The organism is Mycolicibacter nonchromogenicus, assembly GCF_002101775.1.
Lineage (GTDB): Bacteria > Actinomycetota > Actinomycetes > Mycobacteriales > Mycobacteriaceae > Mycobacterium > Mycobacterium nonchromogenicum.
In genome coordinates this window covers 1-55,989 of sequence record NZ_LQPI01000020.1, presented here as the reverse complement: position 1 = coordinate 55,989, position 55,989 = coordinate 1, and the positions used below count along the sequence as shown (strand labels likewise).

At 68.4% G+C, this 55,989-nt stretch carries 56 protein-coding genes (1 of these 56 only partly in view); 31 read left to right on the top strand and 25 right to left on the bottom strand.

Annotation, left to right across the window (positions count from 1 at the left end; all coding sequences use genetic code 11):
• The 8 genes from culp6 to glf form a co-directional block, all read right to left on the bottom strand.
• Positions 1–320, bottom strand: the beginning of a protein-coding gene (gene culp6 / locus AWC18_RS01500; RefSeq protein WP_064996733.1) for a carboxylesterase Culp6. It extends 745 nt beyond the left edge of the window; the window shows 320 of its 1,065 coding nt (coding positions 1–320); its start codon is at positions 318–320; its stop codon lies beyond the left edge, outside the window.
• Between the two features lie 139 nt (positions 321–459).
• The gene (locus AWC18_RS01495; RefSeq protein WP_064996734.1) at positions 460–1,353 is read right to left on the bottom strand and encodes an alpha/beta hydrolase-fold protein; all 894 of its coding nucleotides are present in this window, start codon (positions 1,351–1,353) and stop codon (positions 460–462) included.
• A 165-nt stretch (positions 1,354–1,518) separates the two neighbouring features.
• A complete protein-coding gene (locus AWC18_RS01490) occupies positions 1,519–2,505 on the bottom strand; it encodes an esterase family protein (RefSeq protein ID WP_109470287.1) in 987 nt (328 codons plus the stop codon).
• A 291-nt stretch (positions 2,506–2,796) separates the two neighbouring features.
• On the bottom strand, positions 2,797–4,821 hold the full coding sequence (aftB, locus tag AWC18_RS01485) for a terminal beta-(1->2)-arabinofuranosyltransferase (RefSeq protein WP_085137207.1): 2,025 nt from the start codon (positions 4,819–4,821) through the stop codon (positions 2,797–2,799).
• A complete protein-coding gene (locus AWC18_RS01480; protein WP_064996737.1) occupies positions 4,799–5,722 on the bottom strand; it encodes a decaprenyl-phosphate phosphoribosyltransferase in 924 nt (307 codons plus the stop codon). The genes aftB and AWC18_RS01480 overlap by 23 nt, the downstream gene beginning before the upstream one ends.
• Positions 5,719–6,300, bottom strand: a complete 582-nt coding sequence (locus AWC18_RS01475) for a phosphatase PAP2 family protein (protein WP_064996738.1) — start codon at positions 6,298–6,300, stop codon at positions 5,719–5,721. Before AWC18_RS01475 ends, AWC18_RS01480 begins: the two co-directional genes overlap by 4 nt.
• Complete coding sequence (locus AWC18_RS01470) at positions 6,297–8,192, bottom strand: glycosyltransferase (RefSeq protein WP_064996739.1); 1,896 nt, start codon at positions 8,190–8,192, stop codon at positions 6,297–6,299. The genes AWC18_RS01475 and AWC18_RS01470 overlap by 4 nt, the downstream gene beginning before the upstream one ends.
• On the bottom strand, positions 8,189–9,382 hold the full coding sequence (gene glf / locus AWC18_RS01465; protein WP_085137205.1) for a UDP-galactopyranose mutase: 1,194 nt from the start codon (positions 9,380–9,382) through the stop codon (positions 8,189–8,191). Before glf ends, AWC18_RS01470 begins: the two co-directional genes overlap by 4 nt.
• 292 nt (positions 9,383–9,674) lie before the next feature.
• Here glf and AWC18_RS01460 point away from each other — a divergent pair, with 292 nt between their 5' ends.
• Both AWC18_RS01460 and AWC18_RS01455 read left to right on the top strand, forming a co-directional pair.
• A complete protein-coding gene (locus tag AWC18_RS01460; RefSeq protein WP_064996741.1) occupies positions 9,675–10,517 on the top strand; it encodes a hypothetical protein in 843 nt (280 codons plus the stop codon).
• Between the two features lie 166 nt (positions 10,518–10,683).
• Positions 10,684–12,372, top strand: a complete 1,689-nt coding sequence (locus AWC18_RS01455) for an N-acetylmuramoyl-L-alanine amidase (RefSeq protein WP_064996742.1) — start codon at positions 10,684–10,686, stop codon at positions 12,370–12,372.
• An 8-nt stretch (positions 12,373–12,380) separates the two neighbouring features.
• Here the strand turns inward: AWC18_RS01455 and AWC18_RS01450 are convergent, their stop codons facing one another.
• Genes AWC18_RS01450 through AWC18_RS01435 form a run of 4 tightly spaced genes read right to left on the bottom strand, consistent with a single transcriptional unit; the run spans position 12,381 to position 15,590 of the window.
• Complete coding sequence (locus AWC18_RS01450; RefSeq protein WP_064996743.1) at positions 12,381–13,214, bottom strand: Cof-type HAD-IIB family hydrolase; 834 nt, start codon at positions 13,212–13,214, stop codon at positions 12,381–12,383.
• Positions 13,214–14,014: a lysophospholipid acyltransferase family protein gene (locus AWC18_RS01445; RefSeq protein WP_085137203.1), complete on the bottom strand. Its 801-nt coding sequence runs from the start codon at positions 14,012–14,014 to the stop codon at positions 13,214–13,216. Before AWC18_RS01445 ends, AWC18_RS01450 begins: the two co-directional genes overlap by 1 nt.
• 3 nt (positions 14,015–14,017) lie before the next feature.
• A complete protein-coding gene (locus AWC18_RS01440) occupies positions 14,018–14,791 on the bottom strand; it encodes a lysophospholipid acyltransferase family protein (RefSeq protein WP_064996745.1) in 774 nt (257 codons plus the stop codon).
• A gap of 7 nt (positions 14,792–14,798) precedes the next feature.
• A complete protein-coding gene (locus AWC18_RS01435) occupies positions 14,799–15,590 on the bottom strand; it encodes a lysophospholipid acyltransferase family protein (RefSeq protein WP_064996746.1) in 792 nt (263 codons plus the stop codon).
• Positions 15,591–15,673: 83 nt separating this feature from the next.
• Between AWC18_RS01435 and AWC18_RS01430 the strand changes: the two genes are divergently transcribed.
• Both AWC18_RS01430 and AWC18_RS01425 read left to right on the top strand, forming a co-directional pair.
• Positions 15,674–17,233 (top strand): MBL fold metallo-hydrolase, encoded by a 1,560-nt coding sequence (locus AWC18_RS01430; protein WP_085137201.1) that lies wholly within the window; start codon positions 15,674–15,676, stop codon positions 17,231–17,233.
• Complete coding sequence (locus AWC18_RS01425) at positions 17,230–17,565, top strand: hypothetical protein (RefSeq protein WP_064996748.1); 336 nt, start codon at positions 17,230–17,232, stop codon at positions 17,563–17,565. Before AWC18_RS01430 ends, AWC18_RS01425 begins: the two co-directional genes overlap by 4 nt.
• 24 nt (positions 17,566–17,589) lie before the next feature.
• On the opposite strand, the gene AWC18_RS01420 is transcribed toward AWC18_RS01425, so the two are convergent.
• Complete coding sequence (locus tag AWC18_RS01420; protein WP_064996749.1) at positions 17,590–19,146, bottom strand: phytoene desaturase family protein; 1,557 nt, start codon at positions 19,144–19,146, stop codon at positions 17,590–17,592.
• 67 nt (positions 19,147–19,213) lie between these two features.
• Positions 19,214–19,798: a TetR/AcrR family transcriptional regulator gene (locus AWC18_RS01415; protein WP_064996750.1), complete on the bottom strand. Its 585-nt coding sequence runs from the start codon at positions 19,796–19,798 to the stop codon at positions 19,214–19,216.
• Positions 19,799–19,878: 80 nt separating this feature from the next.
• Here AWC18_RS01415 and AWC18_RS01410 point away from each other — a divergent pair, with 80 nt between their 5' ends.
• A complete protein-coding gene (locus AWC18_RS01410) occupies positions 19,879–20,352 on the top strand; it encodes a DUF2834 domain-containing protein (protein ID WP_064996751.1) in 474 nt (157 codons plus the stop codon).
• Between the two features lie 16 nt (positions 20,353–20,368).
• On the opposite strand, the gene serS is transcribed toward AWC18_RS01410, so the two are convergent.
• Entirely contained in the window at positions 20,369–21,631 is a 1,263-nt protein-coding gene (serS, locus tag AWC18_RS01405; protein WP_085137199.1) for a serine--tRNA ligase, read from the bottom strand.
• 82 nt (positions 21,632–21,713) lie between these two features.
• Between serS and AWC18_RS01400 the strand changes: the two genes are divergently transcribed.
• From AWC18_RS01400 to AWC18_RS01390, 3 genes are read left to right on the top strand one after another with little or no spacing between them, the layout of a single operon-like run.
• On the top strand, positions 21,714–22,823 hold the full coding sequence (locus AWC18_RS01400; RefSeq protein ID WP_234784364.1) for a septum formation family protein: 1,110 nt from the start codon (positions 21,714–21,716) through the stop codon (positions 22,821–22,823).
• On the top strand, positions 22,820–23,170 hold the full coding sequence (locus AWC18_RS01395; RefSeq protein ID WP_085137197.1) for a metallopeptidase family protein: 351 nt from the start codon (positions 22,820–22,822) through the stop codon (positions 23,168–23,170). Before AWC18_RS01400 ends, AWC18_RS01395 begins: the two co-directional genes overlap by 4 nt.
• A 59-nt stretch (positions 23,171–23,229) precedes the next feature.
• Complete coding sequence (locus tag AWC18_RS01390; protein WP_085137195.1) at positions 23,230–23,418, top strand: hypothetical protein; 189 nt, start codon at positions 23,230–23,232, stop codon at positions 23,416–23,418.
• Here the strand turns inward: AWC18_RS01390 and AWC18_RS01385 are convergent, their stop codons facing one another.
• Both AWC18_RS01385 and pheA read right to left on the bottom strand, forming a co-directional pair.
• Positions 23,419–24,111 carry a histidine phosphatase family protein gene (locus tag AWC18_RS01385; protein WP_085137193.1) on the bottom strand — a complete coding sequence of 231 codons (693 nt, stop codon included), beginning with the start codon at positions 24,109–24,111 and terminating at the stop codon, positions 23,419–23,421.
• Positions 24,108–24,974 (bottom strand): prephenate dehydratase, encoded by an 867-nt coding sequence (gene pheA / locus AWC18_RS01380; protein ID WP_085137191.1) that lies wholly within the window; start codon positions 24,972–24,974, stop codon positions 24,108–24,110. The genes AWC18_RS01385 and pheA overlap by 4 nt, the downstream gene beginning before the upstream one ends.
• Before the next feature lie 135 nt (positions 24,975–25,109).
• On the opposite strand from pheA, the gene AWC18_RS01375 reads away from it, so the two are divergent.
• Positions 25,110–25,934, top strand: a complete 825-nt coding sequence (locus AWC18_RS01375) for a DUF2470 domain-containing protein (RefSeq protein ID WP_064996758.1) — start codon at positions 25,110–25,112, stop codon at positions 25,932–25,934.
• Between the two features lie 38 nt (positions 25,935–25,972).
• Positions 25,973–26,725 (top strand): CPBP family intramembrane glutamic endopeptidase, encoded by a 753-nt coding sequence (locus tag AWC18_RS01370; protein WP_064996759.1) that lies wholly within the window; start codon positions 25,973–25,975, stop codon positions 26,723–26,725.
• A gap of 10 nt (positions 26,726–26,735) precedes the next feature.
• On the opposite strand, the gene AWC18_RS22160 is transcribed toward AWC18_RS01370, so the two are convergent.
• Positions 26,736–28,970: a cellulase family glycosylhydrolase gene (locus tag AWC18_RS22160; RefSeq protein WP_165757962.1), complete on the bottom strand. Its 2,235-nt coding sequence runs from the start codon at positions 28,968–28,970 to the stop codon at positions 26,736–26,738.
• A gap of 292 nt (positions 28,971–29,262) precedes the next feature.
• On the opposite strand from AWC18_RS22160, the gene AWC18_RS01360 reads away from it, so the two are divergent.
• Positions 29,263–30,441 (top strand): LCP family protein, encoded by a 1,179-nt coding sequence (locus AWC18_RS01360; protein ID WP_085137186.1) that lies wholly within the window; start codon positions 29,263–29,265, stop codon positions 30,439–30,441.
• Between the two features lie 124 nt (positions 30,442–30,565).
• Complete coding sequence (locus AWC18_RS01355) at positions 30,566–31,102, top strand: ferritin (RefSeq protein WP_064999532.1); 537 nt, start codon at positions 30,566–30,568, stop codon at positions 31,100–31,102.
• Between the two features lie 19 nt (positions 31,103–31,121).
• On the opposite strand, the gene AWC18_RS01350 is transcribed toward AWC18_RS01355, so the two are convergent.
• Entirely contained in the window at positions 31,122–31,925 is an 804-nt protein-coding gene (locus AWC18_RS01350; RefSeq protein ID WP_064999533.1) for a glycerophosphodiester phosphodiesterase, read from the bottom strand.
• Positions 31,926–31,929: 4 nt separating this feature from the next.
• The gene (locus AWC18_RS01345; protein WP_234806394.1) at positions 31,930–32,700 is read right to left on the bottom strand and encodes a DUF4328 domain-containing protein; all 771 of its coding nucleotides are present in this window, start codon (positions 32,698–32,700) and stop codon (positions 31,930–31,932) included.
• An 889-nt stretch (positions 32,701–33,589) separates the two neighbouring features.
• Between AWC18_RS01345 and AWC18_RS21575 the strand changes: the two genes are divergently transcribed.
• The 11 genes from AWC18_RS21575 (at position 33,590) to AWC18_RS01295 (ending at position 40,659) form a co-directional block, all read left to right on the top strand.
• Positions 33,590–33,742, top strand: coding sequence for a hypothetical protein (locus AWC18_RS21575; protein ID WP_165690710.1), 153 nt, complete (start codon positions 33,590–33,592; stop codon positions 33,740–33,742).
• 209 nt (positions 33,743–33,951) lie between these two features.
• The gene (locus AWC18_RS01340; RefSeq protein WP_064999535.1) at positions 33,952–34,572 is read left to right on the top strand and encodes a superoxide dismutase; all 621 of its coding nucleotides are present in this window, start codon (positions 33,952–33,954) and stop codon (positions 34,570–34,572) included.
• Positions 34,573–34,835: 263 nt separating this feature from the next.
• The gene (locus tag AWC18_RS01335; protein ID WP_085137181.1) at positions 34,836–35,372 is read left to right on the top strand and encodes a peptidase; all 537 of its coding nucleotides are present in this window, start codon (positions 34,836–34,838) and stop codon (positions 35,370–35,372) included.
• 122 nt (positions 35,373–35,494) lie between these two features.
• Positions 35,495–36,184 (top strand): TMEM165/GDT1 family protein, encoded by a 690-nt coding sequence (locus AWC18_RS01330; protein ID WP_085137179.1) that lies wholly within the window; start codon positions 35,495–35,497, stop codon positions 36,182–36,184.
• A 342-nt stretch (positions 36,185–36,526) separates the two neighbouring features.
• Complete coding sequence (locus AWC18_RS01325) at positions 36,527–36,925, top strand: helix-turn-helix transcriptional regulator (protein ID WP_064999541.1); 399 nt, start codon at positions 36,527–36,529, stop codon at positions 36,923–36,925.
• 64 nt (positions 36,926–36,989) lie between these two features.
• The gene (locus AWC18_RS01320) at positions 36,990–37,649 is read left to right on the top strand and encodes a DUF6474 family protein (protein WP_085137177.1); all 660 of its coding nucleotides are present in this window, start codon (positions 36,990–36,992) and stop codon (positions 37,647–37,649) included.
• Positions 37,646–38,323, top strand: a complete 678-nt coding sequence (locus AWC18_RS01315; RefSeq protein WP_085137176.1) for a YcnI family protein — start codon at positions 37,646–37,648, stop codon at positions 38,321–38,323. Before AWC18_RS01320 ends, AWC18_RS01315 begins: the two co-directional genes overlap by 4 nt.
• Positions 38,320–38,856, top strand: a complete 537-nt coding sequence (locus AWC18_RS01310; protein ID WP_420093293.1) for a copper resistance CopC family protein — start codon at positions 38,320–38,322, stop codon at positions 38,854–38,856. Before AWC18_RS01315 ends, AWC18_RS01310 begins: the two co-directional genes overlap by 4 nt.
• Positions 38,857–38,960: 104 nt before the next feature.
• Complete coding sequence (locus tag AWC18_RS01305) at positions 38,961–39,434, top strand: hypothetical protein (protein WP_109559966.1); 474 nt, start codon at positions 38,961–38,963, stop codon at positions 39,432–39,434.
• A gap of 6 nt (positions 39,435–39,440) precedes the next feature.
• Entirely contained in the window at positions 39,441–39,914 is a 474-nt protein-coding gene (rraA, locus tag AWC18_RS01300; protein ID WP_085137174.1) for a ribonuclease E activity regulator RraA, read from the top strand.
• A gap of 13 nt (positions 39,915–39,927) precedes the next feature.
• On the top strand, positions 39,928–40,659 hold the full coding sequence (locus AWC18_RS01295) for a YggS family pyridoxal phosphate-dependent enzyme (protein ID WP_085137172.1): 732 nt from the start codon (positions 39,928–39,930) through the stop codon (positions 40,657–40,659).
• Positions 40,660–40,669: 10 nt separating this feature from the next.
• On the opposite strand, the gene AWC18_RS01290 is transcribed toward AWC18_RS01295, so the two are convergent.
• On the bottom strand, positions 40,670–42,139 hold the full coding sequence (locus AWC18_RS01290; RefSeq protein WP_085137170.1) for a flavin-containing monooxygenase: 1,470 nt from the start codon (positions 42,137–42,139) through the stop codon (positions 40,670–40,672).
• A gap of 76 nt (positions 42,140–42,215) precedes the next feature.
• Between AWC18_RS01290 and AWC18_RS01285 the strand changes: the two genes are divergently transcribed.
• A complete protein-coding gene (locus AWC18_RS01285) occupies positions 42,216–42,851 on the top strand; it encodes a TetR/AcrR family transcriptional regulator (RefSeq protein WP_085137168.1) in 636 nt (211 codons plus the stop codon).
• Positions 42,852–42,870: 19 nt separating this feature from the next.
• On the opposite strand, the gene AWC18_RS01280 is transcribed toward AWC18_RS01285, so the two are convergent.
• Positions 42,871–43,293, bottom strand: a complete 423-nt coding sequence (locus AWC18_RS01280) for a hypothetical protein (RefSeq protein ID WP_085137238.1) — start codon at positions 43,291–43,293, stop codon at positions 42,871–42,873.
• A 76-nt stretch (positions 43,294–43,369) separates the two neighbouring features.
• Here AWC18_RS01280 and AWC18_RS01275 point away from each other — a divergent pair, with 76 nt between their 5' ends.
• Positions 43,370–44,227: an LLM class F420-dependent oxidoreductase gene (locus tag AWC18_RS01275; protein WP_085137166.1), complete on the top strand. Its 858-nt coding sequence runs from the start codon at positions 43,370–43,372 to the stop codon at positions 44,225–44,227.
• Positions 44,228–44,568: 341 nt separating this feature from the next.
• On the opposite strand, the gene AWC18_RS01270 is transcribed toward AWC18_RS01275, so the two are convergent.
• Positions 44,569–45,177, bottom strand: coding sequence for a TetR/AcrR family transcriptional regulator (locus AWC18_RS01270; protein ID WP_085137164.1), 609 nt, complete (start codon positions 45,175–45,177; stop codon positions 44,569–44,571).
• An 85-nt stretch (positions 45,178–45,262) separates the two neighbouring features.
• Here AWC18_RS01270 and AWC18_RS01265 point away from each other — a divergent pair, with 85 nt between their 5' ends.
• From AWC18_RS01265 to AWC18_RS01245, 5 genes are read left to right on the top strand one after another with little or no spacing between them, the layout of a single operon-like run.
• A complete protein-coding gene (locus AWC18_RS01265) occupies positions 45,263–45,796 on the top strand; it encodes a DUF4242 domain-containing protein (RefSeq protein WP_064996413.1) in 534 nt (177 codons plus the stop codon).
• Positions 45,793–46,839 (top strand): acyl-CoA dehydrogenase family protein, encoded by a 1,047-nt coding sequence (locus AWC18_RS01260; protein ID WP_208858303.1) that lies wholly within the window; start codon positions 45,793–45,795, stop codon positions 46,837–46,839. The genes AWC18_RS01265 and AWC18_RS01260 overlap by 4 nt, the downstream gene beginning before the upstream one ends.
• On the top strand, positions 46,815–47,552 hold the full coding sequence (locus AWC18_RS01255; RefSeq protein ID WP_085137162.1) for an ABC transporter ATP-binding protein: 738 nt from the start codon (positions 46,815–46,817) through the stop codon (positions 47,550–47,552). Before AWC18_RS01260 ends, AWC18_RS01255 begins: the two co-directional genes overlap by 25 nt.
• Positions 47,549–48,715, top strand: a complete 1,167-nt coding sequence (locus AWC18_RS01250) for an ABC transporter substrate-binding protein (protein WP_085137161.1) — start codon at positions 47,549–47,551, stop codon at positions 48,713–48,715. The genes AWC18_RS01255 and AWC18_RS01250 overlap by 4 nt, the downstream gene beginning before the upstream one ends.
• The gene (locus AWC18_RS01245) at positions 48,712–49,521 is read left to right on the top strand and encodes an ABC transporter permease (protein ID WP_085137159.1); all 810 of its coding nucleotides are present in this window, start codon (positions 48,712–48,714) and stop codon (positions 49,519–49,521) included. Before AWC18_RS01250 ends, AWC18_RS01245 begins: the two co-directional genes overlap by 4 nt.
• A 16-nt stretch (positions 49,522–49,537) precedes the next feature.
• On the opposite strand, the gene gltD is transcribed toward AWC18_RS01245, so the two are convergent.
• Both gltD and gltB read right to left on the bottom strand, forming a co-directional pair.
• Complete coding sequence (gltD, locus tag AWC18_RS01240; protein ID WP_085137157.1) at positions 49,538–50,989, bottom strand: glutamate synthase subunit beta; 1,452 nt, start codon at positions 50,987–50,989, stop codon at positions 49,538–49,540.
• A complete protein-coding gene (gene gltB / locus AWC18_RS01235) occupies positions 50,982–55,595 on the bottom strand; it encodes a glutamate synthase large subunit (protein ID WP_085137234.1) in 4,614 nt (1,537 codons plus the stop codon). The genes gltD and gltB overlap by 8 nt, the downstream gene beginning before the upstream one ends.
• A 263-nt stretch (positions 55,596–55,858) precedes the next feature.
• Here gltB and AWC18_RS21895 point away from each other — a divergent pair.
• The coding region (locus tag AWC18_RS21895; protein ID WP_234806396.1) for a hypothetical protein at positions 55,859–55,989 on the top strand (131 nt) is incomplete at its 3' end.

Sequence of the window (55,989 nt, the reverse complement as noted above, 5' to 3'; positions counted from 1 at the left end):
TCATCGGTGAGTGAGGACTCCCAGGTCCCCGGCACCGACACCAGTTGCACATCCGGGCAGCTGGCGTCCTGGTAGGCCGGACGCGGCTTGCGGGGCCGCGTCGGCACCGAGCTGGTCGGCGGAACGGCCGCGCCGGGCTCGGCGATCGGCGGTGAGGCCGGGCGCCGGATCCAGATCACCACCGCGATCAGCACCAGCGCCACCACCAGAGCCATCGCGCCGGCGGCGATCCAGGCGAGGAGGCGGCGGCGGTTGGTCGGTGACTTGCGGGGAGATTTCGCGGATTTGCGCGGGGTTCTCGATGTCTTCTTCTTGGCCATATCGCCTTTCACGGTACAGATCCGCGGCGATGACCATCGATTGCCACTGCGTCCACCAGGCAGAAGCGTCGGTTGGACGCAGAGTCAACCAAAGTACTAGCGGCTCCGCCGCGCTAGCGGATCCCTCTACCCAAGCGCGCTAGCGGATCGCGCCGACGATGTCGCCGACCATGGCGCCCAGCTGCGACGCCCACGATCCCCAGCCGTTGTCGCCGGCCGAGAAGTCGAAGTGGCCGTTCTTGCCGCGCACCTGGCGATACTGCGAGTTGAAGTACCGACCACTGCCGGCCGCCTGCGCCGGGTCGCCGATCATCGCGGCCGGGTTCGAGGCGCCGCCCAGCGGGGCGTAGACCCAGACCCGGGTGTTGTTCTGCGCGAGCAGCGTGGCGTGCACGGTCGGGTCGTGCCACTTCCAGCGGCCGAGCTGCGGCGCGCCCCACATGCCGTACGGGTCCACCCCGCCGAAGTTCTGCAGGCCCGCGGCGATCACGCCGCCTTCGGTGGTGTTGGCCGGCCCCAGGAAGCCCGACATCGAGCCGGCGAAGCCGAACCGGTCGGGGTGGAAGGTGGCCAGCGCCATCGCCCCGTAGCCGCCCTGCGACGCACCGACCACGGCGTGACCGCCCGGCGCCAGTCCCCGGTTGGCCGCCAGCCAGTCCGGCAGCTCAGTGGACAGGAACGTGTCCCACTGCTTGCTGCCGTCCTGCTCCCAGTTGGTGTACATGCTGTAGGCGCCGCCGGCCGGCGCGACCACGGAGACGCCCTTGCCGGCCAGGGTGTTCATCGCGTTGCCCGCGGTCACCCAGTTGCTCAGCTCGGGGTGGGCGTCGAACGCGTCGAGCAGGTACACCGCGTGCGGTCCCTGGTTGAGGAATGCCACCGGGATGTCGCGGCCCATCGACGGCGACGGGACCATCAGGTTCTCGAACTGCGCGGCCTGCGCGGTGGGACTGACAAGCGTGCCGCCACCCCACAGCCCCAGCATCAGCACGGCCACGCACAGCGCCCGCAGGAACTTCGACAGTCCGCTCATATCCACCTCGCTCGTCGGCACAGAATCAGGATGATTCCACCCGCTGTTCGCGCGCCCTGACCCCGGGAGGTAGTCAATCACACGGCAAAGGCGGGAAGGGCCGGAAACGACCGACGGCGGCGACCCGTCAGGTCGCCGCCGTCAGCGGTACATCTAGTGTTCTGGCTACTCGCCCGAGTCAGTGCTCTCGGCCGCGCCGCCCGGGGTGGCGCCCAAGTGGGCCTGCAGGTCGGGCTTCATGGCCTGCAGCTGCTGACCCCAGTACTCCCAGCTGTGCGTGCCGTACTCCGGGAAGTTGAAGATCGCGTTGTTGCCACCGGCCGCGACGTAGAGCTCCTGGAACTTCTTGTTCGCACCGATCATGAAGTTCTGCTCGAGGAACACGGCGGGGATGTTGTCGCCACCGAGCTCGTTGGCCTTGCCGTTACCGCAGAAGACCCACAGGCGGGTGTTGTTGGCCACCAGCTTGGCGACGTTGACCGTCGGGTCGTTGCGCAGCCATGCCGGGTCGTTGTCGTCGCCCCACATGTCGTTCTTCTTGTAGCCGCCGGCGTCACCCATCGACAGGCCGATCCAGCCCTTACCGGTGGACGGGTTCAGGTAACCCGACAGCGAACCGGCGTAGGTGAACTGGTTGGGGTGGTAGATCGCCAGCGTCAGCGCCGACGAACCGGCCATCGACAGGCCGACCGCGGCGTTGCGGCTCTGGCTCACGCCGTACTCCGACGCCAGGTAGGCCGGCAGCTCGCTGGTGAGGAAGGTCTCCCACTTGTAGGTGGAGCAGCCCGCCTTGCCGCAGGCCGGCTTGTACCAGTCGCTGTAGAAGCTGGACTGGCCGCCGACCGGCATGATCACCGAGATGCCCGAGTCCAGGTACCACTCGAACGCCGGGGTGTTGATGTCCCAGCCGTTGAAGTCGTCCTGGGCGCGCATGCCGTCGAGCAGGTACAGGCCCGGGCTGCCGGAGCCGCCCGACTGGAACTGAACCTTGATGTCGCGGCCCATACCCGCCGAAGGCACCTGCAGGTACTCAACCGGCAGACCGGGCCGGGAGAACGCGCTGGCCTCCGGGGTACCACCGACCACACCGACCAGTCCCGCCAGCAGCGCCGCGCCACCGGCAGCGACCATCAACCTGTCAAGCAACTTCATACTTGGCATCCTCATTCATTGCAGTCTTTGCTCATTACGTGGTCCGACTTGGACCCGATCTGTGCGAACAAACGCGACAGTGCCGATGTAGTCAACCACAAAACCCGCGCCGCTGAGCTTCCCGGGTTGCACCCACGGGTCCGCCACCACGCCCGAAACAGGTTTTTGTGCCAGTCGGTGCGCTGCGCTCCTACACCCATACCAGCCGGTGAGGCCCAACAAGGCGGGTAGCTACCGAGCCCGGAGCATGACGTCGGTCACAGTTTTCGGGTTGGCCGGGCGACAGACGGGTCAGGGGAGCTCCGGCGGCATCCCGGTGTAGGTCGGTCGCGTCGGCTCGGGCACGGCAAGCCCGCAGCGGATCAGTTCGTCGCGCGGGACTCTCTCGATCCGGTAGCGCGTGAAGCTCGGCGAGTGCAGCACATTGGACAGGAACCGGCGCGGGCCCATCGGAGCACGCACCGAGCCCAGCACCGCCGCGGTGTCGGGGCAGCGCAGGGCCGCCTCGGCCTGGGCGATCCAGTCCTGGTCCAGGTATCCCGGGATCAGTGGGTACCACTTGACCCACGGCCCGTCGGCCACCACCCAGTCCCGGAACAGATCCTTGTCGTGGCCGATCCGGCCGTGGTCTATGCGTTCGGTGTGCGCCGCGATCGGATTGATCAGCCCGATCTGGTCGAGCACTCGCACGTCCAGTCCGGTGTTCATGCCCAACATGCCCATGTTGGTGAAGAAGACGGTGTGGGGACCGGGTGCCCCCGGATCGGGATCGGTCGGTACGCCGACCCCCGGGGGCACCGGCAGGATGACCGGCACCACGTCCCACTGGTCGTAGTTGCCCGACGGCAGCAGCAGCGCCCCTTCGGGGGTGGCGGCGATCGTGCTCAGCACCGCGCGCATTCGCGGGTAACCGAGGTAATCCGCGGCGGTCAGCGGGTGGGCTTTGCCGGTGGCCTGGGAGTAGAACCGGCGCTCGTCGACGATCCCGGAGTAGGTGACGCGGGTGGCGTCATCGCCCATGCCCGGCGAGTTGGCCGCCCACAGGGCCCAGCCCGCCACCGCCACCCACAGCAGGCCGACCGCGCCACTGAGCAGGTAGCCGGCCTCGCGGCGGTAGCGCGCACCGTCGGGCAGCAGCACCGGAATGACCGCCACCGGCGCCAGCATGCAGAACAGCGGCGCCAACAGCACCCGCCCATGCATGAAGTCGCCGCCCTGGCGCACCCAGTAGGCCGCCTGCAGCAGACCGCTGAACACGAAGAAACAGACCACCCCGCCAGGGCTCTGCACCAGGCGCGCCCACGGGCCCACACCGGGAGGGACCGGCCGGCGTGGCCGGTAGCGCACCGCGGCGCCCGCCCACAGTGCCGCACCGAGCGCCACCAGCAGCACCGCCGGCACCCACAGCGCATACGGGGCGTTGAAGTTGGCCAGGTAGATCAGGCCCTGCGACCACTTGTCGCCGGCCGCATCCTTGGCCAGTGCGGTGCCCGGCACCAGCAGCGCGTAGTAGCCCATCCGGAAGATCTGGTACGCCACCGGCAGGGCACCGCCGGCGACCAGGATCAACAGGCGCGGCCGCCACTCCCGCGCCGCGATCAGCAGCATGATCAGCGCGCCGCCGCCGATCAGCGCCAGTTCGGGGCGGACCAGCACGCTGCAGCCGGCCACGAAGGCCAGGGCCGCGGTGAAGATCGGTCCGCGGGCCCGGGATCGGGGCATCCGCAGTGCCTGCGACCAGCAGACCAGCATCCACCACAGCAGGCCCAGGTAGGCCAGCACCAGCCCGGACTCTAGGCCGGAGGTGGCGAAGTCGCGCGCCGGGGGCAGTGCGATGTAGACCAGCGCCCCGGCCGGCAGCAGCAGCGCGCGCCGGCCCTGCAGGCCCGGGGCGTAGAGCCGGGCGGTGCCCAGCATCAGCAGCGCCATCCCGGCCAGGCTCAGCACCAGCGCTAGGACCAGTGCTACGTACTCCATGCGCACCGGCCCGCCGATCCAGCTGCCCAGATACATCAGGTACGTCCAGGCCGTGGAGGTGTTGGCCTCCACGCGCTCCCCGACGTTGAAGACCGGGCCGTTGCCGGCCAGCAGATTGCGCACGGTGCGCAGCACGATCAGTCCGTCATCGGAGATCCAGCGCCGCCGCCACGCCCCGATGCCGAACATCAGCACCACCACCGCCACCCCGGCCCATGAGCTCAGCCGCACCGAGGGGCTGTAGGAGACCGCGGGCCAGCCCAGCGGCCGGACCCGGGGGTCCGGTGCTCTGCCGCTCGTGGCCCCCCGGGCCGAGCTAGCCGAAGGCGACGGCTGCACCGATGGTTCCGATCCAGGCCAGCGCCGCCAGCTGCAGCACCCGGTCACGCCGCAGGATGTCCTCGGCTTCGCCGGCCATGCCGCCGTCGACGTCGACCGCGTACCGCAGCACTCCGATGACGATCGGGATGATCGACACCGCGAACCACGAACCCGAACCGCTGTCGCGTTCGAACGCGTACAGGCTGTAGCAGACCAGCATCGCGGTGGCCGACGCCGTCCAGACGAAACGCAGGTAGGTGCTGGTGTAGTTCTCCAGCGACTTACGGATCTTGGCTCCGGTCTGCTCGGCCAACTGCTTCTCGGCGTAGCGCTTGCCGGCCGCCATGAACAGCGACCCGAACGCCATCACCAGCAGGAACCACTGCGACAGCGGAATGCTGGCCGCCACGCCACCGGCGATAGCCCGAATCAGAAATCCCGAGGAGACGATGCAGATGTCCAGCACCGCTTGGTGTTTGAGCCCGAAGCAGTAGCCCAGCTGGATGGCCAGGTAGATGGCCATCACCAGGGCCAGGTTCGGGGTCAGCCAATAGGAGATGCCCAGCGAGGCCGCGCCCAGCAACGCCGCCAGGGCGTAGGCCAGCCCGACCGGCACCACACCGGCGGCGATCGGCCGGAATCGCTTGGTGGGATGCGCCCGGTCGGCTTCCACGTCCTGGGCGTCGTTGATCAGATACACCGCGGACGCCGCGAGAGAGAACACCACAAAGGCGATCAGCGACTTGCGTGCCAGATCGGCGTAGTCGTAGTGGACTCCGCCGCCGAGCGCCGCCAACGGAGCCGCGACCACCAGGACGTTCTTCACCCACTGGCGGGGCCGCATGGCCTTGATCACCCCGGAGAGCAGGTTGGCCGGCGGGCCGAGCTCCGACGTGCGGTCGTGGGTTTCTGCGCTCATCGCGAGTCTCCAGAGTTGTCCAGACGGATCACTCGATCGGTCACGGCCGCGACAGTTGCGCCGACGGCGACACCGGTGAGCACGTCACTGGGGTAGTGCACCCCGAGCACCAAGCGCGACAACGCCATCGGCGGCACCAGCAGCGCCGGCAGGGCTCCGCGCCGCAGGCCGGCCGCGCGGCCCAGCAGGATGGCCGCCGCCGCGGTGGAGGTGGCGTGTGCCGAGGGGAAGCTCAGTGCACTGGGCGTGCCGACGTTGACCGCGATCGCCGGGTGGTCCGGCCGGGTGCGGCGCACGATGCGCTTGATGATGACCGCGGCGGCGTGCGCGGCGAACGTGCCGGCGCCGGCCACCAGCCAGCTGCGCCGCCGCTGCGGCTGAAGCAGGGCGCCCAGCGCCGCGACCGCCAGCCAGCCCAGGCTGTGCTCGCCGAAGTGCGACATGGCCCGGGCGGCGGGCAGCACGCCGGGCCGGCCGGTCAGTGCCGACTGCACCGCGACCAGCACGGCGTCCTCGCCGTGCGGGGGTACCGCGTCATCGAAATCCGTGCGGCCGGGGGCGCTGCCGAGTTCGGTCATGACGACGTGGCACCGTCGGGAAGCAGCACGGTCTCCCACTGCTGCTTGCTCGCCAGCGTGGGCAGCGCCCGGCGGTAGGTCTGGCGCAGCGAGTCGAACCGGCGCGCCAATTCGTATTGGCGGCGCAAGGATTCACGCAGCAGCTCGAACATCTTCTCCCGGTCGCGTTGTCGGTAGACCACACCACGCCCGTCTGCGGTGGTGACGGTCACGCCGTCCTGGGTGCACAGCAGGAACCAGCGGGCGTCCTGGGTGGGCACATTGAGCTGCGGGCGCTGGTGGTGCTCCGGCGCGGTGGCCTTGAGATTGTGCAGGATGCCCCGGGCCAGCCGGTAGCCGATGGACAGCGGCTGCACCGGGGGCCGCATCGGCCTGCGGCGCTGCGAGGGCGCGGGGAGCTCGCTGGCCGCCGGCAGCACCACCGCATCCGGGTAGTTCTTGCGCAGTGCGTGGATGTCCGGCAGCGCCGACTCCAGGATCGAGAAGATGTGTTCGGGGCCGGCCATGAAGTCGTCCAGCGCCTTGTTCTGCACGGCGACGGTCGAATACTCCAGGCAGGCAAGGTGTTTCAGGGTGGCCTTGAGGTGGCTGCGGATCAGCCCGGAGATGTTGCCGTCCCAGTGCAGGGCCGCGACCATCAGCCGGTTGCGCAGGTGGAAGTAGGCCTGCCAGTCGATCGCGTCGTCCTTGTCGCTCCACGCCATGTGCCAGATCGCGGCGCCGGGCAGGGTGACGGTCGGATAGCCGTGTTCTCTGGCCCGGATCCCGTACTCGGCGTCGTCCCATTTGATGAACGACGGGATCGGCTGGCCGATCTCCTCGGCGACGGCGCGCGGGATCATGCACATCCACCAGCCGTTGAAGTCGACGTCGATGCGCCGGTGCAGGTCCGGGGACTCCGCCAGCGGGTCGGTGGCGAAGTTGTGGTCGTACTCGGTGTGCGGGGCGTTGGTCCACATGAAGACGCCCGCATCGACGACCTCACCCATGACGTGCAGGTGCGAGGGCTCCTGCAGGTTGAGCATGTGCCCGCCGACCAGCGTCGGCGTCTTGGCGAACCGGTTCAGCGCCAGCGCCCGCAGGATCGAGTCCGGCTCGATGCGGATGTCGTCGTCCATGAACAGGATCTGTTCGCAGCCGGTGTTCTTCAGGGCCTCGTACATGACCCGGCTGTAGCCACCGGACCCGCCGAGGTTGGGCTGGTCGTGTATCGACAGCCGGTCGCCCAGAGCGGCGGCGGCCGCGGCAAAGCCGGGATGGTCGCGAACCTTGCGGGTGCCCTGGTCGGGCACGATGACCGCGCTGATCACCTCGTCGACGTCGGGGTCGGAGGTGAGCGCCAGCAGGGCGTTGACGCAGTCGTCGGGCCGGTTGAAGGTCGGGATGCCGATGGCGATGTCGGCCCGGCCGGGGGCCTCGATCGGGGCGTACCAGCCGCCACGGTCCAGGGTGACCGCGGTGTCGGTGGTGATGTCGAACCAGATCCAGCCGCCGTCCTCGAAGGGCTGCAGGCCAACCTCGAATTCCACCACCGTCGGGGTGTCACTGTTTTCGACGGATCCGAAAGGCTTGCCGTCCACCGCGATACGCGCACCGGTCGCCTTGGAGCGGTAGACATCGACGCGGCCCGCACCGGTCAGCTCCAGCTGCAGCACCACCGATTCGACGATCGACCAGCGCCGCCAGTAGGACGCCGGGAAGGCGTTGAAGTAGGTGGCGAACGAGACTTCGGACTCCTCGCCGATCTCCAGGCTGGTGCGGGTGAGCGGGTGCGCCCGACGGCTGTTGGTCTCGGATTCCTCGATGTAGAGCTTGCGCACATCCAGCGGTTCGCCCTGGCGCGGCAGGATGATCCGCGAAAGCCGGCTCACCGCCTTCGAAGTGTCGGTCATGCCTTACTGTCCTCCCCCAATGGCACCCCGTCGGCCAGGTGTGGCGCCAGGGTGTTGTCGTACATGCTCAATGCACTGGCGATGGCCATGTGCATGTCCAGGTATTGGTAGGTGCCCAGCCGCCCCCCGAAGAGCACCTTCGCCGTCTGTGTCTCGGCCTTCGCCCGTGCCCGGTAGGAGGTCAGCACGGCCCGGTCGGCCTCGGTGTTGATCGGGTAGTAGGGCTCGTCGTCATCGCCGGCGAAACGTGAGTACTCCCGCATGATCACCGTCTTGTCGGTCGGGTATTCGCGCTCCGGGTGGAAGTGCCGGAACTCGTGGATGCGGGTGAACGGCACGTCGCCGTCGTTGTAGTTCATCACCGGCGTGCCCTGGAAGTCGCCGGTGTCGAGCACTTCGAGCTCGAAGTCCAGGGTGCGCCAGCCGAGCTTGCCCTCGGCGTAGTCGAAGTAGCGGTCCAGCGGCCCGGTGTAGACGACCGGGGCATCGGGGCTGGCAGCGCGCAGTTCGTCGCGGACATCGAACCAGTCGGTGTCGAGCCGGACCTCGATGCGCTCGTCGGCCGCCATGTTCTCCAGCCACGCGGTGTAGCCGTCGACCGGCAGGCCCTCGTAGGTGTCGTTGAAGTAGCGGTTGTCGAAGGTGTAGCGCACCGGCAGTCGGGTGATGTTGGACGCCGGCAGTTCCTTGGGGTCGGTCTGCCACTGCTTGGCGGTGTAGTCCTTGACGAACGCCTCGTACAGCGGGCGGCCGATCAGGCTGATCGCCTTCTCCTCCAGGTTCTGCGCATCGGCGGTGTCGATCTCGGCCGCCTGTTCGGCGATCAGCGCCCGGGCTTCGTCGGGAGAGAAGTAGCGGCCGAAGAACTGTGACACCAGGCCCAAGCCCATCGGGAACTGGTAGGCCTGACCGTTGTGCATGGCGTAGACGCGGTGCTGGTAGCCGGTGAATTCGGTGAACTGCTGTACGTAGTCCCAGACCCTCTTATTAGAGGTGTGGAACAGGTGCGCGCCGTACTTGTGGACCTCGATGCCGGTCTGCGGTTCCGCTTCGGAGTAGGCGTTGCCACCGATGTGCGGACGCTTCTCTACGACGAGAACGCGCTTGCCGAGCTGCGTGGCTACGCGCTCGGCGATGGTCAGGCCGAAGAATCCGGAACCCACGACAAAGAGGTCAAAACGAGCGGTCATCGGCGCCAAGGGTAGCCGACCAGCGCCCGCCCGCCTCGTCGGCGCCCCGCCGCCCCCGCCGGCACGTTGACTATTGCCCCGCCGATGCCGGCCGCGCGGCAATTCGGGGCCGCAAACCCGTCTCCGCCCGCCGAGGAAGGGTTGGTAGCGGTTTCCTCACGATTCGATCTCGTCACTCTTTTCACACGAGTCACACGCGTACCGTCAATCACGTAGGGCAGATGTAAGTGCAGTAAGCGCCGCGACGATCCGTGAAACGGGCCCGACGGCAAAACACATTGAGGAGACTTCCGTGCCGAACCGACGTCGACGCAGGCTCTCGACAACCATGAGCGCAGTCGCCGCCCTGGCCGTCGCGAGTCCGTTCGCAGTTGTCGCAGTGTCCGAGCTGGCCGCCCACAGCAGCGCGCCGCAGCATCATGACTTCGTCGCGGCTTCGTCCGTGGCCGACCTGCCCGGTGAGCTGATCACCGCCCTCAGCCAGGGCCTGTCCCAGTTCGGTGTGAACATCCCGCCGGTGCCCGGATTCAACAACGGGTCCGCTTCGACCGGGCTGTACCCGGGGGCGTCGACCGGGGTGTACCCCGGCGGTCTGGGCACACCGGGCCTCACCTCGCCGGGTCTGACCTCGCCGGGTCTGACCTCGCCGGGGCTCACCGACCCGTCGCTGACCACGCCGTCGCTGTCGACGCCGCCGCTGGGCACTCCCGGGGTGTCCACCACCTCCGGACTGACCACCCCCGGCCTGACCACGCCGCCGCTGACCGATCCGCTGACCAGCCCGGGATTGACCAGCCCCGGCCTGACCAGCCCGTTGACCAGCCCCGGCTTGACCAGCCCCGGCCTGGACAACACCGGCCTGCTCGGGGCCGACGGTCTGCCGCTCACCTCGCCGCTGGGCCTGGACCCCGGTCTCGACGGCACCTACCCGATCCTCGGCGACCCGGCCCTGGGATACCCGGAGACCAGCAGCGGCAGCGGCGGTCTGGTCAGCGACCTGATGAGCGCCGCCAACCAGCTGGGCGCCGGGCAGGCCATCGACCTGATCAAGGGTGTGGTGATCCCGTCCATCGCACAGGCCGCACAGGGTGCCGGACCGGCCATTGCCGCCCCGCCCCCGCCGCCGGTGCCGTAAGACACAACAGCGGAGCTGTTCCGCCCAACGGCACCGCAGAGTCAGCCCGCACCTGGCGGGCGCCGAGGACTCTGCGGTGCCGTTAACAATTCCGGGGGAATCGCCCGGAGCCGGCGGGCGCGTGTCGCATCACCAACAACACACGACACATACGTAACATCAGCACGTGCAAACCCGTCGTCGTCCCCCGCCGACGATCAAGCTCACCGCGTCTCTGGCGACCGTGCTGATCCTGCCGTGGGCCCTGAACTCCGGGCCGAGCATCACGCCGGTCGACGCCTCTGCCACACCCCCCAGCGCTGCGGCCACCAAGCTGAACCAGCAGCCACTGCCGGATCTGGAACCGGGCGTCACCGTCCGCGAGATCACCCAAGACGAACCGTTCACCATGGTCGCGCTCACCGGCGCCGACCTCAGCGGCACGTCCGCACGGATCCGCGCCAAGCGCACCGACGGGTCGTGGGGGCCGTGGTATGCCACCGCGCACGAGACCAAGCAGGAGACCCCGGGCCCGCGGCCGGCTGATGCGCCCGCCCTCGGCCCGGACGGCACCGAGCCGGTGTTCGTCGGCCGAACCACAGCCGTACAGATCGCGATCACCCGAACCGCGCCGAGCGATCCCGCTCCGGCCAAGCCCCCCACCAAGCCGGCCGCCACCAAGTCCGCCCCGGCAGATCTGGGCTACGTGCCGGCCACCGCCGAACAGCCCTTTGCCCAGAACATCTCCGCGGTGCTGATCACGCCGCCGAAAGCCCCGGTCGACGCGCAGTGGCAACCGCCGAAGGCGGTGCTGGGCCCGGGCCAGCCCCCCAACATCATTCCGCGCAGCCACTGGGGCGCCGGCGCCTACGGCCGGTGCGGCAAACCGGTGGAAAGCGGCCCGGTCCACGCGGCCGTGGTGCACCACACCGCGGGCTCCAACGACTACGCCCCGGAAGACTCCGCAGAGATCATCCGGGCGATCTACGCGTATCACACCCGCACCCTGGGCTGGTGCGACATCGGCTACAACGCGCTGGTGGACAAGTACGGCCAAGTCTTCGAGGGCCGGGCCGGCGGTCTGACCCGCGGCATCATGGGCAGCCACGCCGGCGGGTTCAACCGCAACACCTGGGGAGTGTCGATGATCGGCACCTTCGAGGACGAGCCTCCCCCGCCCATCCAGATCGAGACGGTGGGCCGGTTGCTGGGCTGGCGGTTAGGTCTGGACCGCACCGATCCACGCGGCCTCGCGCAGCTGACCTCTGCCGGGGGTGCGTTCACCAACGTTCCGCGCGGCGCCTCGCTGATGCTGCCCTCGATCATCGGCCACCGCGACCTCGACGCGACCGAGTGCCCCGGCGATCAGGGCTACATCGCACTCAACGAGATTCGGGACATCGCCGCCCGGTTCAATGAGCCGCCCGGACCCGAAGACCTCGTCCGGATGATGGAGGGCGGCGCCATCCACACCCGCTGGATGGAACTGGGCGGTGCCGAGGGCATGCTCGGCGCCGTCACGTCGCCGGAGGCGATCGGCGAGGGTTCCACCAAGTACGCCACCTTCGAGCACGGCGCGATCTACTGGTCACCCGAGACCGGCGCGCAGCCGATCACCGGGGCCATCTATGACGCGTGGGCGTCGCTGGGATACGAGCGTGGTGTGCTCGGCCTGCCGACCAGCGCCGAAATCCCCGAACCCGAATGGGTGGGCCAGAACTTCCAGCACGGCACCCTCAACTACAACTGGGCCAGCGGGACGGTCATCCGGGTGGTCGACGGCATTGCCGAAGAGCTGCCCCCGCTGCAGGAGGACGGCCCGCCGGTGCAACTCGAACGCTTCTCGCCGGTGATCGATCCGTTCGGAGTCAATTAGCCGCTGAATTACTGCGGCCCGAAGATCCGCTCCAGCACCCGCGCCAGGCCGTCGTCGGTGTTGGGTGTGGTGATCTCGGCAGCTGCCGCCAGTACCTCGGGGTGGGCGTTGCCCATCGCCACCCCGTGCCCCGCCTGCACCAGCATCGGCAGGTCATTGGGCATATCCCCGAACGCCACCACCTGCCCGATGTCGATTCCCAGCGGCGCGATCAGCTCCTCGATTCCGGTGGCCTTGGTGATACCCGCCGGCACCACCTCGATCAGCCCGTTGTTGGTGGAGTAAGTCAGCTCCGCGGCCGTGCCCATGTGGGCTGACAGCTGCTCGGCCATGGCGGCGCTGGGCATGCCCGCCTTGCGAATCAACAGCTTGATCGCCGGCTGAGACAGCAGATCCTCGAGAGACACCTCGGTGTTGTCGGGGTTGAGCCAGGCGTGCTCGTAGCCCGGCGAGCTGACGAACTGCGGGGTGGCGGCGTCGTGCGCGCTCTCGCCGATGCGTTCCACGGCCAGGCCCGCACCCGGGATGGCGCGGCCGGCGACCTCGGCCAGCTTGACCAGATCCTCGGCCGACAGGGTGCGTGCCGAGATCACCCGGTCGGTGGCCGGGTCGTAGATCACCGCTCCGTTGGCGCACACCGCCATCGGCGCGAACCCGAGCGCGTCCACCACCGGCTTGATCCAGCGCGGCGGACGTCCGGTCGCCAGCACGAAGCGCGCGCCGGAGTCCACGGCCGCGTGCACCGCGGCCCGGGTGCGCGCGGTGATGTTCTCGGTGTTGTCGAGCAGCGTGCCGTCGACGTCGCTGGCGATCAGCGCGGGCGGTCCGCCTTGCAGCTGCATCAGTGCGAACTCCGTCCGGCCGGTGTCTTCCGCAGCCGGCCGCTACGGGCCCGCCCCTGCTCGATACGTCTGCGCTCACGTTCGGCCAGCTCAGCCTCGCGCATCTGCTGGGCTTCGGCCACGGTGGGCGCGCTGCCGCCCAGCCGGCGCGGCACCCAGTGCGCCCCCGCCGGGTGCGGGTATTCCAGCTGTGCCCGGTGCAGCATTTCCGCCATCGTGCTCCTCAGCTCAGCGGTGGTCGCCGCCGCGTCAGCGCCGGCAGCCATCGGCTGCCCGATTCTCGTCAGCACCGGAATGTGATTACGCCACAAGTGCTTCGGGTGGTCCTTGGTCCAGACCCGGTGGATCCCCCAGACGATCACCGGGATGAGCGGAACGCCCGCGCTGTACGCCATCCGGGCAGCACCCGTCTTGAATTCCCCCAACTCGAAGCTACGGCTGATGGTGGCCTCCGGATTCAGACCGACCAGCTCACCCTGCCGCAACCGCTGCACCGCCTCGTCGTAGGCGCCGGCCCCGGCGGAGCGGTCGACCGGAATCAACTTGAGGTGCTTGATCGCATAGTTGACCACCGGGACCTCGGTCATCTCGGCCTTGATCATGAATCGCAGCCGGCGGTTGCGGCGCAGGGCCGCGACCGAGGCCGGATACCAGTCCAGGTAGCCGGTGTGATTCACGGTGAGCACCGCCCCGCCATGCTCGGGGATGTTCTGAAGGCCGTCGATTGTCACGTGCGGGCCGTTGGCATTCGCCAGGAGCGGGAAGACGATCTCCAGCGCCCGGAAGAAGGGTTCTGCCATGGTCTACTCCGTGCCCGGTGGGTCCGCGAGGCAGTCGCCGGCTCGCCTGCGCATCCGTTCGGCAAGCTCCCGCTCTTCTACAACCCTAGCCTCGGCGGGAGTGGGCGCGCCGCCGCCGAGTCGCCGGGGGACCCAGAACTCGCCGGCCGGGTGCGGGTATTCCTGCTGCACCTGAGCCAGCAGCGGCGCCATTCGCTCACGCAGTCGGGTGGTGAGCGCGGCGGCGTCACCGGACGGAGAAAGTGGTTCACCCGCCAGGACGGTGATCGGGATCTTGCTGCGCACCAACCGTGCCCGCGGATGGTCTTTGGTCCACAGCCGGTGGGCGCCCCAGACGATCAGCGGGACTATCGGCACCTGCGCCTCCAGCGCCATGCGGGCCGCCCCGGACTTGAATTCCTTGAGCTCGAAGCTGCGGCTGATGGTGGCCTCGGGATAGACGCCCACCACCTCGCCGGCACGCAAGGCCTTGACCGCGTGCTGGTAGGCGTCGGCGCCGGCCGCGCGATCCACCGGGATGGTGCCGGTGTGGTTGATCAGGTAGTTCACCACCCGCACCTGCTGCATTTCGGCCTTGATCATGAACCGCATCCGGCGCCCGCGGTAATACGCCGCCAGCCCGGCCGGCAGGAAATCCACGTAGCCGGTGTGGTTGATCGCTATCACGGCGCCGCCGTCGGCCGGGATGTGTTCCAGCCCGCGGTATTCGACCCGCGCGCCGGCGATCTTCACCAGGCTCAGCGCAGTGAGCTCCAGCGCACGAAAGACCGGCTGCATGCCAGCTCTACTCCGCGGTGCCCGTCGGGCTCGGCGGCTGCTGCTGGCGGGCGGCCCGCTCCTCGGCTCGGCGCACCGCTTCGGCGGCATCGAGCTCCAGCGCCTCGGCGGGGGTGGGCGCGCTGCCACCCAGGCGTCGGGGCACCCAGAATGCCCCGGCGGGATGATCGTCGGGGTAGGCGTCCTGCGCCTGCTCCAGCAGCTGCTGCATACGGGTCTGCAGCAGGGCACGCAATTCCTCGACCGGGAGCGTGGGCGCTATCGGCTCGCCGATCGTCACCGTGACCGGCACCTTGGTGCGGCCCAGTTTCTTCGGGTGGTCCTTGGTCCAGATCCGCTGGGCGCCCCACACGATATGCGGGATGATCGGCACCTGCGCCTCGATCGCCATCCGCGCGGCGCCGCTCTTGAACTCCTTGAGCTCGAAACTGCGGCTGATGGTGGCCTCCGGGTAGACCCCGACCAGTTCTCCGGCCCGGAGCTTGTCGACCGCGGTGGCATAGGACTCCGCACCCTGGCTGCGGTCCACCGCGATGTGCTTGCAGCCTCGCATGATCGGGCGGCTGTACCGGTTGTCGAACGTCTCCTTCTTGGCCATGAAGCGCACCCAGCGCCGTGGCTTCGCGTCGTAGGAGGCCACGCCGGCAAACAGGAAGTCGAGGTAGCCGGTGTGGTTGATCGCGACCACCGCTCCGCCGGTGGCGGGAATGTTCTCCCGGCCGGTGACGATGATCTTCAAACCCTCATAACGCCACAACGTTCGCGCAGCGGCGGCGACAGCGCCGTACCAAGCCTCCACAGCACCCAAGCCTAGGCGATGGGGGCACCTCGACCGCCGGTAAGCTCGGAAGGGATCTCTTAGAGCGTCGGGAGAAGGTACAAGTGCAGGTCACCAGCGTCGGGCACGCCGGCTTCCGGATCGAGACCGCCGCAGGCAGCATCCTGTGCGACCCGTGGGTGAATCCGGCCTACTTCGGGTCATGGGTCCCGTTCCCGGACAACTCCACGCTGGACTGGGACGCCCTCGGCGACTGCGACTACCTCTACATCTCGCACCTGCACCACGACCACTTCGACCCGCGGCACCTGGCGGCGCACGTCAACAAGGACGCGGTGGTGCTGCTGCCCGACTTTCCCGTGCCGGACCTGCGCCGCGAGCTGGAAGGGCTGGGCTTTCACCGATTCTTCGAGACCGCCGATTCCCAGCGGCACACGGTGTCGGGACCCAAGGGCGATCTGGACGTGATGATCATCGCGCTGCGCGCCCCGGCCGACGGACCGATCGGCGACTCCGGCCTGGTGGTCTCCGACGGTGTGACCACCGTGTTCAACATGAACGACTCGCGCCCGATCGACTTGGATGTGCTCCACGCCTTCGGCGCCATCGACGTGCACCTGCTGCAGTACAGCGGGGCGATCTGGTACCCGATGGTCTACGACATGCCGGCCCGGGCCAAGGAGGCGTTCGGCGTCCAGAAGCGCCAGCGGCAGATGGACCGCGCCCGCCAATACGTCTCCCACGTCGGGGCGACCTGGGTGGTGCCCTCAGCCGGTCCGCCATGCTTCCTGGATTCCGAGCTGCGCTACCTCAACGACGACCACGGCGACCCGGCCAACATCTTCCCCGACCAGATGGTGTTCCTAGACCAGCTGCGCCGGAACGGCCACGACGGCGGATTGTTGATGATTCCGGGAAGCACCGCCAGTTTCACCGGAGCACAACTGGATTCACTGAGCCACCCGCTGGACGACGCCGATGTCGAGGCCATCTTCACCACCGGCAAGTCCGACTACATCGCCGCCTACGCCGATCGGATGGCCCCCGCGCTGGCCGCGGAGAAGGCCTCCTGGGCGCCGGCGGCCGGCCCGGCGATGCTGGAGCCGCTGCGTGCTCTGTTCGAGCCGATCATGGCCCGCAGCAACGAGATCTGCGACGGCATCGGCTATCCGGTCGAGCTGGTGCTCGACGGGCAGGGCCACACCGAGACGGTGGTGCTGGACTTCCCCAAACGCATAGTGCGCGAACCGATTCCCGGCGAGAAGTTCCGTTACGGCTTCGGCATTCCACCCGAGCTGGTGCGGACCGTGCTGCGCGACAATGAACCGGACTGGGTCAACACCATCTTCTTGTCCACCCGGTTCCGGGCGTGGCGGGTCGGCGGCTACAACGAGTACCTCTACACCTTCTTCAAGTGCCTCACCGAGGACCGGATCGTCTACGCCGAAGGCTGGTTCGGCGAGAGCCACGACGACTCGGCGACCATCACACTGGGCGACTGGCAGATTCAGCGCCGCTGCCCGCACATGAAGGCCGACCTGTCGAAGGTCGGAGTGGTCGAGGGCGACACCCTGACCTGCAATCAGCACGGCTGGGAATGGGATCTCAAGTCCGGACGCTGCCTGACCGCCAAGGGCCACGAACTGCGTTGCGAGAGGTTATGACCGCCAGTTCCTACGACGACGGACTGGTCGCCCTGGATCACCGGGCGATCACGTTGCGCCGCTACCACTTCCCCTCCGGTACCGCGAAGGTGATCCCGCTGTCGGCGGTCCGCGGGTACCGCGCGGAACCGCTGGGCACGTGGACTCACCGCTTCCGGATCTGGGGCAGCTCGGATCTGCGGCGCTGGCTGCCGCTGGACATCAAACGGCCGACGCGGTCCACCCTGATCACCCTGGAACTGCACGGCGACCCGTGGCCGCGACCGGCGTTCACCCCCGCCGACCCGCGTGCGTTCCGGGCGTTGCTCGACGAGCTGCTGGCCCCCGAGTAATCGCCGCCGTGCGGCCCACGCCTCTCAGCGGTCGGCCAACACCTGATGCGCGGCGTTGTAGCCCGGGATGAACGTGATCCCCGGCCCGCCATGACAGCCCGCGCTCCCGAGATAGAGCCCCGCCACCGGCAGGGGCTGGCCGAGAAAGCCCCGCGGTCCGGGCCGGTTGGGGCCGATCTGATTCGGATTGAGCAGGCCGTGGCAGTAGTCGCCGCCGGGCGCACCGAACATGGTGCCCATATGCCGCGGGGTGAAGGTGGTGTGCCGCGTGATGCTGAGCTCGAAATTCGGTGCCAGCCTGGTGATCTTGTCGATCACCCGCTGACCCATCTCGACCTTCATCTCGCCGTAGTTGCCGTCCCCCTCGATGGGGAACCACAGCGCGAACGCCGAGGCGGCGTGCTTGCCCGGTGGGGCCAGCTCGGGGTCATGCAGCGACGGGATCTGCAGCACCACAGTCGGATCGGCCGGGACGATGCCGCGGCGGGCATCCTCCCACTGCTGTTGCACCTCCTCGGGCGTGCAGAAGATCCCCAGCGAAGCCTGCATGGCAGGGTCGTTGAGCGCCTCGTAGGGCGCGGTGAACACCGGCGCCTCGTCCAGCGCGAAGTGCATCTGCAGATAACTGCCCCGGTGGTCGGTGCGGGCGTAGCGGGCGCGGACATCCTCCGGGACCGAAGCCGCGTCGAGCAGTCCGGTGACCGTGACGTCGGGAGCGATCGCCGACACCACCACCGGTGCGCTCACGGTGTCCCCCGATTCGGTGCGCACCCCGGCCACCGCCCCGTCGGCGACCAGGATCTCTGAGACCGCGGCGCGCAGCCGCAGCTGGCCACCCAAGCCGGTGAACGTCTGGCACAGGTGCCCGGTGAGCGCGCCGATACCGCCGCGCAGCTTCTTCATCAGCACGGTGTTCTCGTCGGGCACACCCAGACCGAAGGCCAGTGCCGCGGCACTGCCGGGGGTGGCGGGCCCGCGGTAGAGGGTGTTGACGGCCAGCACGGTGAAGGAGCCGCGCAGCGCCGCGTGCTTCTCCCGGTCGGGCAGGTACCGATCCAGCACGTCGGTGACCGAGCCGAACAGCATGTCGTCGATGGCTGATCGCTCGAACTCGTTGGTGGCGCAGGCATACATCTCGTCGAGTGACTTCGGCGCCCGCCCGGCCTCGAAGCGGCCCAACGCGCGGGTGGGTGCCTGACTCCAGGCCAGCAGCCCCGCCATGCCGTTGACCGCCTCGGCGCCATGCACCTCACTGAGGTGGGTGAACAGCTTCATCGGGTCGGTGTATTGGATCAGCGGGTCGTCCCCGACGCCCCGCATCGCCACCGACATGACTTCCAGGTCGATGCTCTCCAGCGCGTCGAGCCCCAGCTCCGCGCTGACCGCCGCCGACGTGGGGAACTGCACCGAGCCGGCGATCTCGAACCGATAGCCGTCGAACAGCTCCACGGTGGAGGCCATGCCCCCGGCGTAGCGTCCGGCCTCCAGGCACACCGTGCGCAGTCCGGCCCGCTGCAGGATGAGCGCAGCCGCCAGTCCGTTGTGTCCGGCGCCGATGACGATCGCGTCGAAATCCGACATCCATCCGCCCTTCCCGCTTTCGGAGGAACGCTGGCACGCAGGGATGGTTTTGTCAATATTGACGGAACTAAAGGTTGCGCAGCGAGTCCAGCGCGGCGCGGGACATCCGGGCCAGCTCGGCCAATGTGCGGTCGGCACCCAGCATCCAGACCTCCATCGCGGCGAAGACGGCGGCCGCGATGCAGCGGGCCGTGACGGCCACCCGCAGTGGGTCAATCGGTTCACGCCCGGCGGTGGCCCGCAGCCGCTCGGCCACCGCATCGGCGAAGTCGATCTCCACCTGCCGGATGTGCCGCACGATCCGTTCCGGGTCGAGCTCTTCGGCACGCAGCGCAGCGATCCGGGTCACCGCCTCCACGTCATAGGGGAACGCGAAGATCGCCGCCTTGACGGCCTCGATCATCGGCTCGACCGGCGGGCGGGCCGCCAGGGCGCTGCGGAACCACTGCAGCCCGGCGTCATAGTCGGCGAACAGCAGATCGTGCTTGGAGGTGAAGTGCCGATAGAACGTTCGCAGCGACACCCCGGCGTCAGCGGCGATCTGCTCGGCGGAGGTGTCCTCCACGCCCTGCGCCAGGAAACGCACCAGCGCGGCCTGACGCAACGCTTCGCGGGTGCGTTCGCTACGCGCGGTCTGGGGCGTTCTGGGCATGCCGGTAAACGTACCGCAGCAACACACTCGCACAGAATGGCAATATTGACAATGTTTGCGGCGCGTGATGAGACTGGCCCATGATCTCGCTCATCGTGCATGCAGTGCTGGGCCTGGCGACCCTGTGGTGGATCGTGTCATCCAATCGCGCGGTCTTCGCGAAACCCGCTGGGGGCAGCGCTTTCTCACCTCTGGAAATGGTGTACTACGCGGTCGGCCTCGCCTCGATCGTGCTGGGCTGGTACTTCAACATCCGCTTTGTTCAGCAATACGCGCACGGCCCCAACCACAACCCGATCTGGGGGCCGGGAAGTTGGACGCACTACATCCAGCTGATGTTCACCAACCCGGCGGCCGGTTCGGCCAGCCAGGACTACACGATCATCAACGTCGTTCTGCTGCCGCTGTTCACCATCGTCGACGGCTATCGCCGAGGGCTGCGGCGTCCCTGGCTGTACTTCGTGTCGAGCCTGTTCACCAGCTGCGCCTTCGCCTACGCCTTCTACTTCGCCACCATGGAGCGCCAGCACCGGCACGCCAAGGCCGCGGAGTAGCTGCTCGGCACGCGAATCAGGAGCCGGCCGGTTCCAGAACCTCCACGCCGACGTAGGGCACCAGCGCCTTCGGCACCCGCACACTGCCGTCGGGCTGCTGGTGGTTCTCCAGGATCGCCACCAGCCACCGGGTGGTCGCCAGCGTGCCGTTCAGGGTGGCCGCGGTCTGCGGCTTGCCGTTCTCGTCGCGGTAGCGGGTCGCCAGCCGGCGGGCCTGGAAGGTGGTGCAGTTCGACGTCGACGTCAGCTCGCGGTAGGTGCCCTGGGAGGGCACCCACGCCTCACAGTCGAACTTGCGGGCAGCCGAGGATCCGAGATCGCCCGCGGCGACGTCGATCACCCGGTAGGGCACCTCGATGTGGGCCAGCATCTCGCGCTGCCAGCCGAGCAGCCGGTCGTGTTCGGCTTCGGCCTCCTCGGGCCGGCAGTAGACGAACCCCTCGACCTTGTCGAACTGGTGCACCCGAATGATGCCGCGGGTGTCCTTGCCGTAGCTGCCGGCCTCCCGGCGGAAACACGATGACCACCCGGCGTAGCGCAGGGGCCCGCCCGACAGGTCGAGGATCTCGTCGGCGTGGTAGCCCGCCAGCGGCACCTCGGAGGTGCCCACCAGATACAGGTCGTCGGCTTCGAGCCGGTAGACCTCGTCGGCGTGCGCGCCGAGGAATCCGGTGCCGGACATCACCTCGGGGCGGACCAGCGACGGCGTGATCATCGGGGTGAACCCGTTGTCGACGGCCACGCGTACGGCCAGCTGCAACAGACCCAGTTGCAGCAGCGCGCCGCGGCCGGTCAGGAAGTAGAACCGCGAACCCGAGACCTTGGCGCCGCGCCCCATGTCGATCAGGCCCAGCGCCTCACCGAGTTCGAGGTGGTCCCGCGGGTTCTCGATCGCCGGCGGCTCACCGACCACGTCGCGCACCGTGAAGTCGTCTTCGCCGCCGGGGGGCACTCCGTCGATCACCACGTTGGCAATCGCCATGTGCGCAGCCGTGAAGGCCGCTTCGGCCTCACTCTGGGCAGTCTCGGCGGCCTTGACCTGCTCGGCCAGCTCCTTGGCCCGCGCCAGCAGTGCGGGGCGCTCCTCGGGCGTCGCTTTGCCGACCAACTTGCTGGCCGCCTTCTGTTCGGCGCGCATCGAGTCAGCGGCGGCGATGGCCGCGCGGCGTGCGGTGTCGGCGGCCAGCAGGGCGTCCACCAGGGCCGGGTCCTCACCGCGACCCACCTGGGAGCGGCGGACACGGTCGGGGTCTTCACGCAGCAGCTTCAGGTCGATCACGGCAAAACCCTACAACCTGGCCGGCTGCATCACTTTCGCATCATTTGTCACGCGTCTGCGGCTGCCTGTCAGAATGGAGCCGATGTCAGAGGCAGCCGACCAGGAGAATCCACCCGCCAAGCGGGTGTCTTGGCGACGCACGCTGCCCGCCGCCCCGACGCGGCGCGCGCTGTTGCTGACCGCGCTGGGCGGGTTGCTGATCGCCGGTCTGATCACGGTGGTGCCCGTCCTCGGCGAGGGGCCCGCCGGGCTGCTGGGCCGCCTGAACGCCGAGCCGGTACCGGTCGTGGGCGGCAAAGGCACTGGTCCGGGGCTGGGGCTGGGGACCGTCAAGGGCAACGAGGCGATCGATCGCGCCGTTTCCGGGGACTGCCTGAACTGGCCGGAGAACGACCTGGATGCGGCGACGATCGTCAGCTGCGCCGAGGAGCACAAGTTCGAGGTGTCCGGCCCGGTGGACATGAAGATGTTCCCGGGCGCCGAATACGGGCCGGACGCCCCGCCGCCGTCGATGGCCCGCATCGAGCAGATCACCCAGGAACAGTGTGAGTCGTCGGTGCGCCGCTATCTGGGCGCCAAGTTCGACCCGCACAGCAAGTTCGTCGCCAGCATGCTGTGGGCGGGCGACCGCGCGTGGCGCCAGCACGGCGAGCGGCGGATGTTGTGCGGCCTGCAACTGCCGGGCGTGGGCGGCCAGCAGACCGCGTTCGTCGGCAAGATCGCCGACATCGACCAGTCCAAGGTCTGGCCGCCGGGCACCTGCCTGGGCATCGATCCGGCCACCAACCAGCCCAACGACGTTCCGGTCGACTGCGCGGCACCGCACACCAAGGAAGTCACCGGCACGGTCAACCTGGCCGAGCGTTTTCCCGACGCGCTGCCTCCCGAGCCCGAACAGGATGCCTTCATCAAGGAGTCCTGCACCCGGCTCACCGACGCCTACCTGGACCCGGTGCAGCTGCGCGACACGACGCTGACGCTGACCTATGCCACCGTCTCGCTGCCCAGCTGGGCGGCGGGCAGCCGATCGGTGTCCTGCAGCCTCGGCGCCACGTTGGGCAACGGCGGCTGGGCGACGCTGATCAACAGTGCCCGCGGATCGCTGCTGATCAACGGTCAGCCCCCCGTTCCGCCGCCGTCGATCCCCGCGGAGCGGCTGAATCAATTGCCCGCCGGTAGCCAGCCGCGGTGAGTGTCGCGATGGACCCGCGCCGGTTCGACGATCTTGTCTCCGACGCCCTGGACCTGATTCCGCGCGAGTTGGCCGCGGCCTTCAACAACGTTGTGGTGCTGGTGGAAGACCGCAACGCCGAGGAGCCCGATCTGCTCGGGCTCTATGAAGGGGTGGCGCTGACCGAGCGCGATTCCAGCTACGCCGGCTCGCTGCCCGACACCATCACCATCTATCGGGATGCTCTGCTGGAGATGTGCGAGTCCGAGGACGAGGTGGTCGACGAGGTCCGGATCACGGTGATCCACGAGATCGCCCATCACTTCGGGATCGACGACGACCGGCTGCACGAATTGGGCTGGGGCTGACGGCGCTCGGTGCGGCGCGCCGGACCGGGGTTGTCGGCGCGCAGTGCTATGAACGACCCATGGATGACCACTGCCGAGACTGCCGGGCGGAGCTGGAGCACTGCCACGGGACACTCATCCACCATGTTCATCAGGCCGCGGAGTGCACCGAGGACGGCTGCCCCGGCCAGGTGCTGCCGCATCCGTTCGCCTTGGACTGCGAGGCGGTCGGCTGCCACTGCGCCCGGGTGTACGCGCAGGCGGTGTAGCTAACCCATCGGGTCGGTGTCGGACCGCAACGCGTCGCCGACCGGGTCCGGGTTCGGTTCGGGACAAAACGGGGGCGTCAGCGAGCCCCACTGCACACAGCTCCACCGGCCGTCGGTGATGGGGGCCAGCACCACGGCGGTGGCGTTCTCCAGATGGTTGTCCAGGACGAAGCCGGCATCCACCCCCGCCAGCGTCGCCGCCGCCAGGCGGATCGCCGCGCCGTGGCTGACCACGACGATGTCCCCGGTCCAATCCTCATCGTCGAGGTAGCGCAGCCGCAGGTCGGTGACGACCGGCAGGTAGCGGTCGAGCACCTGTTCGGCCGACTCGCCGCCGGGCAGTGCGAGGCCGGTCTCGCCGGAGTGCCAGCGTTGATAGATCGCGTTGAACTCGGCGATCGCGTCGTCGTCGGTGCGGTTCTCCAGCTCGCCGGCCTGCACCTCGTGAATGCCTTCCAGGGCGCGGGCGGTCACGCCGCCCAGTCGGCCGCTGATCTCGGCGGCGGTCTGCACCGCGCGGGTGGCCACCGAATGGGCGACCAGCATCGGGCGGTGTCTGCCCTCTGCGGCGAAATTCCTGGCCTGTTCGCGGCCCAGCGGGGTCAGTTCCGTTCCGGGCGGGCGGGTGTCGAGTCGGCGCTCGACGTTGCCGTAGGACTGGCCGTGGCGCAGCAGCACCAGTCGCCCGCTCATGACACCACTCCGGATCGGCGCGGCGACGCGATGGGCCAGGAGCCCAGGTAGCGGACGTCGGCGCAGCTGCGGCGCAGTGCCTGCAGCGCCTCGGCGACCGCCTCGTCCTCGATGTGTCCGACGCAGTCCAGGAAGAACAGATAGGTGCCCAGCTCGGTGCGGGTCGGCCGCGACTCGATGCGTGTCAGATCGATACCGCGACTTCCGAATTCGGTCAGGGCAGCCGCCAGGGCTCCGGGCGCGTTGTCCAGGCGCAGCACCACCGATGTCCGGTCGGCGCCGGTGCGCACCGGCGGCTGCGCCGGGTTGCCCACCAGCACGAAGCGCGTCCGCGCATTGGGTTCGTCGATGACACCCTCGGCCAGGGAAACCAGCCCACGCTGCTGGGCGGCCAGCGCGGTGCTCACCCCGGCGTCCACCTCGCCGTCATAGACCTGTTGCGCCGCAGCGGCATTGGAGTTGGCCGGCACGGTCTGGGCACCTGGCAGATGCTCGGCCAGCCAGCGCCGCACCTGCGCGCCCGCCACCGGGTGGGCGGCCACCGTGCGAATGTCCGCCTCACCGCGACCCGGCGCGACGACGATCGAAAACGAGACGTCGAGGGTGATCTCGGCGAATATCTGCAACGGCGTGCCCACCGCGAGCCCGTCCAGGGTGGGCGTCACGCCGCCCTCGATCGAGTTCTCAATCGGCACGCACGCGTAGTCGGCGGCGCCGGAGCGCACCGCCTCGAGAGCCGCCGGCGTGCTCTCGGCCGGCACCGGTTCGAGGTCGGCGTCGGGAACCCGTCCGGCGCCGGTCAACGCGAGCAGCGCCGCTTCGGCGAAGGTCCCCGCCGGGCCGAGATAGCTGATGCGGGTCACCGGACAACCCTATCGGCCGCAGCCCGCCGGCGCGCTCACCGGCGGCGTGGCGCCGCTGCGGCGATTCCGCATTTCCTGTTGCGCCCCTCGCGGTCATTAATTAAGTTAGCCTTACCTCACTTCGAAAGGTGATCGATGGCCACAGCTACCGCAGCAACCGTCCCGACGTCCGCCGAGCGCATTCGCAGCGCCTGCATCCGCGGCCAGGCCTTGGTGGCGATCGCCGACGCCGCCGACGCCACACCGGTGCACGCACCGGTGTGCCACCTGGTCGACGGATCCGTGGTGGTCGCCGTCCCGGTCGAGAATCCGGTCGCGCAGGCCGCGGCCGACTCCGTGCAGGCCATGATCGAGTTGACCGATCACGCACCGTTGCGGCTGCGCGAGCGAGTGCGCGCGCTGGCGTGGATCCGGGGTGTGCTGCGCCCGGTGCCCGACCGTGAGATCTCCGTGCTGCTCGACCAGATCGCGGCGGTCGATCCCAATCCGGCTCTGCTCCAGGTTGTTTCACCGCGCTCGGTGTCGTGCTCCCGTCACGTCGGCGCCAACGATTCCGACATCGACTACGCACTGCTTCGGTTGACACCCGAGTCGGCGGTGCTGGCCGACGCCACCGGAGCCGAGTCGGTCGACGTGCATGAGCTGCTGGCTGCCCGCCCCGACCCGTTCTGTGCCATCGAGGCGCACTGGCTGCAGCACCTGGACTCGGCGCATTCGGACATGGTGGCCCGACTCGCCGCCGCAAAACTGCCGCCGCAGCTGCGTCGCGGCCCGGCGCGCCCGCTGGCCGTGGACCGCTACGGCATGTGGCTGCGGGTGGAGGCCCCCGAGGGGGACCGCGACGTTCGGCTGAGTTTCCCGCGGCCGGTCGAGGATGTGCTGAGCCTGAACCGCGCGGTTCGCGCGCTGCTGGGCTGCCCGTTTCTCAACGGGCTGCAGGCCCGGCGTCAGGCGCAGTAGCAGGTCGACGCCGTAGTTCCAGCAGCTACCGTGGCGAGGTGTCCGAGCTCCAGACCCCGCGACGTGCACTGCGCGTGGAGATCGTCCTGGTCCTGGCGATCACCTACGGCCTCAGTGCGGTCACCGCGATTCTGCAGCTCGCCGATGCGGTGCTGCGTGACCTGCGCACCCAGCAGATCCCCCTCAACCCTCGCCGGTCCTATTTCGACCTGATCGACCTGGGGCTCAACGCCGCCTGGGCGGTGCAACTGATCGCCTGGGGCGCACTGGCGCTGTACCTGCTGTGGCGCAGCGGAATCGGACCCGGCCGCATCGGAGTCGGCGGGTGGCCCCGCCGCGGCGACGTGGCCGGCGCACTCGGGCTGGCCGCCCTGATCGGGCTGCCCGGCCTGGGCCTGTACCTGCTGGCACGAACCTTGGGCCTCAACGCCGACGTGATTCCCGCGGCGATCAACGACACCTGGTGGCGCGCCCCGATACTGATCGTGATCGCGTTCGCCAACGCCTTCGCCGAGGAAGTGATCGTGGTCGGCTACCTGCTGACCCGGCTGAAGCAGCTGCGGGTGTCGCCCTGGGTGGCGCTGGCCTGTTCTGCCCTCCTCCGCGGCACCTACCACCTCTATCAGGGATTCGGTGCCGGGCTGGGCAACATCGCCATGGGCCTGGTGTTCGGCTACACCTGGCAGCGCAGCGGACGACTGTGGCCGCTGATCCTGGCGCACGCCGTGATCGACACCGTGGCGTTCGTCGGATACGCGATGTTCGCCGACAGGCTCGGCTGGCTGCGCTGACCGCGGGGGCTCAGCCCGCGACGCGCGTCACCGTGACGGAGATGGTGTGGGCGCCGGCGCCGGATTCGATGACCAGCACCGAAGCATTGTCCGCCGAGACGACTTCGCCGCCGGTGACGCTCACCTGGTAGCCGTTCGGGAACTGCACGTCCGGGATCGAGATCCGGGTCTGCGATCCCGGATCGAAGACGCCGGCGCCCTCAGCCGTCGTCGTGGAGTAACTGAACGAGAAGACCCCGTTGGCGAACGACCAGCTGTTCGGAATTCCGGCGATCACCTGCGGGTAGGGCTGGGCCAGCGTCGACAGGATGGCCTGGCTGACGTTGTCGCCGGTCGGCGGCAGGTTGGTGTTGTGCACCAACGAGCCCGCCTCATTGGTGTAGCCCCAGTACAGCCAGCCGAACTTGTGCGGATCGATGGAGTTCAGCTGGCTGGTGATGGTGTCGGTGTTGGAGGTCGCACCGAACTCGGTGACCACCGCCGGGACGTCGTAGCGGTCGACGAAGCGCTGCGCGCCTTCCATCATCATTCCGTCCCACAGCGAGCAGCCGGCGGCGCTGCCGGTGCCCAGGGCGTCGAAGATGCAGTAGTCGTGGAAGGCGAACACAGCGTTGTCGTCGTCCACCGGGCGCAGGTTGGTCAGGGCAGTGACGTTGCCGAACAACACGTTCGGCTCGTAGTACACCGTGGTCTTCGGATCGACCGACCGGATCGCCGAGGTCACCTGCTCGTAGAACGGGTTCAGGGTCTCGCGGTCGAAGTGCGGGTTGCCCAGCAGGCTGGCCAGCCACGGCGAGCCGGTCCACGGCTCGTTCATGATCTCGTAGCCGGCCACACCGGGCGTGCCGCCGAAGTAGTCGGCGACCGTCTGCCACATCCTGGCGTAGTAGTTCTGCAGCCCGATTCCGTCCACCTTCTCGTTGGACCAGAACGCATCCCAGGCTTGGTTCTGCGCCGGGTTGAGGGCGTAGGCGAACGGGAAAGGCTGGGTGGGGTCATTGTCTGCCGCGTTGAACAGCGTGGCCCAGTCCGGCGCGCCATGCCCCCCGACTTCCGCGCCGTAGAGGTCCTGGTGCATGTCGAGGATGCTGACGATGCCGTGCGCCCTCAGCGTCTCAATGGTCCCCTTGACCGATTCCAGATAGGCCCAGTTGTACACGCCGGGCTGCGGTTCGATCTGGTCCCAGTACAGGCCCAGCCGCACCGCGGTGAAGCCGTTGGCGGCCAGGAACGCCGCATCGTCATCGTCGAAGCCGTTGCCGCCGGGTGAGAACGGCGCCGACTTGTACACCTGGTTGACGCCCTGCAGGATCACCACCCGGCCGTCCTGGTCGACGATCCAGTTGCCGGCCGTGTGCAGTTCGGGCAAGGCCTTCACCGGAGCTCCGTCCAGCACGCCGAAAGTGCCCACCGCGCCGTGGGTGCCCAGCGAGCCGGCCAGACCCCCCGCCCCGCCCAGTGCGGGCAGATCTCCCGGGCCCAGATAGGCGCCGTCACCGCCGTCGCCACCGTCACCGCCGCCGCCGAACCACCTCGATCCGTTGCCGCCGTCACCGCCGTTGCCGCCGAGGTGGCTGCCGTCGCCGCCGTCGCCGCCGGCACCGCCGACACCCAGCAGCCACCCGCGGCCATCGCCGCCGGCTCCGCCCACTCCGCCGTAGACACCGTCCCCACCGGCTCCGCCGGCGCCACCGATGCCCATGAACCACCCACCGACTCCGCCGGCCCCACCGCTGCCGCCTTCGCCGCCGTCGCCACCGGCACCACCATTGCCGAAGAACCCGGCCGCTCCCCCGGCCCCACCGGACCCACCGACCTCGGTGCTGTCCCAGCCGGCCCCGCCGTCACCGAACAGCCAGCCGCCCGCGCCACCGGCGGCATCCTCTGCCGTGCCGTCTGCGCCGTCACCGATCATCAGGCCCAGACCCAGGCCCTCGCTGATCTGGTTGTAGACATCGATGACCGGTGCCAGCACCGGGTTGCCGACCAGCCAGTCGATACCGGAGTACAGCGGGGTGTAGACCCAGTTCTGAATCAGCCCCGCGACGTCGGGGTACAGCAGGCTGTCCAGGTTCGAGGACGCAGCTGCCGAACCGGCCCACATTCCATCCCAGTTCGCGGCGAACGCCTCCCAGGCTGCCGGACTGAACACCGCATCCCAGTCCAGGCCGCCGGACGCGGTGTCGATGAACGGCGCCAACACCTGATCGAAGACCTCGAAACCCTCGGCAGTCGCCACCGGCATCGACGCACCGGGCAGCACTGCGAGCGTCAGAGACGCCCCGACCGCCGCACCCAGCCCGACAACCCGGCGATTGCGCTTTGTGCTGCACTGACGAGTCATCTGTCGGTAGGCCTCTCTTCATGGTCGCGGCGGGCGACGGACGTGGGCCAAGATAACGATCTCTTCGGAAGATTACTAATAAAGGCTGAGAGGCCCGGCGTGGCTGAATGCCCGCGGACGTGCCGCGTCCAGCACGCCACCGGGCTGACCACTGAAGATCGCCCCGATGGCGCTGGATACGTAGATTGGGCGGGTGAACGGCGAGCGCGGGCCGAGCCGGCCCTGGCACCTGGAACCGCCGCGTCGCGAGCCGCCGCCGATGTTGTACCGCGACCCCCACGGCCGGCCGGTCTCGCCGGCGCCGCAGCGGGTCGTCCGGCGACCGGCCCCCCACCCGGCCCCGCGCGCCTACTCCCCGCCTCCGCCGTCTCCACCGCCTCGCCCGGCGGCGACGCGACCTCCTGTCGCGCGGCGGCGACGCTCCTGGCCGCGCCGGCTGGTGGTGCTGGCCCTGCTGGCGGTGTTGCTCGGCAGCGCCACGCTGGTGGGTGCAGCCGCCTGGTTCGACACCGCGCTGCAGCGGACCGCGGCATTCTCCGATTACCCGCAGCGCCCGGAACCGGGCCGCGGCACGACGTGGCTGCTGGTCGGTTCGGACAGCCGCGCCGATCTCACCCCCGAAGAGCAACAGCAGCTGAACACCGGCGGAAACATCGGCAACGGACGCACCGACACCATGCTGGTCGTCCACCTGCCCACACGGGGATCGCAGTCACCGGCCACGGTGATCTCCCTGCCGCGCGACTCCTACGTCACGATCCCCGGCTACGGCGCAGACAAGATCAACGCCGCGTTCACCCTCGGCGGCGCTGCGCTGCTGACCCGCACGGTGGAGCAGGCCACCGGACTGCGGCTGGACCATTACCTCGAGATCGGGTTCGGCGGATTCGCCACCCTCGTCGACGCGCTCGGCGGCGTCACCTTATGCCCCGACGAGCCGATCGAGGACCCACTGGCCGGGCTCAGTCTGCCGGCCGGCTGCCAGAAGCTGGCCGGCGCGGCCGCGCTGGGCTACGTGCGCAGCCGGGCCACCCCACGTGCCGACCTGGATCGGATGGACCACCAGCGACTGTTTCTCTCGGCGCTGCTGGCCCGCATCACCGAACCGGCCGCCTGGCTCAATCCGGTGCGCTGGTACACCGTGCCGCACACCGCCGCACGCGCGATCACTGTGGACAACGGCTCCGGCGTGCTGGACCTGGCGGCGTTGGGCTGGGCGCTGCACGGCACCACCACCATGCTGACCGTGCCGATCGGCGAGTTCGTCTGGACCGAGGTCGGCGACGCGGTGGTATGGAACGATGCCGAGGCCACCGAGTTATTCGACGCCCTGCGTCGCGATACGCCACCACCGATAGGGTCGGTTAATTGAGTAACGCCTAATTTACCGCCCGATTGCGCAATTTTGCATATCCTATCTTTACTTAGGCAATGCTCGCCTGAGTAAGGTTCTCCTTGGATGCAAACCCCTGCTGACCAGGGGTAGCATCGCGGTCATGATCGAGAACGACAGCCACAAGACGAAATTCCACGCGCTGCTTCAAGAGCAGATCTACCACGAATTCACCGCTGCGCAGCAATACGTCGCTGTCGCGGTTTATTTCGACGGCGAAGAATTACCGCAATTGGCGAAGTTCTTTTACGCGCAGGCCGTCGAGGAACGCAGCCACGCGATGATGATGGTGCAGTACCTGCTCGACCGCGGCATCCGCGTCGAGATTCCCGGTGTGGACGCCGTGCGCAACCACTTCGACGCTCCGCGGGATGCGCTGGCGCTGACCCTGGACCAGGAACGCACCGTCACCGAGCAGATCAGCCGGCTCACCAGCGCCGCGCGCGACGAGGGCGACCACCTCGGCGAACAGTTCATGCAGTGGTTCCTGCGCGAACAGATCGAGGAGGTGGCCGTGATGACCCGACTGCTCCGGGTCGCCGACCGCGCCGGGCACAACCTGTTCGAGCTGGAGAACTTCATCGCGCGCGAGATCACGGTGGGTCAAGAAGCCGGCGCGCCGCGAGCGGCCGGCGGGTAAGCCTCGCTCCCCCGCGGGATCAGCCCGCCCGTAACCGCGCCTTGGTTCGGGCGGGCTGATTGGTCGCGACCCACGCGACCCCGACATCCCTGCAGAAGTCGACGTCCTCGTGGCGGTCGACGGTCCAGCAGTACAACGCACGGCCGCGCGCGGCCGCCTGGTCCACCAACTCCGGGTGTTCGCGCAAGGTCTCGATGGACGGACCGATCGCGGTGGCACCGACCGTCGTCGCCGCGCCGCCGCCCAGATAGCGGGCGCCGGAGCCGAGCAGGACGGTGGGCAGCAGCGGCGCGGCCCGGCGGATCCGCCACACCGCCGCCGCCGAGAACGACATCACCACCGCACGCGACCGGGCGGCCGACGCCGGCGCGGCGAGCCCGAATCGGTGCAACAGGGCGAGCACTTCACGCTCGACCATTGCGCCGTAGCGCACCGGATGCTTGGTCTCGATGAAGATCTTCACCGGCCGATGCCAGTCCAGTACCAGCGCCACCAGCGCATCGAGGGTGAGCAGTCCGGTGTCGCCGATGTCGGAGCCGGCCTGCCCGTTACGGTGCCAGGCACCGTAGTCGAGACGTTGCAGCTGCGACAACGTCATCTCGCTGACCACCCCGGCCCCGCTGGAGGTCCGGTCCACCCGACGATCGTGCACGCAGACCAAGTGCCCATCGCTGGTCAGCCGCACATCGCATTCGACGCCGTCCGCCCCCTCCTGCAGCGCCAAGTCGTAGGCGGCCAGGGTGTGTTCCGGGCGGTCGACAGACGCACCCCGGTGTGCGACCACGAAAGGGTGTTCCGCGACGACATCACCGGCCGGGGTCATGGGCTTACGCTGCCGGTTCCCGTCCGTCGGGCTCAAGAGCCGGAGCCGCCGGCGCGACCTGCTCCGGCGTCGGTTCGCCATCCGGAGGTGGCGGCGTCACCGCACGATCATCGGGCACCACCACCCAGTGGTGAGCCGGCCGGCCCATAGAGCGGCGCTCGAATCCCTCGACCACCCGGGTCGCCGTCACCACTGCGGCCAGGCCCAGCAGGTAAGCCACCACGGTCGCCACGATGTTGTTGGCAATGCCTTGAGCCCCATCAGCCCGACTGGTGGCGGTGGCGAAGACCGCGACGGCAGTGCTGGCCGCCCAGACGGCCCACCACACCACGATGGGTTTGCGCAGCCGCTCCAGCCGGCCCTCCCGCTGGGCCAACTCGATGACGAACACCGGCGCCCAGGCCAGGTTGACCACCGGCACCAGGCACCCGGCCCACAGCGCCCACGCCGGGCGCGTCTCGGACTGATGCAACCGAGCGAAGGCGGCCGCACGCCGGGCCAGCAGCCACCTGGTCAGCACCACGGCGCAGGTGACCACCGCCGCGATCGCGGCCAACCCGGCCAGCCGGCCCAGCCATACCGCGCCACCGGCGATCACGGGATTCAACAGCTTGGTGCGATTGACGATCATCAGCACGTAGATCAAGACGTGCACCAGGGCCGCGACGCCCAGCGCGGCGATCGCGGCAGCGAGCGTCCGCTCCAGTGCGCGCGCCGTCGGCGCCTGCCGTTCCCCTCGCTTCGACGGTGCCGCACTGCGACTCGGAGCGCCCATCAGCGTCCACCGCGGCATCACCGTGTAACGCGGGGTCGGCCCGAGCGGGCGCCGGGCGGGCGGCCGCGGAGGCGGGGGGCCGGGCCGCACCGCGATCCACCGGTAACCGAGTCCCGGCCGCAGCGGCGCCTGTCCCGGCGCGGCGGGCGGTGCAGGGGGACCGGGTTGGGTCCGCTGCAACTCGGCCTCTTGCTGGGGTGTCAGCGGCGCCCACAACGCACCGTTGCAACGTGGACACCAGGACCGCTGGCGGTCGTGCACGTTCCACCGCGTGTTGCAGCGGGAACACACCTGAATCACCGCCCCAGCCTAGCGGCGACCGCAAGGTCGGCGGAGCCGACCGCGGCGGGTCGGCGCCCAGCAGTACCGAGGCGACCGCAAGGTCGGCGGAGCCGACCGCGGCGGGTCGGCGCCCAGCAGTACCGAGGCGACCGCGGTCGGCGGTGGGGGTACCGACCGCAGCCGGACCACGGCGTTCGGCGCACCGAGCCGAAAACGTTCCGGCGGCCCTCGCGGGACCCGGCAGCTACCACCGGCTATCCACAGTTTCCACAGGTTTATCCACACACCGATCGACAGCCGCACGGGCCGTGATGTGCTCGTAACATGCCGACAGACGCATCGGTTGTGGATAACGCAGCGTCGTCGCCCCGAACTGGCTAACAGCGTCGAGCGAAATCGCTTGATCGGCTAAGCAGCCGCTGTCGCCCCCTGCTTGACAGCCGTCCGGCCCCGGAATGCATCCGTGCAGGTAAGTCGGGTTATCGTGGGGAATTTTTCCACGCGGGAACCAAAGCGCTATGATCGCCGTCACAGAACGGATGTGATGCGCCTCACGGGGGTGGGCGCACGGCGAAGTTGGGGGCACAGCGATGTTGAGGGCAGCGGAATGACCGCCCGGTCGATCGGACCTTTCGCGGCGGCGTCGGGCTGGCATTCGGGTTCATCCACCTACAAGCGCGCCTATCTGCTGGCAGCACTGCGCGCCGGGGCGATCGCTCTGGTGCTGCTGACTTTCCTGCTTGTGCTCGTCCTGACCTGAACTCCCGCCCGCGGATTGTGATCGGCTGACGCCGTGCGCCGACTCGATCCGTTGTTGCGGTCCCCTCGGTGTTGGAGCAGTGTGGTTGCCGGTGGCCCCACCACACCGCGACCGCGCTGGGAGTGGGGTGCCGCTAGACCGTCAACGCCTGTCGACAATGATCAACGGTGATCGACACCGGATCAGTACTGACCGAAGGAAGGAACCCCGTGGCCGACTACACCTTGCCGGACTTGGACTGGGATTACGGAGCCCTTGAGCCGCACATCTCGGGTCAGATCAACGAACTGCACCACAGCAAGCACCACGCCGCCTACGTGGCCGGCGTCAACACCGCGCTGGAGAAGCTCGCCGAGGCGCGCGCCAACGACGACCACGGCGCGATCTTCTTGAACGAGAAGAACCTCGCGTTCCACCTCGGCGGGCACGTCAACCACTCGATCTGGTGGAAGAACCTGTCCCCCAACGGCGGCGACAAGCCGACGGGCGAGCTTGCCGCAGCCATCGACGACGCGTTCGGCTCGTTCGACAAGTTCCGCGCGCAGTTCACCGCGGCCGCCAACGGCCTGCAGGGTTCGGGTTGGGCGGTGCTCGGCTACGACACCCTGGGCGGAAAGCTGCTGACCTTCCAGCTCTACGACCAGCAGGCCAACGTGCCGCTGGGAATCATCCCGCTGCTGCAGGTCGACATGTGGGAGCACGCCTTCTACCTGCAGTACAAGAACGTCAAGGCGGACTACGTCAAGGCGTTCTGGAACGTGGTCAACTGGGCCGATGTGCAGTCGCGTTTCGCGGCCGCCACCTCCAAGACCTCGGGCCTGATCTTCTAGCCGCACTGTCGGCCAAGTGGGGCGTCGCGCCGTTGGCGTGGCGCCCCACTTGTTTTATCCGGCTTTCATACGGCGGTTCCAGCGTCGCCTCTCCTCCGTCGCGCCTCGCTGAACCGCCGGCTTTATTCACCGCTTCGTTACCGGCCACCGCGCCGTGTCATCTTGAATCCGCGGTGCGGTTGCCGCATGCTGCCAATATCCCACCCGCTGAAAATGCGAGCGCGAATCAGCCAGTAGGTCAATACAATCGCGGAGGGTGCGCGATGGAGACAACAGGGTCAGGTCGGGCGATCGAAGTCGCCCCGTTTCACTCGCGTGGCGAGCTGCACGGATTCGTGGTCTTCGGCCGCTGGCCGGATTCCACCAAAGAATGGGCGCAGTTGCTCAGCATCACCGTCCGAGTCGCGACCATGCCCGGATTGCTGCCCACCACAACGGTTTTCGGCACACATGAGGAGCTCCCCGACCAAGCGGGTCCGGGCACCGTCGGATTTCTGCTGGCCGAAGGGACCGTCATCGGCGAATCGGCGATCTCCCCGGGGTACTTCGCCGGCCGCCAGCCCTCAGCGCTGCTGATGCTGCACCCGCCGTCGGAGACCATTCCCTCGCTGCCCGAATGCCGAGGCGCCGCGTCCGGCTGTGTACTGCTGCCCGGGATTCCCTACCTGGGCCTGGAGCACCGGGCGGCCTGGGTCGAAGCCGAATCCGACGGCACCGTCACCTCGATGGTGAGCCGGGTCGGCGTGGACCCGGTCAGCCATCCAGACACCGCGGTCTTGGCCATGCTGCTTGCTGCATAAAGCAATTCAGGCCCGATTTGTCCCGTCCCCGGATCGTGGATTTCGGCTGGCCGAAATCTGGCGGCGGCTGGCGGCCGGACCCGGGAGTCACTAGCCTCGGCAGCTGACGAAAGGGCGTCCGCATGCTTGCCGCCATGCTGCTCAGCCTGGGCGTGGTCTTCCTCGCCGAACTCGGTGACAAGTCCCAACTGATCACCATGACCTACGCGCTGCGGCACCGCTGGTGGGTGGTTCTGGGCGGGGTGGCTATCGCCGCGTTCGCCATCCACGGCATCTCGGTGACGGTGGGGCACTTTCTCGGGCTGACGTTGCCCGCGCGGCCGATCGCGGCCGTCGCCGGTATCGCCTTCATCGGCTTCGCGGCGTGGACCTGGCGCGAGGGAGCCAGCACCTCGCCTGGGGACACAGCGGTCCGCGAGCCACGATTCGTCCTGTTTGCGGTGGTGTCCTCAGTGCTGTTGGCCGAACTCGGGGACAAGACGATGCTGGCGACCGTCGCGTTGGCCAGCGACCGTAACTGGCTGGGAGTATGGCTGGGCGCGACGGCCGGCATGGTGCTGGCCGACGCTGTCGCGATCGCGGTCGGAACGGTGCTGCACCGGCGGTTGCCCGAGCATCTGTTGCACACCGCGGCCGGGCTGCTCTTCCTCGGATGCGGCGTGTGGATTCTCTTCGACGAGGCGCTCGGCTGGCGACCGGTGGCCATCATCGCGGTCGCCGGATTGGCGTCGGTGGCGTTGGGGTCAGCGCTTTGGCGGGCATCGCTTCGCCGTTCCCGGCAAACCGCCGGAGACGATTCCACCACTCGGTAGCAAATCCCGGCGACAACTCAGCCCACGGCGGAAACTTCACTTCGCCGGAGTGCCTTCCGGTAGCGAGGACCAACGGACCGGTGTTGGTGGAACACTCAGTTCGTCGTGACCGACGCAATTGTGCTTGGTACACCGGGAAATCCGGCCACAGTGATCTCTACGGCGAGCCGAATGAACTGCACCACGCCCGATCTCGTGCATCAAGATCGAATTCGCCACCCAAACACCCTTGGTTGTGTCAGTAACTATGGCTACGATGTCAGCAAATCATCGGGCGCTGCCGCATCCGCCGTCGTGGTGCGCCCGTCGGCCGCCTGCCTACCCCCTTTGGAGGTCCTATCGATGAGCGCGACGTTCGCGGTCCGCTTAAATCGTCTTTTCGATGTGGTCTACCCACCCGGCCGCGGACCGCATACGTCCGCCGAGGTAATCGCGGCACTCAAAGCGGAGGGCGTCACCATGTCGGCCCCGTACCTCTCGCAGTTGCGCTCGGGTAATCGCACCAACCCATCCACCGCGACCATGAACGCTTTGGCCAACTTCTTCCGGATCAAACCGGCGTTCTTCACCGACGACGAGTACTACGCCAAGCTCGACGCCGAGCTGTCCTGGCTGGAGAGCGTCCGCGACGCCGGGGTACGGCGCATCGCAACCCAGGTCGTCGGGCTCTCCCCCGAGGCGCAGGAGGACATCCTGGCCCACATCGATGAGCTCCGTCGCAAGGAGCACCTCAGCGCCTGAGGCGCCGGCGCCGCGATTAGGGTGGCTTGATCGGTTCCAGCGAGACACCGGGGAGGCGGCCGCGATGGGCCTGTTCAGAAAACGCAAGAGCCGCGCGACCCGGCGTGCCGAAGCACGGGCGCTGAAGGCCGGCGCCAAGCTTGAGGCGCGGCTGGCCGCCAAGGGCGAGGCGAAACGCTTCAAGGCCGGCCAGCGCGCGGAGGCCCGTGCACTGAAGGCCCAGATCAGGTCGGACCGCAACCGCGACCGCGCCGCGCTCAAGGCCGCCGAAAGCCAGCTCAAGGCCGCCCGTGACGGCCGGATCCTCTCGCCCGCCCGCATCCGTCGGACACTGGTGGTCACCCGGATGCTGGCACCGATCGTGGTACCGCTGGCATACCGCGCCGCGATGGCCGTACGCGGCCTGATCGACGAGCAGCGAGCCGCCCGGCTCGGCGTGCCGCTGTCCCGCCTCGGCGAGTTCTCCGGCAACGGAGCCCAGCTCTCGGCGCGCATCGCCGGGGCAGAGAAGACCCTGCGCCTGGTGCAGGAGCGCAAGCCCAAAGATGCCGAGACCAAGCAGTTCGTCGCCGCGATCACCGAACGGCTGTCGGACCTGTCGACGGCCGTGACCGCCATCGAGACCATGCCGGTAGACCGTCGCCGGGCGGCGGCCGCCTCGATCAGCTACCAGCTCGACGGGATCGACGCCGATCTGATGGCCCGGCTGGGGCTGCCGTCATGAGCGCCCGGATGCGCGCCCTGGCGCTGGCCGCGGCGATCACCGCGGCTTCCTTGGTCGGTGCCGCGCCGGCCTGGGCGCATGTGCACGCCAGCAGCCCCGGTGCGGTGCGCGGCGGGGTCGCGATGGTCACCTTTGAGGTCCCCAACGAGTCCCCAAACGGTTCTGCCACAACAGAACTCACCGTGACGCTGCCCGACGTGGCCTCGGCTCGCACCGAGACCAAACCCGGTTGGAAGGCACGCCTGGACCGCGACCCCAAGTCCGGCGCGGTGCGCTCGGTGACCTGGACCGCCGACGCCGGCGCCGGCATCGGCCCCGACCAGTTCGGGCTGTTCCGGATCGCGATGCGACTGCCCGACGCCGAGACCGTGAGCTTCCCATCGGCTCAGCGGTACGCCGACGGCACCGAAGTGCGCTGGGACCAGACCCCGCCACCCGGCGGCGGCGAGGCGCAGCGCCCAGTGCCCACCCTGGCCCTGGGAACTGGCCCGGCGGCGGCGACCGAACACCACGCCCAGCATCCGGAGCCTGCGGTCTCTGCCGGCCCGGCGCCGGCGGCGGAGCCCGAGGCCGGCGAGCATCACGGCGACAACGCCGCCCGGCTGCTCGGCGGGGCCGCACTGCTCCTCGCCGCCCTGGCAGCCACAATCGCCCTGGGTAGGCGACGGGCGTGAGGCGGACATTGCGCGGCGCGCTGGCCGGCCTGTTCCTGCTGGGGATGCTGTTGACGGCCACCGGGGTGGCCGCCGCGCACGCCGTGCTGGTGTCGACCGACCCGCCGCGCGACGCGGAACTGTCGCGTGGCCCCGAGCGCGTCAGCGCCACCTTCAACGAGCAGCTGCAGTCCGACTTCGCGGCGATGACCGTGGTGGGGCCCGACGGGCACCTGTGGTCCACGGGGGACACCCGGGTGGACGGCGCGGTCGCCAGTGTCGCGGTGCGTCCGCTGGGGCCCGCCGGTACCTACACCGTCCACTATCGGGTCACCTCCGCCGACGGGCATGTGGTGTCCGGTTCGTGGCCGTTTCAGCTGACGGTGGCCGGCACCGGGGAGCCCGGCCCCGCGGTCACCGACCGCGACGACGCGGCGCCCGCCGTTCCGCTCCGCCACAGCGACCCCCAGGGCGACCTGCCGATTTGGCCCTTCGTAGCCGGCGCGGTGGTGCTCGTCGGGGCCGGTGTGTGGTTCAACCGGCCGCGCTCCTGACTTTCGGCCGGCGGTCACCGCGGGCAGATGCTGGCATGATGGGCATGTTGCCGATGTGACGCTGAGTTGATCTGTGACCAGAACCCCGCCAGAGGAGCTGTTGTATGACCGAACCGCAGGGCCAGCCCGACCACGACGCCGCCGCTGCGCCCGAGCCGGTTGCACCGGCTGAAGCTGACTCACCAACAGACCCGCCGGCGGTGACACCGCCGAAGGCGCCCGCGAAGAAGGCACCCGCCAAGAAGGCACCGGCGAAGAAGGCCGCCGCCAAGAAGGCACCGGCCAAGGCCGCCAAGAAGGCACCCGCGAAGAAGGCGCCCGCCAAGAGCGCCCCCGCGGCCCCGGCCCCGGCCATCCCCACCCCACCCGCAGTCAACACCAACGGGTCGAGCCAGCTCGCTGAGGGCGCCAAAGAGACGGCTGCACAGGCGAAGACCACGGTGGAGACCGCCCACAACCCACTGAGCACGCCGGCGTCCCCGGCGCGACGCTCGCCCGGCCCGCTGCTGGCCGCCGGAATCGCCGGTGTGCTCGCACTGTTGCTGCTTCGCCGGCTGCGTCGCGCGCGCCGAGGCTGACCGGCGGTGACCGCACGCTTTCGGCCCACCGCCGACCTGGTCGATGAGATCGGGCCCGACGTAGGTAGCTGCGACGTTCAGTTCCGCCAGTTCGGCGGCCGTACCGAATTCGCCGGTCGGATCAGCACCGTGCGCTGCTTCCAGGACAACGCGCTGCTCAAGTCGGTGCTCTCCGAGCCGGGCGACGGTGGCGTGCTGGTGATCGACGGCAGCGGTTCACTGCACACCGCACTGGTCGGTGACGTCATCGCTGAGCTGGCCCGCAGCAACGGCTGGGCAGGGCTGATCGTGCACGGCGCGGTGCGCGACGCCTCCACCCTGCGCACCCTCGACATCGGCATCAAGGCCCTGGGCACCAATCCCCGCAAGAGCACCAAGACCGGCGCGGGTGAGCGCGATGTCGTCGTCGAGTTCGGCGGCGTCGCCTTTGTCCCCGGTGCGGTCGCCCACAGCGACGACGACGGCATCGTCGTCGTATAGCGGGTCCACACCGATGGACGCCACACTGCGGGCGCGCTGGGAACAGCTCCGTGGACGCGTCGACGACGCCTGCCGCGCCGCGGGCCGTTCGCCCGAGGACGTCGATGTGCTGCCGGTGAGCAAGACCTTCGGTCCCGAGGTGATCCGAGAGGCCATCGCTCTCGGCCTGCACCGGTTCGGCGAGAACAAGGTCCAGGAGATCAAGGACAAGGCGCTGGCTCTGGGCGGCCAGGAGGCCGACCCGAGCATCGACTGGGTGATGATCGGGCACCTGCAGACGAACAAGGCCGGCGTGGTGGCACGGCTGGCCGCCGAGGTGCAGTCTTTGGACCGGCCCAAACTGGCCGTGGCGCTGGATCGCCACCTGCGCGCCGAGAACCGCGTCATCGACGTGCTGGTGCAGGTCAAGACCTCTGACGAACCCAGCAAGTATGGGCTGGACCCCGACCAGCTGCTGCCGTTCCTCGACGAGCTGGCCGGCTACCCCACCATGCGGGTGCGCGGTCTGATGACGCTGGCCATCAACACCGATGACCCCGACACCGTCCGCGGCTGTTTTCGCCGGTTGCGCGAGCTACGCGACACCGCGGCCGAACAGGGCCATGACCTGCCGCGGCTGTCGATGGGCATGAGCGGCGACTTCGCGCTGGCGATCGCCGAGGGCGCCACCGAGGTACGGATCGGGACCGCGTTGTTCGGGTCCCGAACCTACCCCGACTCCTACTACTGGCCCGAGCGGACTTAGGAGAGCGCCGCTAGGCGCTCACCGTCGCCCGGTGCTTGCTGAACTTCAGCGACTTCTCGTCCACCCTGCCGTACCGGATCAGCCGCAGATCCAGCAGATAGTTCTGCTTGAGCCGCCAGGGGGCCTCCGAACCGGACCGCGGCAGGCTGTCCATGGCGCGGCGGAAGTAGCCGGGGCTGAAGTCCATGAACGGTTCTTCCTTCACCGCGGCGCCGGGGTGCTGCGGCTCGACCTTGTCGAAACCCTTCTCGTCCATGTAGTTGAGCACCCGGCAGACGAACTCCGAGACCAGGTCGGCCTTGAGCGTCCACGACGCGTTGGTGTAGCCGAAGGTCACCGCGGCGTTGGGCACGCCGGAGAACATCAAGCCCTTGTAGGTCATCGTCTTGGGCAGATCGATCGGCTCGCCGTTGCGCAGCAGCGTCGCGCCGCCCAGCAGCTGCATGTTCAGTCCGGTCGCGGTGATGATGATGTCGGCGTCGAGCTCCTGGCCGGAGTTCAGCCGGATCCCGGTCTTGGTGAACGTGTCGATCGTGTCGGTGACGACGTCCGCCTGACCGCGGCGGATGACCTTGAACAGGTCGCCGTCGGGCGCCAGGCACAACCGCTCGTCCCACGGGTTGTAGCGCGGCCCGAAGTGCTTCTGCACATCGAAGCCCTCCGGCAGCCGGCGCTTGGCCATGGTCATCAGCGTGTTGCGCATGAACTTCGGGAATTTCCGCGACACCTGGTACTGGATGGTGCTCAGGCCGATCGCCTTCCAGCGGTTGACGAAGTGCGCCGCACCGGCGGGCAGGTATCGGTTTGTCCGCTCTGCGACGGGGTCGACCAGGGGCAGCGCGCCGATGTAGGTGGGCGAGCGCTGCAACATGGTCACGTGCCCGGCGCCGGAGTTGACCAGCGCGGGGATCAGCGTCACCGCGGTGGCGCCGCTGCCGATCACCACGATCTTCTTGCCGGCGTAGTCCAGGTCCTCCGGCCAGTGCTGTGGGTGCACGATGGTGCCGGCGAAGTCCGCGGCGCCGGGGAACTCCGGCGAGTAGCCCTCTTCGTAGTTGTAGTAGCCGCTGCAGGCGAACACGAATGACGCGGTGATCTGCTCCTGGGTGCCGTTGTTGTCCACCGTGATCGTCCACCGGTTGTCGGCGTCAGACCAGTCGGCCGATACCACCCGGTGCCGATAGCGGATCTTCTTGTCGATGCCGTTCTCGACGGCGGCCTCGTTGATGTAGTTCCAGATGTCGGGCCCCTGAGCGATCCCCTGCGCCGATCGCCACGGCTTGAACCGGAAGCCCAGGGTGAACATGTCGGAGTCCGAGCGGATGCCGGGGTACTTGAACAGGTCCCAGGTGCCGCCGAGCCTGTCCCGGCCTTCCAGGATGGCGTAGCTCTTGTTCGGGCAGCGGTTCTGCAGATGCCAGGCCGCGCTGATACCCGAGATGCCGGCGCCGACGATCACAACATCGAGGTGTTCAGTCATGACGCCAGGCTATCAACGGCGTGTTGAGTCAGTCAACACCATGTTGATTAATTCGACATGGTGTAAAGTAACCGCCATGGCCAGCCCCAACGCGACCCGTCACGGACGCCGTGGGACACGGCCGTCCGGTGACGATCGCGAGCAGGCCATTCTGGCAACGGCCGAACGGCTGCTGGAGGAACGCTCGTTGGGCGAGATCTCCGTCGACGACCTGGCCAAAGGCGCCGGAATCTCGCGGCCCACGTTCTACTTCTATTTCAAGTCGAAGGACGCGGTGCTGCTCTCGCTGCTGGAGCCGATGATCGCGGCGGCCGACTCGGAGTTCGTCGGGGCGGTGCAACGGCTGCCGACCGACCCGCGCCGGATCTGGCGCAACGGCATCAAAGCGTTCTTCGTCGCGTTCAGCTCCCACCGGGCCATCGCCCGGGCCGGAACCGAGGCGCTAGCCACCAGTCCGGAGGTCCGGGCGGTGTGGAACGCCTTCATGCAGAAATGGATCCAGCAGACCGCAGCGATGATCAACGCCGAACGCGAACGCGGCGCGGCGCCGGAGACCATCGACGCGGTGGATCTCGCGACATCTCTGAATCAGATGAACGAGCGGACCATGATGGCGGCGGTGATGGCCGAGCAGCCGTCAGTGCCGCACGACCAGGTGGTCGACACGTTGACCCACATCTGGGTCAGCAGCATCTACGGCCAAGCGTCCTGACTCGGCGAGCTGGACGCGGTCAGAACCCGCCGACGCCGAAACCGGCCAGCAGCACCGCGAACCCGCAGACCTCGCCGATGATCAGCACCACCATGCCGGCGTGCAGATGCCAGCCGAGCCGCTCGAATTGGTTGTCGGTGTCGCGCAACACGCCGTGCAACATGTAGCTGCCGATCGCGACGACGAAGAAGAAGACGATGACCATGGCTGCGGCCATGTTCACCCAGGTCGGCCAGGCACTGAGTTCCACGAATACCGCGACCAGCAGGGTCGCGAAGGCATACATCAGTGCGGCGCGATGTGCGATGTCGACGTAGACATGCGCCTGATGATCCTCCGAGGTCGCGATCTGCTGGTACTTCCACGCGCCCAACAGCAACGCGAGCAGAAAGATCAGGCCCGCGGACAACAAGGTCACCTTGGTGTCGATGTCCAGATTCATGACCACCGGCCGAGCCTACTTCGCACCGGCCAAGGCGTGCCGACCCGCAGCGGCCGGCCCCGCTAGGCTCGGCGGGATGCGCTTCGCATTCAAGACCTCACCGCAGAACACCACCTGGGCCGACATGCTGGCCGTCTGGCGCGCCGCCGACGACATCGACATTTACGAGTCCGGGTGGACCTTCGACCACTTCTACCCGATCTTCTCCGACCCGACGGGGCCGTGCCTGGAGGGCTGGACCACCCTGACGGCGTTGGCCCAGGCGACCACCCGGCTGCGGGTGGGCACCTTGGTGACCGGCATCCATTACCGTCACCCCGCCGTGCTGGCCAACATGGCCGCCGCCCTCGACATCATCTCCGGCGGACGACTGGAGCTGGGGATCGGCGCGGGCTGGAACGAAGAGGAGTCGGGCGCCTACGGGATCGAGTTGGGCAGCATCACCGAGCGCTTCGACCGCTTCGAGGAGGCCTGCCAGGTCCTCATCGGCCTGTTGAGCGCGGACACCACCACGTTTTCGGGCACCTATTACCGCCTCACCGACGCCCGCAACGAGCCCAAGGGCCCGCAGCGCCCGCACCCGCCGATCTGCATCGGCGGCAACGGCGAGAAGCGCACGCTGAAGATCACGGCGAAGTACGCCCAACATTGGAACTTCGTGGGCGGAACTCCTGCCGAGTTCGCCCGCAAGCGTGACGTGTTGGCCGCGCACTGCGCCGATATCGGGCGCGACCCGAAGCAGATCACCTTGTCCGCGCACCTGCGGTTGCAGCCGGATCGCGACTACGGCCGGCTGCTCGACGAGGCGGCAGCACTCGGAGCCGAGGGCCTGGATCTGGCGATCGTCTACCTGCCCACGCCCCACGACCCGACGGTGCTGGAACCGTTGGCCGAGGCGATCCGCGACTCCGGGCTGGCAAAGATCACGAACTGATCACGATCAGCAAACTCTGACCTGGGACCCCGAATGGTCCATGCGATCGGACCTAGGTCGCGAAGCGCATGAGTTCGTCGGCGGTGATCAAGCGCTCGTGCTTGGCGGGAAACTCTCGGCTTCTGCGGGGATGCCGCAGGAGTGACCAGGCCATACGGCCCATCCGGTATCGGTATATCGGCTTGATGTACACGGCGCTCAACCCCCGCCCCGGTTTGGACCCGATTGGAATAATACGGACCATGTTAACACGCTGTTAACGTGAGTCACATAGCTTTCTATTAGATACCCCACACGCGGCAAACAAAATCCGACGCGCCGACATTTGAGACAAAAGTTATCTATGTGATATCTGGGGCTGTAGTGGCGATCCGTTCGGCGGCCACTTGGCGGGCGCGGGCGATCGGCGCCACAGATCGCTCCACTTTGGAGCCCACCAGCGCACCGTCATAGAGCAACTGAAGGTCGCCCGCCCGCTCGTGCGCGTCAGCAACGCCGGCCTGGGCAAGCAACTCCGCCAACGTCGAATGCATCCAGCTGCGATGAGCCATCACCGGCTCGAGTTCGGTACCGGCGTACGCGCCGGCCGCGTTGACATACAGACAGCCGCGGTAACGGCGCTTCTTGGCGGCCGCGGCGGCCAGGTCGAAGAAGAGCAGGATCTTCTCGACGGGATCGCCCAGCCGCGCCGCGGCCGCCTGGTACCGCTTGCGATCAGCCTGATCCAAAGCCCTCAGGTAGGCCAGCACGAGCGCTTCCTTCGAGCCGTAGAGGCTGTAGAGACTCGCCTTCGCCACCCCGGATTCAGCCAGGATCCGGTCGATGCCCACTTCCCGAATATCCTGTGCGGCAAAGAGTTCCGTCGCCGTTGCGAGCAGACGCTGCGCGGGCGGCACGCTGCGTGCGGCGGGTGAGGCCGGCTGCCGGCCAGTTCCGGTCGTGCGCGTCATGGCAGCAGGTTAACCCAGCCGCGGCGATAGACAGGTCTGTCTGTCGCTGGCAGCGTCGTAGTCATCCGACGGCGAAAGGCAACCCATGACTCTGTACCTCTACGAGATCGCTCCGCAGCGCCTCGACCGCTCCGACGCCGACCGCGCGATCAAGGAACTCGACGCTGTCATCCACCGATCAGGCGGTGAACTGATCGAGGCCCAGGTGACCGGTGAGGCGCACCGGATCTTCGCGATCGCAGAATTCGGCTCCTGTCAGGCGCCTCCGGTCGACCCGGAATCATTGTCGGTGGCCGAGGCCAGTGGCCCGCACCCGGTACGGCTGGTGGGCGCCGAGCTGGCCCAACTCAAGGCCGCCCGCCCTGCCGCGGGCTACCTCGTCGAATGGGACCTGCCGGCCGACTTGGACATGGACACCTACCTGGCGCGCAAGAAGGCCAAGTCCCCGAAGTACGCCGACGTTCCCGAGGTGACCTTCTTGCGCACCTATGTGCGCGAAGACATGGACAAGTGCCTGTGCTTCTACGACGCCCCCGACGAGTCGGCGGTACGGCGGGCCCGAGAAGCCGTCACCACCCCGATCGACCGACTGCACCGATTGCGGGGCGAGCAGCCGTGAGCGCGCCGGTGCGCCTGGTGCACACCGGGCTGGCCGACCTCACCGCGACCGTGGCGGAGCGCGCCGAGGCACTCGACACCGGCCTCCGCGACGTCCGCGCCGACCTGGCTCGGTTCGGCTCAGCCGGATTCTTCGAGGCGGCGCTGCGCGACGACGGTCTGCCGGAGTTGGTGTCGATGATCGAGCACACCGCGACGGCCAGCCTGGCGGTCGGGTTCTCGTTGTGGGCGCACACCATGGCGGTGACCTATCTGGCCCACGCGCCGGCACCGGCACGCGATGGCCGTCTTGCGGCGCTGAGCAGCGGTGCCCGCGCCGGCGTGACGGCGATGGCAGCCGGGCTCAAGCAGGTCGCCGGCCTTGGCCCGGTTCCGCTGGTCGCCGACGGCTCCGCTGACGACCTGCGGATCACCGGACCCATCCACTGGGCGTCCAACGTCTTCGACGATTCGGTGATCGTGTTGCCCGCGCGCCGCCCCGACGGCACAACCCTGGTCGCGGTGGTCGATGCCGACGCGGCGGGTATCACGGTCGACCCCGCCCCCGAGTTGATGGCGCTGGGGGCCACCGCCTCGACGTCGCTGCGCCTCGACGACGTCGCGGTCCACCCTGATCAGATCCTCACCGACGACCTGGCATCCTTCGTCAGCACGATTCGACCCACGTTTCTGCTGCTGCAGACCTCCTTCTGCGTCGGGGTGGCCGCCGCCGCGCTCGCCGGCGCCGAGCACGCCGGCGGCCGGCTGGCCGAGCAGTTCGACACCGAGCGCGCCGCCCTGCGCCAACGGCTTAACGGGCTGCGCGAACAGCTGTTCGTGCTGGCCGGTCACCCGCAGGCGGCCGGCCTCGCCGAGATCATCCGGCTGCGCCTGGACGCCGCGACGACGGCGGTGGATGCCACCCGGCTGGAATCGACATTGGCCGGCGGCGCCGGCTACGCCACCCGCAGTGCGGCCAACCGACGGTTTCGAGAAGCGGCGTTTCTCCCCATCCAATCGCCATCGGAAGGACAACTGCGGTGGGAACTGAGTCGGTACGTGTAGCCCAGGGCAGCAAGCGTTTCGGGTCCGTCACCGTCTTGCGCGACATCGACCTCTCGGTCGGCGACGGTGAGTTCGTGGCGGTCCTGGGCAGCAGTGGCAGCGGCAAGTCGACGCTGCTGCGGGTGCTGGCCGGGCTGGAGTCGCTGGACGGCGGCACCGTCACCTGGAATTCCGACGGCAACCGGCCACGCACCGGTGTGGTGTTTCAGCGGCCATTGCTGATGCCCTGGCTCACGGTCGCCGAGAACGTGGCCTACGCACGGCGATTCGCCGCGCACCGCGCCGACTTCGACCAGGCGCGCGCCACCGGATTGATGACCCGCTTCGGTGTCGACCACCTGGCGGACCGCTATCCCGATCAGCTGTCCGGAGGGCAGGCGCAGCGCGTCGCCATTCTGCGGGCGGTGGCCACCAGTCCGCGGTTGTTGCTGCTCGACGAACCGTTCAGCGCACTGGACCCGACCACCCGCACCGACCTGCAGGGCTGGCTGGCCCAGTTGGCGGCCGAGCTGCGGGTGACCGTCGTGCTGGTGACCCATGACGTTGACGAGGCGCTGCGGCTGGCGCAGCGAGTCGTGCTCCTCGGCACTGACGGGCGCCTGCGCAACCAGTGGGCGGTCGCCACCACGGCCGACGGTCACCCCGGACTGCGCCGGGATATCTTGGCCCACTACGACGTCGATCGCCTCGGCGTCGCCGGAGTGCCGACGTGACGACGCTGAGCCGGCGCCGGCTGCTGACCGGTGCGGCGGCGGCTGCGGCGGCCGGCGGCGTCTTCGGGATCGGTGACCTGGCCCGCAGCGCCACCAGTCGCGCCGCCGACACCGCAGGCCCGCTGCGTATCGGTTATCTGCCGATCACCGACGCCGCACCCCTGCTGCTGGCGCACAGCGCTGCGCTGTATCCGGCGGGGCTGGTCAGTTCGGCCAAGCCCGTGCTGTTTCGCAGCTGGGCATCGCTTGGCGAGGCCTTCGTCACGGGCAAGGTGGATGTGGTGCATCTGCTGATGCCGATGGCGGTCCAGCTGCGTTACGCCCTGGGCGGTGGCGTTCGGGTACTGGGCTGGAACCACACCAACGGCTCGGCGCTGACCGTGGCACCGCACATCAAGGACCTTTCAGACCTGGCCGGCACCCAGGTGGCGATCCCGTTCTGGTGGTCCATCCACAACATCGTGCTGCAGCAGCTGCTGCGCGCGCACGGACTGCGACCGGTGGTGCGGCGCAGCGCTTCTCGGTCTGGGCGAACCGTGGAGTTGATCGTGATGAGCCCCTCGGACATGGTGCCGGCACTGGCGAATCGCTCGATCGGCGGCTATGTCGTCGCCGACCCGTTCAATGCGGTCGCCCAGATCAAGAAGATCGGCCGCATCCATACCTTCCTGGGCGACGTCTGGCGTGACCACGCCTGTTGTGCGCTGATCACCCGCGACGACGTGATCGCCCAGCGGCCCAACGCCATCCAGCAGGTGACTGACGCCGTGGTCGGCGCGCAGCTACTGCTGAACACCGACCGCGTCGCGGCGGCCAAAGCCCTGGGCGGCGGCCATTATCTGCCGCAACCGGTGCCGGCGGTGCAGCTTGCCCTGACCTATCCCGATCCGCCCTATCCCCTGGCGCATCCGGACTGGCAGCCGCAGCGGCTGGGCTTCACCCCGTTCCCGTTTGCCGGCTTCACTCACCGCCTCGTCGAGGCGATGGGAGAGACGGTGATCGACGGCGACCGCCGCTTCCTGGACCGGCTGGATCCCGCCCGGGTCCACGCCGACCTCGTCGACGACCAGTTCGTGCGATCCGCCCTGGCTGCCCACGGCGGGCCCGCCGCGTTCGGCCTGGCCGCGTCGCTGACCCGAAAAGAACAGGTAATCACCGCATGAGCGCCCTTGCAGTACAGCCTCATAACCAGACCGATCCGGACCCCCGGTCGCGATGGTGGGCGCGGGTCTGGCCGCCGGTCGTCAGTGTCGGCGTGGCGATCGCACTGTGGTGGGCAGCGACGTCGGTGCTCTGCGCCCCGCAGTCGCTGCTGCGCCAAACAGCACCGCAGCATGTGGTCGTGGCGCTGGCGGACCTGGTCGGTCGCGGTGTGCTGGTGTCGGACACCGCCGTGAGCCTCTACCGTCTGCTGATCGGCCTGCTGATCGCCGCACTGGTGGGCATCCCGGCCGGCCTGCTCATCGGCCTGAGCCGCACCGCCGAGCGTGCGGCCGGACCGGTGGTGGCGTTCCTGCGGATGATCTCTCCGCTGTCCTGGACGCCGATCGTCGTGGCGGTGTTCGGGATCGGCAGCCAGCCGGTGATCTTCCTGATCGCCGCCGCGGCGGTCTGGCCGGTGCTGCTCGGCACCGTCGCCGGGGTGCATGCGATCGACCCGGGCTATCTGCATGTCGCGCGGTCATTGCACGCCAGCCGATTCGAGCAGTTGACCGCGGTGGTACTGCCGGCGGTCCGGGTGCCGGTGCAGAACGGTCTGCGCCTGGCACTGGGTATCGCCTGGGTGGTGCTGGTGCCCGCCGAAATGCTGGGCGTGCGATCAGGTCTGGGGTATCAGATCCTCAACGCCCGCGACCAGCTCGCCTACGATCAGGTCGTCGCGGTGATCGCGGTGATCGGCGTCCTCGGCTACCTGCTCGACCTGGCAGCCCGCATTCTGCTCGCGCCGCGTCGTAGCGCCGCGAGCTGAATGCGGGCCGGTGGCCTCAGCGAAGCTGTGCCGCTGTCGCTGCGATCGGCGACGGCAGCGCGGTGCGGCCCATCAGATACCGGTCCGCGCTCGCCGCTGCACCGCGCCCTTCGGCGATCGCCCAGACGATCAGGGACTGACCGCGCCCCATGTCGCCGGCGACGAAGACGCCGGGCACCGAGGTGGAGTAGTCCGGATCCCGGACTACGCTGCCGCGTTCGGTGAAATCAAGGCCCAGATCTGCCAGCAGCGGCGACCGCTCGGGCCCGACGAATCCCATCGCAAGCAGGACCAGATCGGCTTCGAGCTCGAAATCGGTGCCCTCCACCTTTTCGAAGCCACCGCCCTTGCGGCGCACCTCATGGGCCCGCAGGCCGGTGACCCGGCCGTCGCGGCCGATGAACTCCTCGGTGTTGACCGAGAACACCCGCTCACCGCCCTCTTCGTGCGCCGAGGTGGTTCGCATGATCAACGGGTAGGTCGGCCACGGGGTGGAGGGGTCACGGTCCTCCGGGGGACGCGGCATGATCTCGAACTGGTGCACGTGCGTCGCGCCCTGGCGGTGCGCCGTGCCCAGGCAGTCGGCGCCGGTGTCACCACCGCCGATGATGATGACCTTCTTGCCGTGGGCGGTGATCGGCGGCTCGGCCAGGTCACCGGCCTGCACCCGGTTCGCCCACGGCAGGTACTCCATCGCCTGATGGATGCCCTCGAGCTCGCGGCCGGGGATCGGCAGGTCCCGCCAGGCGGTGGCGCCGCCGGCCAGCACAATCGCGTCGAAGTCTTCGCGCAGCTGCTCGACCGTCAGGTCAACCCCGACATTGACACCCGTGGTGAATGTCGTTCCCTCACCGGCCATCTGCTCCAGGCGCCGGTCCAAGATGCGCTTTTCCATCTTGAATTCCGGGATGCCGTACCGCAACAGCCCGCCGATGCGGTCCTCGCGCTCGAACACCGTCACGGCATGCCCACCACGGGTGAGTTGCTGGGCGGCGGCCAGTCCGGCCGGCCCGGAGCCCACCACCGCGACAGACTTGCCGGTGCGGACCGAAGGCGGAACAGGCTGGACCCAGCCCTCGTCGAAGCCGCGTTCGATGATCTCGTACTCGACCTGCTTGATGGTCACCGGCGGCTGGTTGATGCCCAGCACACAGGCCGGTTCACACGGCGCGGGGCACAGCCGCCCGGTGAAGTCCGGAAAGTTGTTGGTGGCATGCAGCCTGTCGAACGCCTCACGCCAGCGCCCGGTCCGCACCAGGTCATTCCATTCGGGAATGAGGTTACCCAACGGACAACCGTTGTGACAGAACGGAATACCACAATCCATGCAGCGTCCGGCCTGCTGACGAAGGGTGTCCTCAGGGAAGTCCTGATAGACCTCCTTCCAGTCGTTGAGCCGCTCGGAGACCGGGCGGCGCACCGGCAGGATGCGCAGGGGGTTTCTGATGAATCCTCTCGGGTCAGCCATGAGCCGCCGCCATAATTGCCTCCTCGGGGTCTGTGCCACTGGCTTCCGCCTCGGCAATCGCGGCGAGTACTCGCCGATAGTCGCGCGGCATCACTTTGACGAAGTTCCTTCCGCGGTTGGCCCAATCGCCCAGGATCGCGCGGGCGGGCACCGAGTCGGTGGCCGCGACGTGTCCCGCCAGGATGTCCCGAAGCCAGGCCACGTCGTCGTCGTCGAAGTCGTCGAAGGTGTCGAGTTCCACCATCTCGGTGTTCAGCCGGTCACCCAGCTTCCGGTCCGGGTCGTAGACGTAGGCCACGCCCCCGGACATGCCGGCGGCGAAGTTACGCCCGGTCGGCCCCAGGACCACCACCTTGCCTCCGGTCATGTACTCGCAACCGTGGTCGCCGACTCCCTCGACCACGGCCACCGCACCGGAGTTACGGACGGCGAACCGTTCTCCGACCACCCCGCGCAGGAACAGCTCGCCGGACGTGGCGCCGAAGAGGATGACGTTGCCGCCGATGATGTTCTCTTCGGCGACGTAACCCTCGGGCGCATCGAGCGACGGGCGCACCACGATCCGGCCACCCGACAGCCCCTTGCCGACGTAGTCGTTGGCGTCGCCGAAGACCCGCAGGGTGATCCCCGACGGCAGGAATGCTCCGAAGCTGTTGCCTGCCGATCCGGTGAACGTGATGTCGATGGTTCCGTCCGGCAACCCGTTGGCCCCGTAGGCTTTGGTGACCTCGTAGCCGAGCATGGTGCCGACGGTCCGGTTCACGTTGGATATCGCACTGGAGAACTTGACCGGGGTGCCCGAATCGAGAGCCTCGCGACTCATCGCGATCAGCTGCTGGTCCAATGCCTTATCCAGGCCGTGGTCCTGACCGGAGGTGCAGTACAGGTCCTGGTTCATGAACGCGGAATCGGGTTCATGCAGCACCGGCGTGAGGTCGAGCTTGTGGGCCTTCCAGTGGGCGCGGGCCAGCGTGGTATCCAGCGCGCTCACCTGCCCGACCGCCTCGTCGATGCTGCGGAAGCCCAGCGCCGCAAGGTATTCGCGCACCTCTTCGGCGACGAACCAGAAGAAGTTCTCGACGAACTCCGGCTGACCGGTGAACCGTGCACGCAACTCCGGGTTCTGCGTCGCGACACCCACGGGGCAGGTGTCGAGATGACAGACCCGCATCATGATGCAGCCCGACACCACCAACGGCGCGGTGGCGAAGCCGAACTCCTCGGCGCCCAGCAGCGCCGCGATCACCACGTCGCGGCCGGTCTTGAGCTGGCCGTCCACCTGCACCACGATCCGGTCCCGAAGTCCGTTGAGCAGCAGGGTCTGCTGGGTTTCGGCGAGGCCGAGTTCCCACGGCGCCCCGGCGTGCTTGAGCGAGGTCAACGGCGCCGCCCCGGTGCCCCCGTCGTGGCCGGAGATCAACACCACATCGGCGTGGGCCTTGGACACTCCCGCCGCCACGGTTCCGACACCGTTCTCGGCGACCAGCTTCACATGGATGCGGGCCTCCGGGTTGGCGTTCTTCAGGTCGTGGATCAGCTGCTTGAGGTCTTCGATGGAGTAGATGTCGTGGTGCGGCGGCGGCGAGATCAGCCCGACACCCGGGGTGGCGTGCCGGACCTCGGCGATCCACGGATACACCTTGTTGCCGGGGAGCTGACCGCCCTCGCCGGGCTTGGCCCCCTGCGCGATCTTGATCTGCAGGTCGGTGCAGTTGACCAGGTAGTCGCTCGTCACGCCGAATCGGCCCGAGGCGACCTGCTTGATCGCGCTGCGCCGCCACGTGCCGTCGGGCTCGGGAAGGAAACGGCCGGCGTGCTCGCCGCCCTCACCACAGTTGGACCGCCCACCGATCCGGTTCATCGCGATCGCCAAGGTCTCATGCGCCTCGGCGGAGATCGAGCCGTAGCTCATCGCGCCGGTGGCGAAGCGCTTGACGATCTCGGTGGCCGGCTCCACCTCGTCCAAGGGCACCGGTGGCCGCTCGCCGAGCTTGAACTGCAGCAGCCCACGCAGCGTGGCCAGCCGCTCGCTCTGGTCGTCGACCAGCTTGGTGTACTCCTTGAACACCTCGTACTGACCGGTGCGGGTGGAGTGCTGCAGCTTGAACACCGTCTCCGGGTTGAACAGGTGGTATTCACCTTCGCGGCGCCACTGGTACTCGCCACCCACCGGCAGTTCGCGGTGCGCCCGCTCTTCCGGGCGATCCAGGTAGGCCAACTGGTGCCGCGCCGCGACATCGGCGGCGATGTCGTCGAGGGTGATCCCGCCGATCGGGCAGTACAGACCGGTGAAGTACTCGTCGAGAACGTCTTGGGAGATACCGATGGGCTGGAAAAGCTGCGCTCCGGTGTAGGAGGACCGCGTCGAGATCCCCATCTTGGACATGACTTTCAGCACGCCCTTGCCGGCTGCCTTGATGTAGTTGGCCAACGCCTTCTCGCGGTCGAGGCCTTCGATCTGCCCCCGGTCGAGCATGTCCTTGATGGACTCGAACGCCATGTACGGGTTGACCGCGGCGGCGCCGAATCCGATCAGGGCGGCGATATGGTGCACCTCGCGGGCGTCACCGGACTCCACCACCAGACCCACCTTGGTGCGGCTGCGCTCGGCGACCAGGTGGTGATGCACGGCGGCCGTGGCCAACAGCGACGGGATGGGGGCCATCGTCTCGTCGGACTCCCGGTCGGAGATCACCAGGAAGCTGGCACCCTGGGCGATCGCCTCCGAGGCCCGAGCGCACACCTGCTTCAGCGCTGCGCGCAGCCCGGCGCCACCCGCGGCTGGCGGATACAGACAGCTGATGACAGCCGTGGACAGACCGTGCGGGCGTCGGTCGCCGATCTGCTCCTCCGGACTCAGCTTCAACAGCTTCGCCAACTCGCCGTTGCTCAGGATCGGCTGCGGCAGCACGATCTGATGCCAGGTGGGTTCGTCGGTGTTGAGCAGGTCACCTTCGGGTCCCAGCGCACCCTGCAGGCTGGTGATCACCTCTTCGCGGATGGCGTCCAACGGCGGGTTGGTGACCTGGGCGAAAAGCTGCTGGAAGTAGTCGTACAGCAGCCGGGGCCGCGCCGAGAGCGCCGCCACCGGAGTGTCGGTGCCCATGGATCCGATCGGCTCGGCACCGGAGCGCGCCATCGGCGCGAGCACCAGGTTGAGCTCTTCGTAGGTGTAGCCGAACACGTGCTGTCGCAACAGAACCCGGTGGTGATCCATCCGGGGTGCGTCGCCGGGAGGAAGCTCGTCGATCCCGATCAGGCACTCGTCGATCCACTGCTGGTACGGCCGTTCGGCGGCCAGCGACGACTTGATCTCGCTGTCGGAGATGATCCGCCCGGCGGCGGTGTCCACCAGGAACATCTTGCCCGGCTGCAACCGCTGCCGGTGCACCACCGTGGCCGGGTCCAGGTCGAGGACACCGGCCTCGGAGGCCATCACCACCAGCCCGTCTTCGGTCACCCAGATCCGCGACGGCCGCAGTCCGTTGCGGTCCAGCACCGCGCCCACCAGGGTGCCGTCGGTGAAGGTCATCGAGGCCGGCCCGTCCCAGGGCTCCATCACCGAGTCGTGGTACTCGTAGAAGGCCCGGGTGGCCGCATCCATGCTTTCGTGCCGTTCCCACGCCTCCGGGATCATCATCAGCACCGCGTGCGGCAGGCTGCGGCCGCCCAGATGGAGCAGCTCGAGCACCTCGTCGAACCGGGCCGTGTCCGAGGCCCCCGGCGTGCAGATCGGGAACAGCTTGTCGCCCGGGTTTTTCGCGCCGTAGCTCTTTCCGGAGCCGAACAGGTCGGTGCGGATCAGCGCCTCACGAGCACGCATCCAGTTCTCGTTGCCGGTGACGGTGTTGATCTCGCCGTTGTGCGCGATACGACGGAACGGGTGGGCCAGCGGCCACGACGGGAACGTGTTGGTGGAGAAGCGGGAGTGCACGAGGCCCAGGGCGCTCTGCATCCGCTCGTCGGCCAGATCGGGATAGAACGCCTTGAGCTGCGGCGTGGTCAACATGCCCTTGTAGACCATGGTCCGGCCGGAAAGGCTTGGGAAATAGACGGATTCCCTTCCCGGACCGTCCTGGCCGGGGCCCTTGCTGCCCAGCTCGTGTTCGGCGCGCTTGCGCACCACATAGGCCCGGCGCTCCAGGGCCATGCCGGACGCCCCGCCGATGAACAGTTGCCGGAAGGTCGGCATCGCATCACGTGCCAGCGCGCCCAGCGAGGAGTCGTCGGTCGGCACCTCACGCCAGCCGAGCACCTGCAGACCCTCGGCCTCGACGATCTTCTCCAGGCCGACGCATGCTGCCGCCGACTCCTTGGCCGACTGGGGCAGGAATGCGATCCCGGTGGCGTAGCTGCCCTCAGGCGGAAGATCGAAGTCGACGACGGAGCGCAGGAACAGGTCCGGGATCTGGATCAGGATGCCGGCGCCGTCGCCGCTGTTGGGCTCGGCTCCGGCGGCGCCGCGATGCTCCAGATTGAGCAGCGCAGTGATCGACTTGTCGACGATGTCGCGACTGCGCCGACCATGGATATCGACCACCATGGCCACCCCACACGCGTCATGCTCAAACGCGGGGTTGTAGAGCCCCACCCGACTGGGCGCCATCGCCACCTGACCCTTCGCACGGCCTTGCCCGCTGCCCAATAGGGACAAACGATCAAGGGGATTGGTCCGTGCGACGTTGAACGGCGTTCCTGCCTGAAAAAACTCACAGGCAACGCCACGATATACCCCTACCCAGCAAACGTGCCAGTTCGCCTGACAGCGGGCTCGTTGTGAGGCGCGTGTTACCTCACCGAAATAACCGGATGATGTTCAGGAAATGTGACCTCCCTATCGTTTGCCTGTCTGCACGCGAAGGAGACCACATGGCCACCGACATTTTTAAGCTCGTCGCCGACGAGTCCGTTGAGTACATCGACATTCGTTTCTGCGACCTTCCGGGTGTTATGCAGCACTTTTCGATCCCGGCCGCCGCGTTCGACGAGTCGGTGTTCGA

Coding starts and splice junctions, on each gene's coding strand:
- AWC18_RS01495 (WP_064996734.1), bottom strand. CDS start 1,353: ATGAGCGGACTGTCGAAGTTCCTGCGGGCGCTGTGCGTGGCCGTGCTG.
- AWC18_RS01490 (WP_109470287.1), bottom strand. CDS start 2,505: ATGAAGTTGCTTGACAGGTTGATGGTCGCTGCCGGTGGCGCGGCGCTG.
- AWC18_RS01480 (WP_064996737.1), bottom strand. CDS start 5,722: ATGAGCGCAGAAACCCACGACCGCACGTCGGAGCTCGGCCCGCCGGCC.
- AWC18_RS01475 (WP_064996738.1), bottom strand. CDS start 6,300: ATGACCGAACTCGGCAGCGCCCCCGGCCGCACGGATTTCGATGACGCG.
- AWC18_RS01470 (WP_064996739.1), bottom strand. CDS start 8,192: ATGACCGACACTTCGAAGGCGGTGAGCCGGCTTTCGCGGATCATCCTG.
- glf (WP_085137205.1), bottom strand. CDS start 9,382: ATGACCGCTCGTTTTGACCTCTTTGTCGTGGGTTCCGGATTCTTCGGC.
- AWC18_RS01450 (WP_064996743.1), bottom strand. CDS start 13,214: ATGCAGCTGCAAGGCGGACCGCCCGCGCTGATCGCCAGCGACGTCGAC.
- AWC18_RS01445 (WP_085137203.1), bottom strand. CDS start 14,014: ATGGCAGAACCCTTCTTCCGGGCGCTGGAGATCGTCTTCCCGCTCCTG.
- AWC18_RS01440 (WP_064996745.1), bottom strand. CDS start 14,791: ATGCAGCCGGTCTTTCGTGCGCTGGAGCTCACTGCGCTGAGCCTGGTG.
- AWC18_RS01425 (WP_064996748.1), top strand. CDS start 17,230: ATGACCGCCAGTTCCTACGACGACGGACTGGTCGCCCTGGATCACCGG.
- AWC18_RS01420 (WP_064996749.1), bottom strand. CDS start 19,146: ATGTCGGATTTCGACGCGATCGTCATCGGCGCCGGACACAACGGACTG.
- AWC18_RS01415 (WP_064996750.1), bottom strand. CDS start 19,798: ATGCCCAGAACGCCCCAGACCGCGCGTAGCGAACGCACCCGCGAAGCG.
- AWC18_RS01410 (WP_064996751.1), top strand. CDS start 19,879: ATGATCTCGCTCATCGTGCATGCAGTGCTGGGCCTGGCGACCCTGTGG.
- AWC18_RS01400 (WP_234784364.1), top strand. CDS start 21,714: ATGTCAGAGGCAGCCGACCAGGAGAATCCACCCGCCAAGCGGGTGTCT.
- AWC18_RS01390 (WP_085137195.1), top strand. CDS start 23,230: ATGGATGACCACTGCCGAGACTGCCGGGCGGAGCTGGAGCACTGCCAC.
- AWC18_RS01385 (WP_085137193.1), bottom strand. CDS start 24,111: ATGAGCGGGCGACTGGTGCTGCTGCGCCACGGCCAGTCCTACGGCAAC.
- AWC18_RS01375 (WP_064996758.1), top strand. CDS start 25,110: ATGGCCACAGCTACCGCAGCAACCGTCCCGACGTCCGCCGAGCGCATT.
- AWC18_RS22160 (WP_165757962.1), bottom strand. CDS start 28,970: ATGCCGGTGGCGACTGCCGAGGGTTTCGAGGTCTTCGATCAGGTGTTG.
- AWC18_RS01355 (WP_064999532.1), top strand. CDS start 30,566: ATGATCGAGAACGACAGCCACAAGACGAAATTCCACGCGCTGCTTCAA.
- AWC18_RS01350 (WP_064999533.1), bottom strand. CDS start 31,925: ATGACCCCGGCCGGTGATGTCGTCGCGGAACACCCTTTCGTGGTCGCA.
- AWC18_RS01345 (WP_234806394.1), bottom strand. CDS start 32,700: ATGGGCGCTCCGAGTCGCAGTGCGGCACCGTCGAAGCGAGGGGAACGG.
- AWC18_RS21575 (WP_165690710.1), top strand. CDS start 33,590: ATGACCGCCCGGTCGATCGGACCTTTCGCGGCGGCGTCGGGCTGGCAT.
- AWC18_RS01335 (WP_085137181.1), top strand. CDS start 34,836: ATGGAGACAACAGGGTCAGGTCGGGCGATCGAAGTCGCCCCGTTTCAC.
- AWC18_RS01330 (WP_085137179.1), top strand. CDS start 35,495: ATGCTTGCCGCCATGCTGCTCAGCCTGGGCGTGGTCTTCCTCGCCGAA.
- AWC18_RS01325 (WP_064999541.1), top strand. CDS start 36,527: ATGAGCGCGACGTTCGCGGTCCGCTTAAATCGTCTTTTCGATGTGGTC.
- AWC18_RS01320 (WP_085137177.1), top strand. CDS start 36,990: ATGGGCCTGTTCAGAAAACGCAAGAGCCGCGCGACCCGGCGTGCCGAA.
- AWC18_RS01315 (WP_085137176.1), top strand. CDS start 37,646: ATGAGCGCCCGGATGCGCGCCCTGGCGCTGGCCGCGGCGATCACCGCG.
- AWC18_RS01305 (WP_109559966.1), top strand. CDS start 38,961: ATGACCGAACCGCAGGGCCAGCCCGACCACGACGCCGCCGCTGCGCCC.
- AWC18_RS01295 (WP_085137172.1), top strand. CDS start 39,928: ATGGACGCCACACTGCGGGCGCGCTGGGAACAGCTCCGTGGACGCGTC.
- AWC18_RS01290 (WP_085137170.1), bottom strand. CDS start 42,139: ATGACTGAACACCTCGATGTTGTGATCGTCGGCGCCGGCATCTCGGGT.
- AWC18_RS01285 (WP_085137168.1), top strand. CDS start 42,216: ATGGCCAGCCCCAACGCGACCCGTCACGGACGCCGTGGGACACGGCCG.
- AWC18_RS01280 (WP_085137238.1), bottom strand. CDS start 43,293: ATGAATCTGGACATCGACACCAAGGTGACCTTGTTGTCCGCGGGCCTG.
- AWC18_RS01275 (WP_085137166.1), top strand. CDS start 43,370: ATGCGCTTCGCATTCAAGACCTCACCGCAGAACACCACCTGGGCCGAC.
- AWC18_RS01270 (WP_085137164.1), bottom strand. CDS start 45,177: ATGACGCGCACGACCGGAACTGGCCGGCAGCCGGCCTCACCCGCCGCA.
- AWC18_RS01265 (WP_064996413.1), top strand. CDS start 45,263: ATGACTCTGTACCTCTACGAGATCGCTCCGCAGCGCCTCGACCGCTCC.
- AWC18_RS01245 (WP_085137159.1), top strand. CDS start 48,712: ATGAGCGCCCTTGCAGTACAGCCTCATAACCAGACCGATCCGGACCCC.
- gltD (WP_085137157.1), bottom strand. CDS start 50,989: ATGGCTGACCCGAGAGGATTCATCAGAAACCCCCTGCGCATCCTGCCG.
- gltB (WP_085137234.1), bottom strand. CDS start 55,595: ATGGCGCCCAGTCGGGTGGGGCTCTACAACCCCGCGTTTGAGCATGAC.